Origin of the sequence: Algiphilus sp., assembly GCF_023145115.1 — a bacterium.
GTDB lineage: Bacteria > Pseudomonadota > Gammaproteobacteria > Nevskiales > Nevskiaceae > Algiphilus.
The window spans coordinates 57672-115342 of the sequence record NZ_JAGLEJ010000001.1; the positions used below are offsets into that span (position 1 = coordinate 57672).

Annotated in this window: 50 protein-coding genes and 1 pseudogene (2 of these 51 cut by a window edge); 20 read left to right on the forward strand and 31 right to left on the reverse strand. The window is 70.1% G+C overall.

What is annotated here, in order from left to right:
* The 5 genes from lptD to KAH28_RS00260 all read left to right on the forward strand — a co-directional run.
* Positions 1-1177 carry the 3' portion of an LPS assembly protein LptD gene (lptD, locus tag KAH28_RS00235; protein ID WP_290573779.1) on the forward strand. The gene continues 983 nt to the left of window position 1, outside the view, so only the last 1177 of its 2160 coding nucleotides appear in the window; its start codon lies off the left edge, out of view; the stop codon is at positions 1175-1177.
* Between the two features lie 97 nt (positions 1178-1274).
* On the forward strand, positions 1275-2558 hold the full coding sequence (locus KAH28_RS17410; RefSeq protein ID WP_366918093.1) for a peptidylprolyl isomerase: 1284 nt from the start codon (positions 1275-1277) through the stop codon (positions 2556-2558).
* A gap of 129 nt (positions 2559-2687) precedes the next feature.
* Positions 2688-3716 (forward strand): 4-hydroxythreonine-4-phosphate dehydrogenase PdxA, encoded by a 1029-nt coding sequence (pdxA, locus tag KAH28_RS00250; RefSeq protein WP_290573781.1) that lies wholly within the window; start codon positions 2688-2690, stop codon positions 3714-3716.
* Complete coding sequence (gene rsmA, locus KAH28_RS00255) at positions 3713-4513, forward strand: 16S rRNA (adenine(1518)-N(6)/adenine(1519)-N(6))-dimethyltransferase RsmA (protein WP_290573782.1); 801 nt, start codon at positions 3713-3715, stop codon at positions 4511-4513. The genes pdxA and rsmA overlap by 4 nt, the downstream gene beginning before the upstream one ends.
* A gap of 74 nt (positions 4514-4587) precedes the next feature.
* The gene (locus KAH28_RS00260; RefSeq protein WP_290573784.1) at positions 4588-5025 is read left to right on the forward strand and encodes a universal stress protein; all 438 of its coding nucleotides are present in this window, start codon (positions 4588-4590) and stop codon (positions 5023-5025) included.
* 50 nt (positions 5026-5075) lie between these two features.
* On the opposite strand, the gene KAH28_RS00265 is transcribed toward KAH28_RS00260, so the two are convergent.
* The 11 genes from KAH28_RS00265 to KAH28_RS17415 form a co-directional block, all read right to left on the reverse strand.
* Positions 5076-7403, reverse strand: coding sequence for a bifunctional diguanylate cyclase/phosphodiesterase (locus KAH28_RS00265; RefSeq protein ID WP_290573786.1), 2328 nt, complete (start codon positions 7401-7403; stop codon positions 5076-5078).
* Positions 7404-7471: 68 nt separating this feature from the next.
* Positions 7472-7753 (reverse strand): DUF3613 domain-containing protein, encoded by a 282-nt coding sequence (locus KAH28_RS00270; RefSeq protein WP_290573788.1) that lies wholly within the window; start codon positions 7751-7753, stop codon positions 7472-7474.
* 2 nt (positions 7754-7755) lie between these two features.
* Positions 7756-8466, reverse strand: coding sequence for a tetratricopeptide repeat protein (locus tag KAH28_RS00275; RefSeq protein ID WP_290573790.1), 711 nt, complete (start codon positions 8464-8466; stop codon positions 7756-7758).
* Complete coding sequence (locus KAH28_RS00280; RefSeq protein WP_290573791.1) at positions 8453-9385, reverse strand: type II secretion system F family protein; 933 nt, start codon at positions 9383-9385, stop codon at positions 8453-8455. Before KAH28_RS00280 ends, KAH28_RS00275 begins: the two co-directional genes overlap by 14 nt.
* Positions 9382-10317, reverse strand: coding sequence for a type II secretion system F family protein (locus KAH28_RS00285; RefSeq protein ID WP_290573792.1), 936 nt, complete (start codon positions 10315-10317; stop codon positions 9382-9384). The genes KAH28_RS00280 and KAH28_RS00285 overlap by 4 nt, the downstream gene beginning before the upstream one ends.
* On the reverse strand, positions 10314-11537 hold the full coding sequence (locus tag KAH28_RS00290) for a CpaF family protein (protein ID WP_290573794.1): 1224 nt from the start codon (positions 11535-11537) through the stop codon (positions 10314-10316). Before KAH28_RS00290 ends, KAH28_RS00285 begins: the two co-directional genes overlap by 4 nt.
* The gene (locus KAH28_RS00295) at positions 11534-12739 is read right to left on the reverse strand and encodes a hypothetical protein (protein WP_290573795.1); all 1206 of its coding nucleotides are present in this window, start codon (positions 12737-12739) and stop codon (positions 11534-11536) included. Before KAH28_RS00295 ends, KAH28_RS00290 begins: the two co-directional genes overlap by 4 nt.
* 13 nt (positions 12740-12752) lie before the next feature.
* Entirely contained in the window at positions 12753-14120 is a 1368-nt protein-coding gene (locus tag KAH28_RS00300; protein ID WP_290573796.1) for a type II and III secretion system protein family protein, read from the reverse strand.
* Positions 14121-14173: 53 nt separating this feature from the next.
* On the reverse strand, positions 14174-15163 hold the full coding sequence (gene cpaB, locus KAH28_RS00305; RefSeq protein WP_290573798.1) for a Flp pilus assembly protein CpaB: 990 nt from the start codon (positions 15161-15163) through the stop codon (positions 14174-14176).
* Positions 15164-15393: 230 nt separating this feature from the next.
* The gene (locus KAH28_RS00310) at positions 15394-15822 is read right to left on the reverse strand and encodes a prepilin peptidase (RefSeq protein WP_290573799.1); all 429 of its coding nucleotides are present in this window, start codon (positions 15820-15822) and stop codon (positions 15394-15396) included.
* Between the two features lie 118 nt (positions 15823-15940).
* Positions 15941-16132, reverse strand: coding sequence for a Flp family type IVb pilin (locus KAH28_RS17415; RefSeq protein WP_366918094.1), 192 nt, complete (start codon positions 16130-16132; stop codon positions 15941-15943).
* A 143-nt stretch (positions 16133-16275) separates the two neighbouring features.
* On the opposite strand from KAH28_RS17415, the gene KAH28_RS00315 reads away from it, so the two are divergent.
* On the forward strand, positions 16276-17118 hold the full coding sequence (locus KAH28_RS00315; protein ID WP_290573800.1) for a symmetrical bis(5'-nucleosyl)-tetraphosphatase: 843 nt from the start codon (positions 16276-16278) through the stop codon (positions 17116-17118).
* Positions 17119-17684: 566 nt separating this feature from the next.
* Positions 17685-18546, forward strand: a pseudogene (locus KAH28_RS00320) (sigma 54-interacting transcriptional regulator).
* Positions 18547-18706: 160 nt separating this feature from the next.
* On the opposite strand, the gene KAH28_RS00325 reads toward KAH28_RS00320, so the two are convergent.
* The 5 genes from KAH28_RS00325 to rluD all read right to left on the reverse strand — a co-directional run bounded on the left by KAH28_RS00325 (position 18707) and on the right by rluD (position 26681).
* Positions 18707-21313: an efflux RND transporter permease subunit gene (locus tag KAH28_RS00325; RefSeq protein WP_290573801.1), complete on the reverse strand. Its 2607-nt coding sequence runs from the start codon at positions 21311-21313 to the stop codon at positions 18707-18709.
* A gap of 63 nt (positions 21314-21376) precedes the next feature.
* Positions 21377-22441: a YCF48-related protein gene (locus KAH28_RS00330; protein ID WP_290573802.1), complete on the reverse strand. Its 1065-nt coding sequence runs from the start codon at positions 22439-22441 to the stop codon at positions 21377-21379.
* A gap of 59 nt (positions 22442-22500) precedes the next feature.
* A complete protein-coding gene (locus tag KAH28_RS00335) occupies positions 22501-24798 on the reverse strand; it encodes a DUF1302 family protein (protein WP_290573804.1) in 2298 nt (765 codons plus the stop codon).
* A gap of 169 nt (positions 24799-24967) precedes the next feature.
* Complete coding sequence (pgeF, locus tag KAH28_RS00340) at positions 24968-25648, reverse strand: peptidoglycan editing factor PgeF (RefSeq protein WP_290573805.1); 681 nt, start codon at positions 25646-25648, stop codon at positions 24968-24970.
* Between the two features lie 55 nt (positions 25649-25703).
* Positions 25704-26681: a 23S rRNA pseudouridine(1911/1915/1917) synthase RluD gene (gene rluD, locus KAH28_RS00345; protein WP_290573806.1), complete on the reverse strand. Its 978-nt coding sequence runs from the start codon at positions 26679-26681 to the stop codon at positions 25704-25706.
* Between the two features lie 63 nt (positions 26682-26744).
* Here rluD and KAH28_RS00350 point away from each other — a divergent pair, with 63 nt between their 5' ends.
* Positions 26745-27626, forward strand: coding sequence for an outer membrane protein assembly factor BamD (locus tag KAH28_RS00350; RefSeq protein ID WP_290573807.1), 882 nt, complete (start codon positions 26745-26747; stop codon positions 27624-27626).
* Here the strand turns inward: KAH28_RS00350 and KAH28_RS00355 are convergent.
* From KAH28_RS00355 to sucC, 3 genes are read right to left on the reverse strand one after another with little or no spacing between them, the layout of a single operon-like run.
* On the reverse strand, positions 27611-29224 hold the full coding sequence (locus KAH28_RS00355) for an NAD+ synthase (protein WP_290573808.1): 1614 nt from the start codon (positions 29222-29224) through the stop codon (positions 27611-27613). The two genes, KAH28_RS00350 and KAH28_RS00355, sit on opposite strands and share 16 nt — an antisense overlap.
* A 25-nt stretch (positions 29225-29249) precedes the next feature.
* On the reverse strand, positions 29250-30125 hold the full coding sequence (gene sucD, locus KAH28_RS00360; RefSeq protein WP_290573809.1) for a succinate--CoA ligase subunit alpha: 876 nt from the start codon (positions 30123-30125) through the stop codon (positions 29250-29252).
* 6 nt (positions 30126-30131) lie between these two features.
* Entirely contained in the window at positions 30132-31298 is a 1167-nt protein-coding gene (sucC, locus tag KAH28_RS00365) for an ADP-forming succinate--CoA ligase subunit beta (protein WP_290573810.1), read from the reverse strand.
* Between the two features lie 116 nt (positions 31299-31414).
* On the opposite strand from sucC, the gene KAH28_RS00370 reads away from it, so the two are divergent.
* The 3 genes from KAH28_RS00370 to KAH28_RS00380 are packed head-to-tail and all read left to right on the forward strand — an operon-like array spanning position 31415 to position 34579.
* Complete coding sequence (locus KAH28_RS00370; RefSeq protein WP_290573811.1) at positions 31415-31627, forward strand: hypothetical protein; 213 nt, start codon at positions 31415-31417, stop codon at positions 31625-31627.
* On the forward strand, positions 31620-33194 hold the full coding sequence (locus KAH28_RS00375) for an ATP-binding protein (RefSeq protein ID WP_290573812.1): 1575 nt from the start codon (positions 31620-31622) through the stop codon (positions 33192-33194). Before KAH28_RS00370 ends, KAH28_RS00375 begins: the two co-directional genes overlap by 8 nt.
* Positions 33191-34579, forward strand: a complete 1389-nt coding sequence (locus KAH28_RS00380) for a sigma-54 dependent transcriptional regulator (RefSeq protein WP_290573813.1) — start codon at positions 33191-33193, stop codon at positions 34577-34579. Before KAH28_RS00375 ends, KAH28_RS00380 begins: the two co-directional genes overlap by 4 nt.
* Here the strand turns inward: KAH28_RS00380 and KAH28_RS00385 are convergent.
* The 7 genes from KAH28_RS00385 to KAH28_RS00415 all read right to left on the reverse strand — a co-directional run bounded on the left by KAH28_RS00385 (position 34557) and on the right by KAH28_RS00415 (position 41333).
* Positions 34557-35777: a DUF4105 domain-containing protein gene (locus KAH28_RS00385; protein WP_290573814.1), complete on the reverse strand. Its 1221-nt coding sequence runs from the start codon at positions 35775-35777 to the stop codon at positions 34557-34559. The two genes, KAH28_RS00380 and KAH28_RS00385, sit on opposite strands and share 23 nt — an antisense overlap.
* A complete protein-coding gene (locus tag KAH28_RS00390) occupies positions 35774-36637 on the reverse strand; it encodes a transporter associated domain-containing protein (RefSeq protein ID WP_290573815.1) in 864 nt (287 codons plus the stop codon). The genes KAH28_RS00385 and KAH28_RS00390 overlap by 4 nt, the downstream gene beginning before the upstream one ends.
* A gap of 42 nt (positions 36638-36679) precedes the next feature.
* The gene (gene ybeY / locus KAH28_RS00395; RefSeq protein ID WP_290573816.1) at positions 36680-37108 is read right to left on the reverse strand and encodes an rRNA maturation RNase YbeY; all 429 of its coding nucleotides are present in this window, start codon (positions 37106-37108) and stop codon (positions 36680-36682) included.
* Positions 37105-38178, reverse strand: coding sequence for a PhoH family protein (locus KAH28_RS00400; RefSeq protein WP_290573817.1), 1074 nt, complete (start codon positions 38176-38178; stop codon positions 37105-37107). The genes ybeY and KAH28_RS00400 overlap by 4 nt, the downstream gene beginning before the upstream one ends.
* On the reverse strand, positions 38175-39476 hold the full coding sequence (miaB, locus tag KAH28_RS00405; RefSeq protein ID WP_366918097.1) for a tRNA (N6-isopentenyl adenosine(37)-C2)-methylthiotransferase MiaB: 1302 nt from the start codon (positions 39474-39476) through the stop codon (positions 38175-38177). Before miaB ends, KAH28_RS00400 begins: the two co-directional genes overlap by 4 nt.
* A 396-nt stretch (positions 39477-39872) precedes the next feature.
* Positions 39873-40310, reverse strand: coding sequence for a low molecular weight protein-tyrosine-phosphatase (locus KAH28_RS00410; protein ID WP_290573819.1), 438 nt, complete (start codon positions 40308-40310; stop codon positions 39873-39875).
* Between the two features lie 48 nt (positions 40311-40358).
* Entirely contained in the window at positions 40359-41333 is a 975-nt protein-coding gene (locus KAH28_RS00415; protein WP_290573820.1) for an NADPH:quinone oxidoreductase family protein, read from the reverse strand.
* A gap of 117 nt (positions 41334-41450) precedes the next feature.
* On the opposite strand from KAH28_RS00415, the gene KAH28_RS00420 reads away from it, so the two are divergent.
* From KAH28_RS00420 to moaA, 6 genes are all read left to right on the forward strand, one after another.
* Positions 41451-43223: a PDZ domain-containing protein gene (locus tag KAH28_RS00420; RefSeq protein ID WP_290573821.1), complete on the forward strand. Its 1773-nt coding sequence runs from the start codon at positions 41451-41453 to the stop codon at positions 43221-43223.
* On the forward strand, positions 43220-43873 hold the full coding sequence (gene plsY, locus KAH28_RS00425) for a glycerol-3-phosphate 1-O-acyltransferase PlsY (protein ID WP_290573822.1): 654 nt from the start codon (positions 43220-43222) through the stop codon (positions 43871-43873). The genes KAH28_RS00420 and plsY overlap by 4 nt, the downstream gene beginning before the upstream one ends.
* A complete protein-coding gene (locus tag KAH28_RS00430; RefSeq protein WP_290573823.1) occupies positions 43849-44820 on the forward strand; it encodes a biotin--[acetyl-CoA-carboxylase] ligase in 972 nt (323 codons plus the stop codon). The genes plsY and KAH28_RS00430 overlap by 25 nt, the downstream gene beginning before the upstream one ends.
* Complete coding sequence (locus KAH28_RS00435) at positions 44817-45521, forward strand: type III pantothenate kinase (RefSeq protein WP_290573824.1); 705 nt, start codon at positions 44817-44819, stop codon at positions 45519-45521. Before KAH28_RS00430 ends, KAH28_RS00435 begins: the two co-directional genes overlap by 4 nt.
* 34 nt (positions 45522-45555) lie before the next feature.
* Positions 45556-46362 carry an HAD family hydrolase gene (locus KAH28_RS00440; protein WP_290573825.1) on the forward strand — a complete coding sequence of 269 codons (807 nt, stop codon included), beginning with the start codon at positions 45556-45558 and terminating at the stop codon, positions 46360-46362.
* Positions 46363-46427: 65 nt separating this feature from the next.
* On the forward strand, positions 46428-47465 hold the full coding sequence (gene moaA / locus KAH28_RS00445) for a GTP 3',8-cyclase MoaA (protein WP_290573826.1): 1038 nt from the start codon (positions 46428-46430) through the stop codon (positions 47463-47465).
* Between the two features lie 89 nt (positions 47466-47554).
* Here moaA and KAH28_RS00450 read toward each other — a convergent pair whose 3' ends face one another.
* Positions 47555-49105 carry a hypothetical protein gene (locus KAH28_RS00450; RefSeq protein WP_290573827.1) on the reverse strand — a complete coding sequence of 517 codons (1551 nt, stop codon included), beginning with the start codon at positions 49103-49105 and terminating at the stop codon, positions 47555-47557.
* A 241-nt stretch (positions 49106-49346) separates the two neighbouring features.
* Between KAH28_RS00450 and KAH28_RS00455 the strand changes: the two genes are divergently transcribed.
* Genes KAH28_RS00455 through KAH28_RS00465 form a run of 3 tightly spaced genes read left to right on the forward strand, consistent with a single transcriptional unit; the run spans position 49347 to position 54242 of the window.
* Positions 49347-50594 (forward strand): imelysin family protein, encoded by a 1248-nt coding sequence (locus tag KAH28_RS00455; RefSeq protein ID WP_290573828.1) that lies wholly within the window; start codon positions 49347-49349, stop codon positions 50592-50594.
* A gap of 20 nt (positions 50595-50614) precedes the next feature.
* Positions 50615-52012 (forward strand): HTTM domain-containing protein, encoded by a 1398-nt coding sequence (locus KAH28_RS00460; protein WP_290573829.1) that lies wholly within the window; start codon positions 50615-50617, stop codon positions 52010-52012.
* Positions 52013-52040: 28 nt separating this feature from the next.
* Positions 52041-54242, forward strand: coding sequence for a TonB-dependent receptor (locus tag KAH28_RS00465; RefSeq protein ID WP_290573830.1), 2202 nt, complete (start codon positions 52041-52043; stop codon positions 54240-54242).
* A gap of 3 nt (positions 54243-54245) precedes the next feature.
* On the opposite strand, the gene KAH28_RS00470 is transcribed toward KAH28_RS00465, so the two are convergent.
* The 4 genes from KAH28_RS00470 to moeB all read right to left on the reverse strand — a co-directional run.
* Entirely contained in the window at positions 54246-54494 is a 249-nt protein-coding gene (locus tag KAH28_RS00470; RefSeq protein ID WP_290573831.1) for a MoaD/ThiS family protein, read from the reverse strand.
* A 239-nt stretch (positions 54495-54733) separates the two neighbouring features.
* Positions 54734-55990: a gephyrin-like molybdotransferase Glp gene (gene glp, locus KAH28_RS00475; RefSeq protein WP_290573832.1), complete on the reverse strand. Its 1257-nt coding sequence runs from the start codon at positions 55988-55990 to the stop codon at positions 54734-54736.
* Between the two features lie 204 nt (positions 55991-56194).
* Positions 56195-56788, reverse strand: coding sequence for a molybdenum cofactor guanylyltransferase MobA (mobA, locus tag KAH28_RS00480; RefSeq protein ID WP_290573833.1), 594 nt, complete (start codon positions 56786-56788; stop codon positions 56195-56197).
* Positions 56781-57671, reverse strand: the 3' portion of a protein-coding gene (gene moeB, locus KAH28_RS00485; RefSeq protein WP_290573834.1) for a molybdopterin-synthase adenylyltransferase MoeB. The gene runs 267 nt beyond the window's last position; the window shows 891 of its 1158 coding nt (coding positions 268-1158); its start codon lies off the right edge, out of view; its stop codon occupies positions 56781-56783. The genes mobA and moeB overlap by 8 nt, the downstream gene beginning before the upstream one ends.

The following is a 57671-nucleotide window of genomic DNA, read 5'->3' on the forward strand; positions in this document are numbered from 1 at the left end:
GACCTTCCTGCCGCGCCAGCTGCGCATGGCGTACACCGCGCCGTCGGCCTACACCGCATCGTTGCGGGTGTCGAGCTACCAGGTGCTCGACCCGTCGCTGCTCACCACCGAGCGCCCCTATCGCCGACTCCCGCAGCTGCGCGTGGAAGCGGTCACGCCGGGCAGCCTGTTCTACACGCGCGCGGGCCTGAGCAGCGAGTACGTGGCGTTCGACGGCGACAACGTGGTCGAGGGCCAGCGCTTCCACCTGAACCCCTACATCCGCAGCAACATCGACCGCAACGGCTGGTTCGCCAGCGCGCGCGCCGACTGGCAGTACACCGGCTACGATCTCAGCGAGCAGGCCGCCGGCCAGCCCTCGGACCCGTCGCGATCGCTGCCGAGCTTCAGCGCCGAGGGCGGACTGCGCTTCGAACGGCTGACCGACGGCGGCAACCTGCAGACCCTGGAGCCGCGCGCGCTCTACCTGTACACGCCCTTCCGGGCGCAGGACGACATCCCCATCTTCGACAGCGGCGAGCCGGACTTCGGCATCGTGCAGCTGTTCTCGCGCAACCGCTACACCGGCCTGGACCGCATCGCCGACGCCAACCACGTCGCGGGCGCGCTCACCAGCCGCCTGCTCGACAGTGACACCGGGGCGGTGCGCTGGAGTGCCACGGTCGGCCAGCTGCTGCGCTTCGACCGGTCGCGGGTGGCGCTCGACGGCGCCGGCACCGCGGGCAGCGGCGTCACCGACTTCATCGCCAGCTTTGACTACAACCTGTCGCGGCGGGTGACCGCCAGCGTATCGTCCCTCTGGTCACCGGACGACGAACGCTTCAACCGGACGCTGACGCGCATCGCCTATCGCGACGGGCAGCGACAGGCCAGCGTCGGCTACCGCTACCGCCGCGACCAGCTCGAGCAGACCGACATCGCCGCCGGCTGGCCCTTGGGCGGCGGCTTCTCGGCCATCGGCCGCTGGCGCCGCTCGCTGCGCGCGCATCAGACGCTGGAGGCACTGGCCGGCGTGGCCTACGAGAGCTGCTGCTGGATCGGGCGGCTCACCTACCGGCGCTACATCGCCTCCACCGACGGCGAGTACGAGTCGGGCGTGATGCTGCAGTTCGAACTGCGCGGACTCGGCGGTCTCGGAGGCAGCGGCTCGCGGTCCCTGCTCGAACGGGGGTACTAGCCGCCCCGGCCGGAGCGGTCGCGGCGGACATCGCCGGCACGCCGGAACGGCGCCCGCCGTGCTACTGTCTCCCGTTCTCCCGCAACCCGCTACCGCCATGCTGCAACGCCTGTTATTCGCCGTCGCCGCGCTGGCGTGCACCGGCAGCGTCGCCGCCGTCACGCCCATCGACCGCATCCTCGTCGTCGTCAACGACGGTGTCATCCTGCACAGCGAATACGAAGCGGCGCTCGACAACGCCGAGCAGCAGCTGAGGCAGCGCGGCGTGGACAACGTGCCGCGCAACCAGCTCCGCGACCAGGTTCTCGAGCGCCTCGTCCTCATGCGCATCCAGACCCAGCGCGCCCGCGATGCCGGGATCCGCGTCGACGACCGCGAGCTCAATGACGTCATCACCAACATCGCCCAGCGCAACGGCATGTCGCAGGCCGAGTTCGCGCGGCAGGTCCGGCGCGAGGGCCGCGACTATCTCGCCGTGCGCGAGCAGATCCGCAACGAGATCGTCACTCAGCGCCTGCGCACGCGCGAGCTCCAGTCGCGCGTCAGCGTCAGCGAGGAGGACGTCGATGCCTATCTGGCGCAGGAGAAGAACGTCGGCAATACCGAGGTCGATCTCTCGCACATCCTGATCGCGGTGGGCGACGGCGCCAGCCCGGACGAGCGCGCGGAAGCCCGCTCGCGCGCCGAGGAACTGCAGCGCGAGCTCGAAGCCGGCGCCGACTTCGCCTCGCTCGCCGCCACCCATTCCGACGGCCAGCAGGCGCTGGAAGGCGGCGATCTCGGCTGGCGGCGTCTGGCCGACCTGCCGCCCACCTTCGCCAGGGCGGTCGGCGATCTCGAAGCGGGCGCCATGGCGCCGGTGATCGAGGCCACCGGCGGCTACCACATCCTGCGCGTGGACGGACGCCGCGGCAGCACCGACCGCCAGATGGTCACCGAGACGCGCGCCCGTCACATCCTGATCGAGCCGGACAAGCTGACCACCGACGAGCAGGCCCGCACTCGCGCCTTCGATCTCGCCGAGCAGCTCGAGAACGGCGCCGACTTCGGCGAGCTGGCCCGCGAGCATTCCGACGACCCCGGCTCCAGCAATGCCGGCGGCGATCTCGGCTGGCAGCCGCCCGGCCAGATGGTCGAGGCCTTCCAGCAGCAGGTGGACCAGCTCGAGCCCGGCGAGCGCTCGCGCCCGTTCCGCAGCCAGTACGGCTGGCACATCGTCGAGGTCCTGGACCGCCGCGAGCGCGATGCCACCGACGAGCTGCGCCGCCAGCGGGCGCGTCAGGTCATCGGCGAGCGCCGCATGCAGGAGGAATACGAGATCTGGCTCCGCCGCCTGCGCGACGAGGCCTACATCGAGTACCGCCTGAGTGAGGACGCCTGAGAGGGTGTAGACCAAACGTAGCGAGCGAAGGCAGGTGGGCCGCCGCCGGAGCGCAGAAAGCGCAGTGTATAAGCCGATACATGAGCATTTTGAGCACCGCCGGCGGCCCAGATGCCGAGCGCAGTAGTATTGTCTACACCCTCTGAGACCGCGACACCGGTCCTCGTCGTGACCCCCGGCGAGCCGGCGGGTATCGGCCCCGATCTGGTCGTCGCATGCGCGCAGGATCCGGCGCTGGCCGCCGCCATGGTGGTGGTCAGCGACCCTGCGCTGCTGCGCGAGCGCGCTGAGCGCCTGGGCCTGACGCTGCGACAGCGCGCCTGCACGCCGGGCGAACGGCCGCCGGCGAGCGAGGACGGGTCGCTCCGCGTCTGGCCGGTGCCCCTGGAAGCGCCGGTAACGCCCGGAGCCACCGACACGGCCAACGCCGCGCACGTGCTGGCGACGCTCGATCTGGCGTCGGACGCCTGCCGCGACGGCCATGCCGATGCCATGGTCACCGGCCCGGTACAGAAGTCGGTGATCCTGGAGGCCGGTCACGACTTCAGCGGCCATACCGAATACCTCGCGGCACGCACCGGCGCGGCGCTGCCGGTCATGATGCTGGTGGCCCCCGGGGCCCGGCCGGCGCCGCTGCGGGTGGCGCTGGTCACCACCCATCTGCCGCTGCGCGCGGTACCGGACGCCATTACCCGCGACCGCGTGGAAGCCACGCTGGCTGTCCTGGATGCCGCGCTGCGCCGGGACTTCGGCATGCCACGCCCGCGTATCGCGGTCACCGGCCTGAATCCGCACGCCGGCGAGGCCGGGCATCTCGGCGACGAGGAGGCGCGCGTCATCGCGCCCGCCATCGCGGCCGCGCAGCGCGACGGCATTGCCGTGCACGGCCCGCTTCCGGCCGACACGCTGTTCACGCCCCGCCATCTCGCCGACTGCGATGCGGTCCTGGCGATGTACCACGATCAGGGACTGGCCGTGCTCAAGTACGCCGGCTTCGGGACCGCCGTCAACATCACGCTCGGGCTTCCCATCGTGCGGGTCTCGGTGGATCACGGCACGGCGCTGGACCTCGCCGGCAGCGGTCATGCCGATGCCGGCAGCTTCCGCGCCGCACTGCGGGAGGCGGCCGCGATCAGCGCCACGCGCATCGCGGCATGACGCGCCCCGACACCGCGGAGGCACCGCGCGCGGACAAGCGCTTCGGCCAGAACTTCCTGCACGACCGGCGCGTCATCGACCGCATCGTCGCCGCGATCGCGCCGCGACCGGACGACTGCATCGTCGAGATCGGTCCCGGCGAGGGCGCGCTCACCGCCCCGTTGCTCGACGCCGGGGCGCGCCTCACCGCGCTCGAGCTCGACACCCGCATGCTGCCCGGGCTCGAGCGGCGCTTCGGCGACAGCGCCAACGCGCGCATCCTGCACGCCGACGCGCTGGCGACCGATCTGGCGACGCTGTATCCGGATGCCGGCACCATCCGCCTGGTGGGCAACCTGCCCTACAACATCTCGACGCCGCTGCTGTTCCACGTGCTGCGCTTCGCCGGCATCGTCACCGACATGCACTTCATGCTGCAGCGCGAGGTGGTCGCACGCATGTGCGCGGCGCCCGGCGGCAAGGAGTACGGCCGGCTCACCGTGGCGCTCGCCGCGCAGGCCCGCGTGGAAGCGCTGTTCGATGTGGCGCCCGGTGCCTTCCGTCCGGCGCCGAAGGTCACCTCCACGGTGGTGCGCCTGCGCCCGGCGATGCCGGAGGTCCCCCTGCAGGCCCCCGAGCGGCTCGACGCGCTGCTGCGCGCGGCCTTCGCCAAGCGCCGCAAGACGCTGTCCAATGCGCTGGCCGGGGTCTGCACCGCCGCGGAACTGGAGACCTGCGGCATCGACCCGCGGGCGCGCGCGGAAACCGTCCCGGTGACCGACTGGATCCGGCTGGCGAACCACCTCGCGCGGGGCTGAGCCGCCCGGCCACTTGGCGGCGACCGCCCGCTGGGGCACCATCGCGGGACTACGGCAACGAGCGGATCGCGCCCATGGAAGGTTACCGGCACATCCTGGCGGCAGTGGAAGCGCAGGAGGACGACGGCCCGCGCGTTCTGCACCATGCCTGGGGTCTGGCACAGCGCTTCGAGGCCCGGCTGTCGCTGGTGCACGTGGTCGAGTACCTGCCGGTCGACCCGGCCGGCGACGCGCTGCTCGCCACACCGCTCGACCTCACCCACGAGCGCCGCGAACAGGCGCAGAAGACCCTCGATGGCTGGTGCACCGATGCCGGCATCACGGTCGCCGACACCTGGGTCACCGTGGGCAGCATCACCCAGGAGATCCTGCGGGCGCGCGGCGAATCGGGCGCCGACCTGATCGTCATCGGGCACCGCTCGCGCCGCGGTCTGGCGGCGCTGTTCAGCTCGACCGACGACGGCGTGCTGCACCACGCCTGCTGCGACGTGCTGGCCATGCACCTCGACTAGAGAAGCCGCCGACCGCCGGTTTCGCGAATTGAAGGGGATTGCCGGGCCTTTCAGGCCTTGCGCTGATCGCCGGCGGCGGCAGCCTCGCTGCCGAAATAGACGTGCGCGCGATCACGTCCCGCCTTCTTGGCGAGGTACATGGCGCGGTCGGCCTGCGACAGTAGCTCGCCGGCATCGACCGGGTCCTCGCTGTCGCCGCGGAACACCGCCACTCCGACGCTGGCGGTAAGCGCGACGCGGTGCTCGCCGATGGCGATCGGCTCCGCGAGCAGGCCCCGGACACGCTCGGCGAAGACTTCGACGCGACCGCGCTCGCCGGCGCCGGTATCGACGACGACGAACTCGTCACCGGACAGCCGGGCGACGAAGTAGCCTTCGGCGGCGATCGATTCCAGCCGGCGCGCGGCCTCGCGCAGCACGGCGTCGCCGGTGTCGTGGCCGTAGCGGTCGTTGACGCGCTTGAAGCGGTCGAGATCGACGAATGCGACCGCCAGGTTCTTGCCGCGCTGCACGGCGACCCGCAGTGCATCACGCAGCGTGTTGATGGCGGCGGTGCGGTTGGGCAGACCGGTGAGATCGTCCTGCTGCGCCTGACGCGCCAGGCGGGCCTCGGCCGCCTCGCGCTCGCTGCAGTCGGTGGCCATGGCCATGAAGACCGGCGGCTCCTCAGCGCGCGAGTAGCTGAGCCGCACCTCGACCGGATAGCTGCTGCCGTCCGGCCGGCGGTGCCGGGCGCGGTAGTGGACATGCTCGGTCTGGCCGCTGCGCAGGCGGAGGTAGTAGTCGTGCAGCGTCTCGCTGTCCACGCCCTCGGTGATCATGGCCGGCGTCATGCGCGCGAGCTGTCCGTCCTCCAGCCCCAGGTTCCGCTGCCCGGCGCGGTTGACCTCGGTGAAGTAGAGCGACTGCGCATCGAAGACGTAGATCTCCTCGGCGGCATAGTCGAACAGGCGCCCCATGCGCAGCGACAGATTGTCCTTGCGCTGCTCCATGGTGAGATCGCGCAGCACCAGGACGAGCTGGCGGTCACCCTCGTCCTCCAGCGGCTGGGCGAGCAGGTCCACCGGGAAGGTGGTCGCGTCCCGTCGCCAGCCGACCACGCGCGGCAGGCGCGCACGCGCCTGACTGTCGCCGTAGTCGCTGATGTGCACGTCCGGCATGTTGAGGAAGGGCACCGGCATCAACTTGGTGACCGTGGCCCCGACGAGCTCCTCGCGGCGATAGCCGAACATGCGCGCGACACGCGCGTTGGCGAAGGTGATGACCCCGGCGGTATCGGTGGTCAGCACGCCCTCGTCGAGATGGTCGACGATATCCTGCGTGCGGCGCGCATCGGCGCGCAGGCGATCGACGTTCTCGCGTCGCTCGCCGATGTCGTGAAAGAAGAGCACCGCGCCGTCCGCCGTGTCGCCGTGCCCCTCGAGCACGGCGGACGCCATCTCCACGTGGTGCATGGTGCCGTCGCGCGCGCGCAGGCGGCACTCCTCCATCGGCGTCTCGCAGCGCTCGCGGACCGCCGTCTCGGCGGGCGTCGTCATGGGTTGATCGTCCTCCGCCAGCGGATGGAACACCGAGTACACCAGGCGGCCGATCGCGTCCGAGCGCGACCAGCCGGTGAGCTGCTCGGCGATCCGGTTCATCTCCCGGATGCGGATGTCGGCGTCCACGATGATGACGCCGCGCTGCAGGCGATCGAGCGCCTGGGCCGCACGCCCGTCGAGCGATGACTGGGACGGTCCGGGCTCGGGCATGCCCTGGACGCGTGCGCGCGATTCGAGGTTGCGCGTCGCCGCCGCGGGTTGCGGGCGCAGCACCGCCAGGACGCCCAGCGCCAGCAGGACCAGTCCGCCAAGGATGAGCAGCCAGCCGTCGCGGCGCAGCTGCGCCACCGCCTCGGCACGGGCGGCCGCGACGGCGCCGCCGGCGGTCACGTAGCGCACCGTCGCCACCGTCCTGCCGTCGCGCACGATATCGAAGCTGCGCTCGGCACCGGCCTGCGCGACCATCTGCTGGCGCAGGCGCTCGAGATACTCCGGCGACAGCATCGGAATGGAGAGGCCTTCGTAGGCATTGGCCTGCGCGACGGTGGTACCGCCGGGCACCGCGATCTCCAGCGAGCGCAACCCCACGGTTCCGCGCCGCACCAGCGTGCCGACGTAGGTCTGCAGCGCGTTGGAGCCCTCGGCCGCCAGCCGGGTCTCGATCGCGCTGCGCAGCTGACGCTCGGCCTCCTCGCTCCCGATCGTCGCCTGCAGGCGCGCAGCCTGCAGCAGGACCGCGAGCCCCCAGAGCGACAGCACGCTTCCCACCGCGAGCCAGGCGATCATCGCGCCACGACCCAGCGTGAAACTTCGACCCTTGTCGAGAAGCGCTCTCATGCCGGCAGTGTAGTCCCCTCTCCCGTCCGGCGCGCAGCTACGCGCCGGAGGGAAAATGCGCCGTCACGTCAGTTGCCGCCCGACTCCACGAAGCTGCTGCGCTCGAAGGATTCGGGGATGTCGTGCGTGAAGCTCTTGAGATAGCGCTCCCAGACGCGCTGCGCGACTTCGCCGTCCATGCCGCTGGGCGGCCGCGAGGCCGTCTCGCCGCTGACCTGCAGATCGAGCCATTGCCGGGTCTCGTTGCCGACCGGCGGCGCGTCCGGGCCGCGATCCGCCAGGGCGGCGGAACAGGACACGGCGGCCGCGAGGCCGGGCAGCACCATGCGCAGAATACGGGTACGGATCATGATCAACCTCCCGAGGTTGGTCGGATGGTGGCGCGCAGGCGTTCGGCCTGTGCACGCAGTCGGGCGAGCTCGGCATCGCCGAGGCCGGAATCGCGGGCAAGCTCGCGCACCTGTGCCTCGTTGCCGGTGACGATCATCAGCAGCATCAGATTGGTGCGCGCGCGGCCGTTGTCGGGCTCGAGCTCGAGCGCGGTCGACAGCTGGAGCCGCGCATCGCGGAAGCGGGCTGCGCGCATCAGCGCGAAGCCGAGATCGTTGCGGATGGCGACATCGGTCGGCCGCATGCGCACGGCGTCGATGAAGTAGTCGATGGCGCCCGCGAGATCGCCGTCGCGCGCCGCGATGAGGCCGAGCCCGTGCCGCGCCTGGCCGCCGAACTCGCCGTCCCGCAGGCGCAGATAGACGGCCTTGGCCTGGCCGTCGAGCTCGAGGCCGTAGAGCGCGCGCGCCTCGTAGAACTGCAGCTGCGGCGTGGCGCCGGACTCGCGCTGATACTCCTCGATGTGCGCGAGCGCGGCGTAGTACTTCTCCTGGTCCAGCAGCCGGCCGATCAGATCACGGTAGATGCCCGACTCGCGCTCGGCGGTGCCGCGCACGCCGGACTCGCGCTCCACTTCCTGCACGAAGCCACTGCTCTGACAGCCCGCCAGCATCAGCGCGCCGGTCAGCAGCGACAGCACGCACCCGAACGATTGCCACCTACCCCGCGACATTGCCCAGTGCCTTGATGATGGAAGCGAAGGCCGGACCCGCCACGAAGATGAGCAGGGCCGGGAAGAAGAACAGCACCATGACCACCGTCATGCGGCCCGAGAGCGCGTTGACCTTCTCGCGCATGGCCATCGCGCGCTGGTCCTCGAGCACCTGCAGCGCCTCGAGCAGCGGCTGGCGTACCTCGCCGCCGTAGCGGTCCACCTGACGCAGTACCGACAGGATGTTGGAGAGCTCGCTAACCTCCAGCGCGCGCTCGAGGTTGTGCAGCACCTCGGCGGCATCGGCGCCGGCATCGAGCTGCCGTGTCACCACGGCGAACTCGCGGTTGAGCTCCGGCAGCGTCCCGCGCCCTTCCCGCACGAGCGTCGCGAGGGCCTGCCGGGTGGACAGTCCGGCCTCGAAGAGCAGCACCAGCAGATGGATGAACAGCGGGACTTCCGCGGCGATCCGATCACGACGCGCACTGGCACGCTTGCGTAGGAAGAAGCGCGGCGCCAGAAGACCGATGATGATCGCAACGACCAGATACATCAGATAGTTGACACCGGAGGCATCGGCTCCGGCGAACAACCAGGCAATGGCGACCAGCAGCGCACCCAGAATCGGCGCCAGCAACTGCGCTAGATAGTAGTAGGTGTGTTGGCGGGCCCCGCGCCAGCCAGCCTGCACCAGCAGTCGTGGCGTTTCGTTGTCGGTATCGACCAGATGCTCGATACTGCGGCCGCTGTCGGCGAGACCACTGAGCAGCCCTCCGGCCTCGCGGGGGGCATCGGGCGGCGCGGTGCTGTCGCTTGTCAGGCGATCTCGGATGCGCCGCTCGCGATTGCCGCGCACCAACAGCACGGCCAGAAGCCCCAGCCCCATCACGCCCAGGAAGAAAGCACCGGCGACCAGCAGTGGAAGCATCTGCGCGCTCACGCTTCACCGTCCTGCACGCTCGCCAGCATGCGCCAGATCACGAAGACACCGGCGGCCTGAAGGGCCGCGGATCCGATCAGCATCCAGCGACCGCCGGTATCCACCCACATGTCGCTGTAGTAGCCGGGATTGCTGGCCAGGATGTAGAGCATCAGCCCCACCGGGATCACCGCCAGCACCACCGCCGAGAAACGCGTCTCCGCGGTCAGCGCGCGCAACTCCCGGGCCGCCATGTCGCGCGAGCGGATGGCCTGGATGAGGCTGCGGAAGATCTCGCGCAGGCTGCCGCCGTACTTGCGGTTGATCGACGCCGCCATCGACATCACCCGCAGATCGCGGATGCGGTGGATCTCCGCCATGTCCGCCAGCACGTTCTCGACCGATGCGCCGAGCCGGATCTGACGGCCGACGCTGACGAAGAGCCCGCGCAACGGCTCCGATGCCTCCTGCGACGAGACGATGAGCGCTTCCTCCAGGGAGTTGCCCGCGGAAAGCACCCGCATCACGTTGTCCAGGAAATCGGGCAGCTGCTCGATGATCCTGGCGCGGCGCTTGGCCGCCTGCCGCGAGAGCACCGCCCAGGTCATGACGAGCACGATGCCGATCATCACCAGGCCGGCGAGCCAGCCCATCAGTACCAGCGCCACCGGCACCAGCAAGGCGAAGGCGATCATCCAGCGCATCACCATCGCGGGCTCGGTGTCGGCACCGGTCCGCCAGACCAGATGGCACGCCCAGCGCAGCAACGGGTTGGCGATATGCTCCTCTTCGCCACTGCCGCCTGCGAGGGCCACGTCCTCGCCCGCGCGCAGGCGCATGAGCATGTCTTCCTGCCGCTCCCGGGAACGTGCGCGGGTCCACAGCCACATCGCGCCGAACACTGCGGTCAGTGCCAGCAGGAATACACCGGCCGGAGCCAGCTGCTCCATCATGCCGCTTCTCCCCGCAGGTCGACGATCCGGTCCGATGCCGCATCGTAGTTGAACAGGTAGCGCAACCGGATCTCGCCGTCGGTCAGGCCCTCCACCTCGGCAACCGCCATGAGCCGCCGGGCGCCGTGCGGGAGACGGCTGACGTGCACCAGCAGTTCGACGCCGGAGACGATCTGGCCCCGCAGGGTCACTTCGCTGCCCGAATAGCCGGCGAAGCCGGCGAGCATCTCGAGACGATGGATGGCATCGTCGATGCCGTTGGCATGGATGGTCGTCATCGATCCGTCGTGGCCGGTGTTCATCGCCTGCAGCATGTCCAGCACTTCATCGCCGCGCACCTCGCCGACGATGATGCGGTCGGGCCGCATGCGCAGCGCGTTGCGCACGAGATCGCGCGCGCTGACGGCGCGACCACCCTCGAGATTGGGAGGGCGGGTCTCCAGTCGCACCACGTGCGGATGCTCGAGACGCAACTCGGCGGCATCCTCCACCGTGACCACGCGCTCGCCCTCCGGGATCCACTGCGAGAGCAGATTGAGGAAGGTGGTCTTGCCCGACCCCGTGCCGCCGAGCACGATCAGGTTGGTGCGCTGCGCAACGCGGTCGGCGAGGAAATCGAGCACCTCGCGCGTCGCGCTGCCCAGGTTGATCAGGTCGTCGGCCGTCAGTGCCTGCTTGCGGAACTTGCGGATCGAGAGACAGGGACCGTCCAGCGCGATCGGCGGGATGATCGCGTTGACGCGCGATCCATCGGGAAGTCGGGCATCGACCATCGGCGTGGATTCGTCCACGCGCCGGCCCAGCGGCGCGAGGATGCGCTGGATCACGCGCAGCACGTGCTGGTCGTTCGCGAAGCGGATGGGGACCGACGAGAGGAGCCCCTCCCGCTCCACGAAGACGCGCTCGGGGCCGTTCACGACGATGTCGTTGACCGAGTCGTCATCGACCAGTTCCTGCAGGGGGCCGAATCCGACGAGCTCGTCACGGGCATCGCGGGCCAGCCACTCGGTCTCGCGCGCGTTCACCGGCAGGCGCTGCTCCACGACGTAGCGTCGCACCTGGTCGGTCACGAAACGCTCGACACGCTCGCTGGTCCAGGCATCGAAGTCGATGTCCCGTTCCTCGATGAGCTGGATCAGATACCGGTGCAGCTTCGCCTTCAGATCCTGATACTGATCCGAAAGGCGGAAGTCCTGCGCGCTGGCGGCTCCGAGCGTCATGAGCGGCCCAGCATGCGTGCGAACAGACCGCCGCGCTCGCCTTCGGCGCTGCTGCGCCCGCCGCCCTGCTGGACAAGGGCACCCAGTGCCTCGATCTCGCGGACGTAGGGATCGCGCGGCGCCAGATCCATCATCGGCTCGCCGGCGTTCATCGCCTGCACCCGGTTCGCCGGGGTCCCGCTCAGGGTTCCGGCGAGCGGCAGCTCGAGCAGCTGGGAGAGGTTCTCCGCCTCGAGTCCGAGCCGGCGCTGGTAGTTGTCGACCACCAGCCGCACGTGATTCAGCGAGGTATCGCCCAGTCGCAGCTCGCGCAGCAGGTACTTGCTGTGTCGCGACTTGAGAATGGATTGATCGCTGATCAGGAGACTGTGCCCGGAGAGCCCGATGACGCCGGCGAGCGCATCCAGGCCCGCGTGGGCGTCGAGCGCCACCACGATCGTGGAGAAGAGTGGCCGCAGCACCTCGAGCAGCTTGACCAACTCGTCCGCATCGATGTCCGGGTAGCCCAGCCACTCCTCCGGCAGACTGAGCACATAGAGACCGCTGCCGTGACGCGCGAATGCGGTATCGACGAGCGTCTGATCGCAGCGGTAGACATCCTGGATCGCGTCCAGCAACCCGTACGCGGGGTGAAGATTGAGGAAGACGGCTCCGGCGCCGGGGGGCGCGGACAGATCGACCAGCAGGCTGCGCTCGCTCTCCGGGCGCTGCCGCATGAGCGTCAGCGCCAGATGCTCGGCAGCGAAGGGCAGCCCCTCGTAGGCCGTGGCCGAGAACAGGCTAATGATGCTCCCCTGTGCGGCCGCGCTCTGGCGGCTTCCGGAACCGAGCGAACGCCGCAGGACCTTCGACAGCAGGCCGGGCAGCTGCTCATCATCCCGCTGCAGCACGAAGAAGTCGCGCGCGCCGCTGCGCATGGCCGACAGCACGACATCCTGGGCCCCGTCGCTGCCCAGACCGACGACGGGGACCTCCGGGTAGCGTTCCAGGAAGCCTTCCACCAGGCGCGCGCGCAACTCGCGGTTCTCGTGCGAGAACTCGAAGAACGCGACATCCACGCGGCCCAGGTTGCCGATCCGCTCGAGGAGATCCTCCGTGCTGGCGGCACGCACCAGCGAGAAATCGGCCGCGTCGCCGACGCCGTTCTGCAGCCAGTTCAGATAGACCGGATCGTCCGCGACCACCACACCCTGGGTATTCATGGCAGCGGCCTTGTCAGCGCGAGAAGCCGAAGGCCGACTGGTCGTACGCGCCGCTCTCCTGCAGCATGAACTGGTCGAAGCGCGGCCGGTAGTCGCCTTCCCTGCTACCAGGGAGCGTCGGAAGCTCGGCGCCGCGCCCGATCGGGCGCACCAGATGCGGCGTCACCACCATGATCAGCTCGCGCTCCTCGCTGGAGCGCTCCGCGGACTTGAAGAAGGCCCCGAGGATCGGGATATCGCCGAGTCCCGGCAGCTTGTTGAGATCGTTGACCTGGTTGGAGCTGACCAGACCGGAAATGACGAAGCTCTCGCCGTCCCCCAGCTCCACGGTGGTGTCGGTGCGCCGCACCGTCAGGGCCGGCACGGAGGTGCCGCCGATCTCGATGCCGGCGGTGAAGTCCAGCTCGCTGACCTCCGGCGCCACCTTGAGCGCGATGCGATCGCGCGACAGGATCGTGGGCGTCAGGTTGAGACGCACACCGAACTCCTTGAACTCCACCGTGATGCCACCCGCCGTCGCTCCGCCCTGGGAGACGGGGACCGGGAACTCGCCGCCGGCGAGGAAGCTGGCCGTCTGACCGCTGGTCGCGGTCAGGCTGGGCTCGGCGAGCGTGCGCGCCATGCCCTTCGACTCGAGCAGGCTGAGCACGCCCAGGATGCCGTCGCTGGCATCGCCGAGCACCAGATTGAAGGCATTGTTGAGCGGCACCAGATTGGACTCGATGGTGAAGCCTTCGCCCTGGCCGCCCTCGATGCCGCCCAGCGAACCGGGCGAGAAGACGCCGCCGGTCGTGTTGGAGATATTGCGCGCGAAGTTGAACCCGTAGCGCTGCGCCGTGCGCCGACTGACCTCCGCGATCCGGATCTCGGTGAGCACCTGCGTCTCCATCTCGACGGCGCTGCCGTCCGAGATCTCGCCTTCGCTGCCCGTACCGGCCTGCGCCTTCGCGCGGGCGCGCTGGTGCGCCAGCAGATTGGGCAGCGGGCCACTCAGACTCCTCCCGGGCTGGATGCGGGCCTCGGCGAGATCGGGGTCCGGCTCGGCGTCCGCGGCCCCGACCGGAGCGACTTCCAGCCGGATGCGCTCCGGTTCACCACCGCCCTGCGGCCAGATCATCAGGCTGGTCAGTCCGGTGCGCCTGCCCGTCACCAGGAGTTCGCGCCGGTTGATGACGTTCACCTCAGCCACTTCGGGATTGCCGACCGCGACACGGACCACCGCGAAATCGCGGCGAAGGAGCTCGTGGGTGCCGCTTCCCACGCGGAGCGTCGCTTCCGGCTCGGATGCTCCGATGCGGGGCGCCAGCAATGCGCCGACGCCGAGCAGCAATGCCAGCAGCGCCGCGTGGAGCAGGTTGCCCCGATGGATTGCATGCTTCATCCGGTACTCCTCGCGAGTAACGACATTCTGGTTGGGTCGATCGAAGGCACGCATCAGTCGAGCACCGTCTTCACGTCGGCACCGCTGTAGACATAGATCCGGTGTCGGGGGCGCGCCTGCCGGGACTTGATGCGCGACAGCTGCTCCGCGGTCAGGGGATCGTCATCGACCTCGCCATCATCGGCTGCCTTCCTGTCCTTCGGCTTCGCGCTCTGTGCATCGGCGCTGGCGACATCGGTCCGGTCACCGCTCGCGGCCGAATCGCCCGCACCGCCATCGGCGGATTCCGCCTGTGCAGCGTCGGACAGCGCGTCCAGCTGCGCCACCTCCGGCGCCTGGCCGTGCATCGCCAGACGAATGGTGCCGAGATTGCTGCCCAGCATCAGTCGGGTGATCTTGTCGTCGGGTACCGCGAGCACGACCGTGCGCTGGCGGCGCCGCCGATCCTCTTCCTCCTCCTCGACGCCTTCCGGACGATCGATGATGCGATCCTCCAGCGCGAGTACGCGGATCTCCTCGAGAAGGCGCCGCGCCTGCACGTCGTCGACATCCGAGCCGCCGCGCAGGTAGATCAGCACGTCGACGATGTCCCCGGGCTGCAGGAAGCCGCCGACCGCGATGATGTCGTCGACCTCCAGCGAGACGGCCTTGTGGTTCTCGGGGATGATGCGGGCCAGCTCGTTGGCCTGCTTGAAGTAGCGACCGGTCAGCGGGGCACCGGCATCCACATCCACGAGCGGGATGCGGCCCACCACGTCCTCGGCACTCTCGAAGTGCCCCTGCGGAAGCACGGCCACCGGCGCTTCGCGCACCTGTTCCTCGGTGATCGGCTGGAAGGCGCGCAATGGCGCCACGGCCACCACCGCGCGTTCCATTTCCGGCATGGCGGCGCTTTCGTTGTCGCGCTCCGTCTCGGAGGCGGCCTGCGGGGGCGACGCCGCTGGAGCGGTATAGCTGCGCGTCATCTGGAACGCGACGACTGCCAGCACGATGGCCAGCAACACCGTCACCGCTGCGAATATCTTCAGGGCCGTGCTGCTCATTTCTGTTCTACCCCTGTTTGGGTCGTTGGACCAGCGCCGTCATGCGAGCGCGACACCGGACCGGATGGCGACAGCGCCCTGCCGGAAAGCACGAGCGCTGGCGCCGAAGGCACGTTCTGACCAACTCCTCGCCCATCGACGCACAACGTATCGTGTGCTCCGTCGCTCGAGAGATCGACTGCTATCGACTCTGACCGGGTGCCGCCGGACGGGGCATGGCGCCGTACAACTCAGGACCGCACCGCCAGCATCATGACAACGAGCCCGCCGACGACCATCGCCGGCGCAGCGGGTTGCGGTTCGCGTTTGCCACTCGCCAGAGCCACCCCCGCGTGCAGCCCCAGTGCCACTGCCGTTCCGGCGACAAGCGGGAGCGCAAGCGGCCAACCGCAGGCGAATCCGGCTACCGCCATCAACTTGACGTCGCCGGCGCCCATGGCGCGGACCAGATATCCCGGAAGCGTCAATGCCAGGCCCACGCCCATGCCGATCCAGCTTGCCGCCCAGCCCGGAGAAACGCCGAGACTGGGGGCAAGGAGCAGAACAGCAATGGACAGTACCAGTATGCATAGCGGGATCGCGTTGGGAATGCGACGCTGACGTAGGTCGAAGATCATGGCCACGACAAGCAGCAGAATGAGGAGCAGAAGATGCGTCATGCGGCGCGCTCAGCGATCTCCTTCGACGGCTACTTGTCGTCCCGGAAGCGGAAGGGAATGCCGGGCAAACAGTGAGTACACCCGCATACCACTATCAGGAACCGAGGCCTGCTTCCGGTTAATCCGCCGTTGCGTCGGTCAGCCCTTGGTTCACGTCCTGAAAGACTCCCTCAAGCTGCGGGCCAATCAGCAGAAGGGTGCTAACAATGACTACTGCAATCAATGCAGCAATCAGCCCATACTCGATAGCGCTCGCACCCTCCTCATCACCCAGAAAGTGCCGAACCCAGACAGAAAGATAAGTAAGCATCGTGAACCCCTCAGGTTGTGCAACATGCGGCAGCTGCCGCGTTGAATGAACATTAGGCGCCGGCCGGTTCGGGTGTCAAAGCGCCTTATCCCCGCTCGCGCTACCGTTCATCGGCGATAGTCCGCAAACACCGTTACCCGTACATGACGACCTGGATCATCGGCGACCTCCAGGGTTGCCACGCCAGCCTGGAGGCGTTGCTCAGCGAGATCGGCTTCGCCAGCGCGCGCGACGAGCTGATCTTCGTGGGCGATCTGGTGAATCGTGGGCCGGCGTCGGAGGGCTGCCTGCGGCGCGTGCGCGCGCTGGCCGAGGCCGGATCGGCGCGATGCGTGCTGGGCAATCACGACCTGCATCTGCTCGCCGTGGCCGCCGGCCTGCGTGCACCGAACGCGGACGACACGCTCGACGACATCCTCGCTGCACGCGACCGCGATGCCATGCTCGACTGGCTGGCGCGACAGCCGCTCGTGCTGCGATGCGCCGAGCGCGACATCGTGGCCCACGCCGGGCTGCACCCCGACTGGGATCTCGACACCGCGGAGCGCTGCGCGCGCGAAGTGGAGGCGGAGCTGAGCGGCGTCCGCCGCGAGGCATTCCTGAAGCGGATGTACGGGAACGAGCCGGCGCGCTGGGTCGAATGCCGCGATGCCGAAGGCCGGCAACGCTTCACGGTCAACGTCTTCACCCGCATGCGCTTCGTGACGCGGGACGACCACGGCCTCCGCCTGAAGGCCAAGGGGAGCGCCGCACACCCCCCGGAGGGCTGCGTGCCCTGGTTCGCGGCGGACCATGCACGCGGTCACGGTAGCCGCGTCTTCTTCGGGCACTGGTCGACCCTGGATGCGGTGGCCTGGCCGCAGTACGGGGTCTACGGGCTGGACACCGGCTGCATCTGGAACGGCCGACTCACCGCCTGCGACCCCGCGACACTGGCACTGTCCAGCGTCGCGGCCGCCCCGGGCGACGGCAGGGCGCCGCTGTAGCAACGTCCGGATACCGCTCGTCGGGCCGGGAGCGCTGATCGTCCGTCCGGGTGGCGGAGAACGTGACGACCGGTTCAGGATCGGGGTCCTGTACCGAGGAGGAATGTCCCGTGTTCTCACGAAAGGATCGCGCGTCCAGCGAGGCGCCGTCGGTGTCGCACACCTACCTGCTCGCCGTCGACGAGAACCGCGCCGTCGATGCCGCCGACCGGCACGCCCTCGCGTCGGCCATCCCGGACAACGCCGAGTGCCAGCTGTCGCGGCACGACAAGCTCGGCCGCAACGATATCGGCCGCTCCGCCTTCGTGCTCGCGCTCTTCCTCTCGGACAGCGCCCTCGATGACCTGGCCGACCGCGTCCTCGCCGCACGCGCGGAGGGCAAGGGCCCGACGCTGATCGTTGCGGTCCGTCCCGCCCATCTCGCCGCGCTGGGCCGCTGGCTCAACAGGCGTGCGGAGGCCGGCAGGCTCGCCGGCACCCGGTTGATGGTCGCCGATGATGTCGCCGGCGCGGCCCGCCAGCTTCCGGCGCGCCTGGTGCCGGTAACCGAGGACAACGTCATCCGCATGCCGGCCAATACCGAGGTCGACAACTCCCCGAAGACCAACTTCTTCAGCTTCAGCCCGCAACTGCAGGCACTGACGGCGCGCATCCGCGGCTACGCCGAGAACGGTGTCCACCGCGCCTACCTGCTGGGCGGGCCGGGCAGCGGCAAGACCTCGCTGGCGTACTACTACTATCTGGTGCGCGCGAAGGGGCGCTTCGTGTCCGTGAACCTGCTCGCCGAGGACACCGGCGACAAGGCCGCGGTCAAGTCGCTGCTCTGCGGACACGTGCCGGGCGCCTTCCCCGGCGCCGGCGCGCGCGGGCGCCTTCGACATCGCGCAGGACGGCGTCTGCTTCCTGGACGAGAGCCACGGCGTGATGGGTGCGGTCATGGAAACGCTGATGGAGGCGCTCGACAACGGCCAGTACATGCCCTACGGCGCCGCCGCCAAGCGGCCCATGCGCTGCGCCCTGCTGTTCGCGACCAACCGCTCCTGGGAGCACCTGCAGCAGTCGGTGAACATCGATGAGTTCACCCGCCTCGGCGCCGCGACCCTCCGCGTGCCGGAGCTGACCCACCGCGAGGAGGACATGATCGCGGTCACGGCGACCATGCTCGCCAAGCTCGGCGCGCCCTGCACGAGCTGGGAAGCGCCCGCGGGACTGGATCGCGAAGCCTGGGAACTGATCCGCAACTGCCGCTGGCACGGCAACATCCGTGCACTCGTGCGCGTGCTGGAAGCCGCCTTCGTGGACACCGCCACCGGCGCCGTCGGCGACCGCCGGGATGTCATCGAGGCGGACGCCATCAACCGCGGAATCGGTCTGTGGGAGCCGACCGAGCACCACAGCCACGCCATCTACTCGGCCGAGGCCGGCTAGGCCGACGCCGGTCACCCGCAGCGACGGGCGCAGCGGGTCCCCGGAATCCGGACGGGACCTTCCCGTTCCGGTGGCGCTGACCGCGTCAGCGCCACCGGGGAACGCACCCTTCGCTTCGTGCGGTCGTAGATCGACCGCCCGTCAACCGTTCCTCACCGATTCAGCGTGACGCCTTCTCGGCGCGCTCGGCCTCCTCGTTCAGCGGCAGCACGAAGCGGCACAGCGCCGGGCACAGCACGACGGCACCCAGCATGTTGGCCGAGAACATGAAGACCAGCAGCAGGCCCATGTCGCGCTGGAACTGCAGATCGGACAGCAGCCAGGTCGCCACGCCGCCGGCCAGGCAGACACCGGTGAAGACGACCGCCTTGCCGGTCTGCTGCAGCGTCGCCATGTAGGCGTCGCGCAGGCTCTTGCCGTTCTGCCGGACCTCGCGTTCGATCACGTCATAGATGTAGATGCCGTAGTCGACACCGATGCCCACCGCCAGCGCCACCACCGGCAGCGTCGCGGTCTTGAGGCCGATCTCGAAGATCGCCATCAGCGCGTTGGCCAGGAAGGTCACCATCAGCAGCGGCGTGACCACCGCTACTACGGCCGCGACCGACTGATAGGACAGCAGCAGGAAGATGGTGATGGTCACGTAGACCCAGAAGATGGTCGCGAACTCCTTCTCGTGCACCACCTCGTTGGTCGCCGCCATGACGCCGACATTGCCGGACGCCAGCGCGAAGTTCACCGGACAGGTCTTGTCGTACTCGGCGTGCGCTTCCTCGGCCTCGGTGATGCGGTCGTCGAGCGCCTTGTAGCGGTCCGTCTGCTCGATGTCGACTTCGCTCATGCCGGTGGCGCCCATCTCGGTCTTGTACTGCGCCAGGGTCTGCTCGCGGCGACCGATCTCGCGGCGCGCCTCGGTCCGGGCGTCGCAGTACTCGGGATCGACATCGTGTTCGGCCACGGAGAAGTAGGCCTCGGCGTTCTCGCGGTCGAAGCGCTCCACCGCATCGACGACGCGCTCGAGCGTTCCGGCCTTGTGGTCCTCGGTGAAGACGAGCACCGCCATGGCCGAACAGTCCGGATTGAGAAGACCGGACGACGTCGGCACCGGCGTGATGGCCTGGACCATGGTGTAGCGGTTGCGCGGAAGCACCCCGTACATCGGATTGGCCTCCGAGAACGCCGCATTGACCTGACGCGCGACCTGGGGCAGCGAGACCGTGGACGAGACCCCGTCGACATTGCGCATGTGCCAGGTGAAGCGGTCGATCTGCTCCATGACGTCGTACTGGATGCAGGCTTCCGGATCGGTCTCGGCAATGACGCGAAGGATGTCGGTGCCGATCGCGAAGTTGCGCGCGATGGCACGCGAATCCTGGTTGTAGCGCGAGTCCGGACGCAGCTCGGGCACGCCCTGGTCGGCGTCACCGATGATGCGCTCCTGCTGCAGATAGATCGAGGCACCGAGCACCACGGTCGCACCGGCCAGCAGCAGCGCCGCGACCGGCGTACGGGTCACCACCGTCATCAGGCGCCAGAGCTTGTCGCTGGCCTCCATCTTGCGCTGGCGCTGTTCCGCGAAGGCCTGCGGGTTCTTGATGGTGAGATACGACAGCCAGATCGGCAGCAGGATCTTGTTGGTGATGATCACCGCCATCATGCCGAAGGCGGCGTTCCACGACATCTCGCGGACGATGTCGATGGGCACGAACTGGATGGTCAGGAACCCGGTCATGTCCGTGATCAGCGCGATCGTGCCGGGGATGGCCAGACGCCGGAAGGTCTCCACCGAGGCGTCGTAGCCGTTCATGCCCTTGAGCACCTGGTCCGCCCATGTATTGGTGTACTGCACGCCGTGCGACGTACTGACCGCCAATATCAGGAAGGGCACCAGGATGGCGAAGGGATCGAGCCCGAAGCCGAAGCTGTGCAGCAGGCCGAACTCCCAGATCACCGCGATGATCGACGACACCAGCGAGATGGTCGCCAGCGTCGCGCTGCCGGTGTACCACCACAGCGCAAGCGCGGTGCCCAGCAATGCGATCAGGAAGAAGCCGGCCACCTCGAGGGTCGCATCGGTGACGTTGCCCACCACCTTGGCGAAGCCGATGATGTGGACCTTGATCTCCTCGTCCTCGTACTGCGTACGGATCGCCTCGAGCTTGTCGGCGACCTGCGAGTAGTTCAGCTTCTCGCCGGTGACGGGATCGGTCTCGATCAGCTCGGCGTAGATCATCGCGCCGGTCTGATCCTCGGTGGTGTAGCGGCCGATGATGCCCGCGCGCGCGACGTTGTTGCGCACGGTATCGAACATCTCCTCGGTCGGCTGGTAGTCCGCCGGGATGACGTTGCCGCCCTGGAAGCCGCCCTCGACGACCTCGAGATAGCGCACATCGGGGGTGAACAGCGACGACACGCGCGAACGATCGACGCCTTCGAGGAAGAAGACCTCGTCGGTGACGTTCTTCAGCCGGGTGAGGAACTTCTCGTTGTAGATGTCCTCATCGTTCTGCTGCACGAGCGCAACCAGTACCTGGTTGGCGCCGCCGAACTGCTGCTCGTACTGCTTGTACACCTCCATGTAGGGATGCTGCAGCGGGATCGACTTGTCGAATCCGGCGTCCGGACGCACCTGCGCCGTCTGCCAGGCGAAGAAGACCGTCGCCAGCACGAGGAAGCCGGCGAGCAGCAGGCGCCGCCCGTAGATGAGCGGGACCAGGACGTTCAGGATTTTCTCGGTCGTCGCGTTGCCCTGCGATTCTGCAGCCATGTTCGGGGTTCCCTATTGCGCGCGTGCGTTGCGTTGCCGTGTCTCGCCGTGAGCCGGCCAGTGTCAGGGCAGGTCGAAGTGCTCGATGCCGCTCTCGCCGACCAGGATGAGGTCATGGTCGGGCCCGAGCTGGGCGCTGGCGAGCGGACTCTCGCTGGCGGTACGCCAGGCGTTGTCCGGCTCGGCCTCCGGCGTCAGTCGAACGATCTGGCCGTTGAGTCCGACCAGCGCGAAGTTCCCGTTCGGCATCCGCACGCCCCCGAACATGGAATTGGTCGTGCCCGTGGAGACCGTCTCCCAGCCCTCGCCGTCGAGTCCGTCGTCGCTGCCGAGCACCGGGTCGAAATCGGGATCGAGATCGGGAACCGCGGTGAGGTCGCGCGCCACGAAGGCATTGCCGCGAAGCCCGTAGACCAGCACGCCGCCGTTGTCGAGTGGCAGGGCACCGAACAGCGAGCTGCCGTACGGCGGCTGCAGACGGCGCCAGGGGCCCTCCGGCGCATCGGCGACGGCCAGCAGGCCGTATTCGCCGGCGACGAAGAGGCGGCCGTCATCGAGGCGGATGATGTCGTTGAGGTGGAACTCGTCGCCGCGCAGCTCGGGCGCTTCCAGTTCTCCCCAGCTCTGTCCGCCGTCGCTGGTGACGTAGGCCAGGCCGTAGGCGCCGATGGCGACCCCGCGCTCGAGATCGAAGAACAGCACGTCGTGGAAGGGCTCCTCGAGTTCGGGCTCGAAGTTCTGCGTCTCCCAGGTCCGGCCGCCGTCGGTGGTGTGCAGGATGGCCGCATCGTGCCCCACCGCCCAGCCGTGATCGGCATCGACGAAATGCACGGCGGTCAGCGCTGCGCGCACCGGCACCGGCACCTGCGCCCAGTCCCGGCCGTCGCGGGAGACCAGCACGTGGCCGCGATCACCGGTGACGATGTAGTGCTCGCCGGTCCAGGTGACGTCGAGCGCAAGATCCTTGTCCGCGCGCTCCATCATCTCGGCCGGATAAGGCTGCTGCGGCAGGGCGTCGAAATCGACCTTGCTGCCGCCGAGCTGCGCGGTCGCGGTCCCGGTAACGAGCGCTGCGAGCGCGACAAGGTTGCGGGTGCGGAGCACCTGCGAGGTCCGTGATCGTGTCATGTCTCCACCTGTGACCGGCACGCGTACCGGTAGTCGTCTCTATGGCTCGAACGCGCGCCTCAGAACTGATAACCGAGGAAGAACTGGATGTTGTCGCGATCCCGCTGAAGGTCCCGATCGCCGCCCCCGGTAAACCAAGTGTAGCGTACGGACCCCTGGAAGGCGTTCAGGAAATCGAACGCCGCGCCGGCGATGATCTGCCTCCGACCCTCGATGAAGTTGCCGCCGATGCCGGGGGTGGTGCCCTCCACGTCATGGAAGAAGGCGGTCGTGAAGGTGACGTTGGATCCGAAGATCAGGTTGTCGTAGCGCGTCAGGGCGACCGCGCGATAGCCCCACGACACATCGGTGCCGAAGGCGCTGCGATCGCTGATCGCGGTGGGATTCTGGCGCAGTCGACGCTGCAGGTCGTCGGGATCGTCGGGATCGCCCGGCGGCACGTCGCGCAGGTCCGGCGGCTGGATGCCCCGGGTACCGTCGGCGCCGTGCGAGATGTGCGTATCGGCCTGCCCGCCATTGAACTGCAGCTCGTCGAGGCCCGGCATGTCGATGACGTGCTGCAGGCCGACCTCGAGCACCAGCGTCATCTGCGAGGCGCGGAAGGGGTTCGCGCTGGCGCCGAGGAAGCGGATGAAGTTGAGGTTGAGCTGCCCCGTCTCGAGCTCCTCGTAGCCGCGGATGTAGGTGTTCGGCGTGGCCTCGATGTCGCGGTACTCCGTGAGGAAGGACGGCACAGCCGAGCGGCGGCCCGGCAACGTCGCGATGCCGAGGTTGACGTCGTTCTCGGGGAAGGCCGGCTGCAGCGCCGCAAACACCAGATCGGTGGAATGGATCTGCGTGGGCAGGTTCGGCCGGTAGGCGTACTCGCCCGAGAAGGCCGTGCCGCCGATGTTGGTGTTGAAGGAGACCCCGTAGAGCTGGATGTCCTCCGGGTACTCGATGAACAGGTTCATGGTGTCCAGCGGCAGGCCGTCGCGGCCGGCGGGCTGGAACTCGCCGACCCCGGCCGCGGCGGCCACATTGCCCAGCGGCACCTGGCACGACGCCAGCACGGAGGCGATGTTGGTCAGCGGCGCGGTCGGCAGGTCTCCCACCACCGGCAGGTTGGCGAGCGTGTTGAGCAGCCCGTCGATGGGGCCGGAGGGGTTGCCGACGCAGGTGGCATCGGCCGAGCGCGCGCTCACCACCGGGAAGCGGTTGTGGTAGTTCGCGTAATAGACGCCGATCTCGGTACCGCCGATGAAATCGGGGAAGTACTGGCGCAGCGCAAAGCCGTACTGGCCGCCGTCGTCCGGCTCGCGGGCGTTCTCCTCGGCATAGTCGCGCTGCACGAAGCGCGACGCGGTGGAACCCAGGATCGCGGCCGGATCGTCCGGGTTGCGGTACGGCTCGTAGAGCTGCAGCGGGTCCTCGGGCGCCTTGCCGAAGGACAGCATGGCGCCCTGACCGCCCTCGCCGACGATGTCGCTGGTGGAGAAGAACGAGCCCACCGGGTCGGCGACCACCGGCCGGAACTCGTACTGGTAGAACGCCTCGAGCGCCAGATCGCCGAACAGGCGCGTCTGCAGCTGGACCATGCCCTGCGGCCGCAGCAGCTCGGCGATGTCGAAGCCGGGCACGCGCAGCAGCGCCTGGTTGGGCGGGTTGATGAAGTTGAGGCTGTTGGAGACCAGGAAGGCCGACTCGCCCCAGTTGATGACCTGGCGACCGACCTTCATGGTCAGGTAGCGATCACCGATGAAGGGCACGTCGAACTGCACGAAACCGTCCAGGATCTGCGAGCTCGCGCCGAGGCGGCTGCGCGCGCGACTGGACAGCTGCGTGTGCCGCGGCAGGTGCGTGGTGTCGGGGTTGGTCTCGTCGAAGTCGACGTAGTTGGCGTCGAACAGGAAGAGCGTGCGCGCGAAGAAGTCGAAGTCGATCCCGCCTATCGGCACCGTGAAGCTGATGTCCGTGGTCAGCTTGGCGGCGGCATTGATGAGATCGCCCTCGTCGAAGTTGGTATTGCCGTTGTCGGCGTTCGGGCCGTAGCCGCCGCGCTCGTTCACGTAGCGCAGGTTGGCGTCGCCGAACTGGGGATCGTCCTGCGTGGAATTGCAGGTATCGCCCATGAACATGCGGTCGTCGCCATCGAAATCGCCCTGCACCCGCGCGACGCAGATGCCCGGGTTGAGCGTCGACTTGCTGACCAGCGACGAATCGCGCTCCTGCATGCGCCAGGCGGCGCCCGCCGTGAAGAGGTTCTCCAGCCGGATGGTCGTGATGTCGCCGACCGGCACCTCGATCGCCTGCGCGCCGGTGCTCATCCCCACACCGAACGCCAGCATCCCCGCCATCGCGGCGCCCTTCACGTGCATCCGCGACTCCCCCATTGATCCAGCCATCTGCTCTCCCCGATTTGTCGGTTGCGCCGGTGGCGCCCTTCTCCGCGCGTGCCGGCGTTGTACGGGAACGTGTGCGAACCCGCAATATGCGGCGGTTGTAGCAGAACGCCGCGCGCGGCCGCAACACGACGGCGTCCGGGGGTCAGCCCGACATCCGCCATATGAGCGCCGCCATCCGCCCGCAGGGCCCGTCGCGACGATGCGAGAAGAAGCGGTCGCCATCGCTCGCCGTGCACAGTCCGCTGTCGAACACCGCAACACCGTTGCGCCGCAGCCGGATGCCCGCCAGCGCGCCGAGATCACCGTGCCAGCGACCGTCCGCGGCCAGTCGGAAGGCCGCCGCATCGGCGTCGTCGGCGAAGGCCGCGCGCACGTCGTCGTGCACCAGGAAGTGGTCGGGTCCGATGCGCGCACCCAGCCACGCCTGATAGGCATCGCCACCGCCCGGCAGCGCCGCGAGTCCGGCATCGATGACGCCTGCGGCGAGACCGCGCCAGCCGGCATGCAGCGCCGCCACCGCCCCGCCGTCGCGCCGGGCGAGCAGGATGGGGAGGCAGTCCGCCGCCATCACCACGCAGACCACGCCGACCCGGTCGGTCCAGCTGCCGTCGGCCTCCGGCGGCGCGCCGTCGCGGGCGGCATCGGCCCGCAGCACGCAGGTGCCGTGCACCTGCCGGAGCCAGACCGGATCGCCGGGCAGGGCCGCGGCGCGCCGCAGATGCGCGCGGTTGGCGGCGACGCTTGCCGGATCGTCGACCGTGGTAGCACCCAGGTTGAGCGTGGCGAAGGCGCCGCCGCTGACGCCGCCGCTACGCGTCGTCATGCACGCGCCGACACCGGGGGGCCGGGGCCACTCGGGCCGGATGAGCGCGAGCGGGTCAGTCGCCACGGTCGGGAGACAGGCGCTGCAGCCCGTCGAGCAGGGCGTGCATGTCGGCCGGCAGCGGCGCTTCGATATCGAGCGCCTCGCCGCTGATCGGATGCGTCAGCGCCAGCCGGCGGGCGTGCAGGGCCTGCCGCGGGAAGGTGGCAAGCAGCTCGCGCAGGTCCTCGGGCATGCCGCGACCGTGGCCGCGGCGTCCACCGTAGACATCGTCGCCGACGATGGGATGGCGGATGTGCTTCATGTGCACGCGGATCTGGTGCGTGCGCCCGGTCTCGAGCCGCACGCGCAGGTGGGTGTGCCAGCCGAAGCGGGCGTGCACGCGGTAGTGCGTCACCGCATCGCGACCGCCCGCGAGCACGGCGATGCGCACGCGCGACCGCGGGTCGCGCCCGAGCGGCGCCTCGACCGTGCCGCCGGCCACCAGGCGCCCCCACACGACGGTGTCGTACTCGCGATGGATCTCGCGCGCCTGCAGCATGCGCACCAGGTGGGTGTGCGCGCCGATCGTCCGGGCCACCACCAGGGCGCCGCTGGTGTGCTTGTCGAGGCGGTGCACGAGGCCGGCCCTCGGCAACCGCGCGGTCTCCGGGAAGCGGTGCAGCAACGCGTTCTGCAGGGTGCCGTCGGCCTCGCCGGCGCCGGGATGGACGGTCAGCCCCGCGGGCTTGTCGACCACGATGAGGTCGTCGTCGGCGTGCAGCACGCCGAAGGCGATGTCCTGGGGCAGGCTCTCGCCCACCGCCGCGTCGTCGACCTCGGCCGACAGCACGAGGCGGTCGCCGCTCGCCACGGCGTTGCGCGCGCGCGTCACCGGCGTCCCGTTCACGCTGAGCCGCCCCGCCGCGATCCACCCCTGCAGGCGGGCGCGGGAATAGTCGGGGAACAGGCGGGCCGCGACGGCATCGAGGCGCCTGCCGGCAAGCGAATCCGGCACTTCGGCATCCTCCGATATACTGCCGGGCTGCTCCATCAAAGCACTGCCATCATGAAGTTCGCGCGTCCGCTCCGGCACATCGCAGGTCCCTGCGCCATATTGTGCACCAGCCTCCTGCTGGCCGCGTGCGCCAGCGACGGGTCCCAGATTCCCACCGGCTCCGACAACCCGTTCCGGCCCGACGACCGCATCAGCCAGCGCGAGCTCCGGCTGGCCGCGGACGAGCTCTACCGCTCGGCGCGCGCGCGACTGGACAGCGGCGACTATGCCGGCGCGCTGCAGCAGTACGAGCAGCTGCGCAGCCGCTACCCGTTCTCGGACTTCGCCACCCAGGCGCAGCTCGAATCGGTGTTCGCGCAGTACCGCAGCTTCCAGCCCGAGCAGGCCCTGGCGGGCGCCGACCGCTTCCTGCGCGAGCATCCACGCCATGAGGCGGTTCCCTACATGCTCTACCTGCGGGGCATGATCAACTTCGAACGCAACGCGAGCTTCTTCGACGATTCCGATCTGGTCGACACCACCAAGCGCGATGTCGGCTCGCTGCGTCGCGCCTTCGATGACTTCTCGCAGCTGATCGGCCGCTTTCCGGACAGCCCCTACGTCACCGACGCGCGCCAGCGCATGATCTATCTGCGCAACCGCATCGCGCAGAACGAAATGCACGTGGTGCGCTACTACTACGGACGTGGCGCCTGGCTGGCGGCGGCCCGCCGCGCCGAAGCGGTCATCGCCGAGTATCCGGGCGCGCCGGCGACACTGGACGCGGTCGAGATGCTGGCGCGCTCCTACGCCGAGCTGGGGCTCAGCGAGCAGGCCAGCGAGGCGCGCGAGCTGCTGGCCAAGGTGGAGCCGGTGCGCGCCCGGCGCGTGCCGGTCACGCCCGAGAAGAGCTGGTGGCAGAAGCTCTGGCCGTTCGGCGGCGATGACAGCGAGCAGGCCCCGGCACCCGAGGCCATGCCCGAGGATCAGAGCGTCTCGTAGCGCGCCGTGATCGGGAAGCGCCGGTCGCGCCCGAAGGCCACCGGCGTCACCTTGGGCCCCGGCGGCGCCTGCCGCCGCTTGTACTCGGCGCGCCGCACCAGTGCGGTGACCTGCGCCACGATGTCCGCATCGAAGCCCTGCGCGGCGATGGCCGATGGCGCCTGCTGCTCCTCGACGTAGAGCCGCAGAATCTCGTCCAGCACGGCGTACGGCGGCAGTGAATCCTCGTCGGTCTGGTCGGCGCGCAGCTCCGCGCTCGGTGGCCGGTCGATGACCCGCGCCGGAATGACCTCGACCTCGCGGTTGCGCCAGCGCGCCAGCCGCCAGACGTCGCCCTTGTAGACATCCTTGAGCGGCGCGAAGCCGCCGCACATGTCCCCGTAGAGCGTGGCGTAGCCGACCGCCATCTCGGACTTGTTGCCGGTGGTCAGCACGACGTGACCGAACTTGTTCGACATCGCCATCAGCAGGAGGCCGCGGATGCGCGACTGCAGGTTCTCTTCGGTGACGTCCGGCTCGCGACCGGCGAAGACGTCCCCGAGCATGTCGGTGACGGCGCCGAAGGCCGGCTCCACCGGGATGACGTCGTGCCGCGTACCCATGCGCCGCGCCTGCTCGCCGGCATCGTCGTTGGACATGCCGGCGGTGTAGCGCGACGGCATCGCCACCGTGCGCACGCGCTCGGCGCCGAGGGCATCGACCGCGATCGCCGCCACCACCGCCGAGTCGATGCCGCCGGACAGTCCGACGATGGCGCCCGGAAACCCGTTGCCATCGACGTAGTCGCGCACCGCGCGCACCAGACCGCGCCACAGCACGGCCATCGCCTCTTCGCCCTCGAACACCGGCCCGCGCAGCACGCCCTGCTCGCAATCCACCGGAAAGAGGTCGTCCACGAAGGGCGGGGAGACGAAGGTGGGCGCACCGCTGCCGTCGATGGCATGGGATGCGCCGTCGAAGAGCAGATCGTCCTGCCCGCCGACCAGATTCGCGTAGAGCAGCGGCAGACCGGTCTCGCGCGCCCGGGCGCGGACGATCTCGGCGCGCTGCTGCGCCTTGCCGCGCGTGAAGGGCGATGCATTGATGCTCACGATGAGCTCGGCACCGTCGGCCCGGGCCTGCTCGGCCGGCTCCGGGACCCAGAGATCCTCGCAGACCAGCAGGCCGATGCGCCGTCCGGCGCAGTCGAAGCACAGCGTGCGCTCGCCGGGCGTGAAGTGGCGCTTCTCGTCGAACACGCCGTAGTTGGGCAGTGCCTGCTTGTGGGTCCGCGCGACGCAGGCGCCGTCACGCAGCACGCTGGCACTGTTGCGGCAGATGCCGTCGTCGAAGCTGGGATGGCCGATGACGACCGTGATGCCGGAAACGGCCGCGGCGATGCGCGCCATCGCCGTCTCCACCGCTTCGGGGAGGCCGCTGCGCAGCAGCAGATCGTCCGGCGGATAGCCGACCAGCGCCAGCTCCGGGAAGACGACCAGCTGCGCACCGAGCGCATCGCGCGCATGCGCCAGGTCGGCGATCATGGCATCGGCATTGCCGGCGACGTCGCCGACGCGGAAGTGCCGCTGCGCGACCGCTATGCGCAAGGATCCGCTCATCGGCGACCCGGGGACGGCCCCGATCTCAGGCGCCGAGCTCCTTGGCGATGGCCGCGCCGAGGTCGGCGGGCGAGCGCACCGTGGTGACACCCGCCGCCTCCAGCGCCGCGAACTTGTCGTCGGCGGTGCCCTTGCCCCCCGAGACGATGGCGCCGGCGTGGCCCATGCGCTTGCCGGGCGGTGCCGTCACGCCCGCGATGTAGGCCACCACGGGCTTGCTGACATGGTCGCGGATGTACTCGGCAGCCTCCTCCTCGGAGGTGCCACCGATCTCGCCGACCATGATGACCGCCTCGGTCTGCGGATCCTGCTCGAAGAGCTTGATGCAGTCGATGAAGCCCATGCCGCGTACCGGGTCGCCGCCGATGCCCACGCAGGTCGACTGGCCGAGACCGTTCTGCGTGGTCTGCCAGACGGCCTCGTAGGTCAGCGTGCCGGAGCGCGACACGATGCCGACGCGGCCTTCCTTGTGGATGTGGCCGGGCATGATCCCGATCTTGCACTGGTCCGGCGTGATGATGCCAGGGCAGTTCGGCCCGATGAGCACGGCGTCCGGATAGTTCTTGAGGGCGGCCTTGACCCGCACCATGTCGAGCACCGGATTGCCCTCGGTGATGCAGACGATGATCTTCACGCCCGCGTCGGCGGCCTCGAGGATCGCGTCGGCGGCACCCGCGGCCGGCACGTAGATCATGGAAGCCTCGGCACCGGTCTCGCGCACGGCGTCGTGGCAAGTGTTGAACACCGGCCGGTCGAGATGCGTGCCGCCGCCCTTGCCAGGGCTGACGCCGCCGACGAGGTTGGTGCCGTAGCTGATGGCCTGCTCCGAGTGGAACGTCCCCTGCTTGCCGGTGAAGCCCTGGCAGATGACGCGCGTCTTGCTGTCTACGAGAATGCTCACGGTTCTTCAGCCTTCCTTGCTGGCGAGCGCGACCACGGTCTGGGCCGCCTCGGTCAGATCGTCTACCGGCGTGATCTTCAGGCCGCTGTTGCGCAGCAGCTCCTGGCCCTTCTCCATGTTGGTGCCCTGGAGTCGGGCCACCACCGGAACCTTGAGGCCGACCTGCTTGACCGCCTCGATGATGCCCTCGGCGATGAGGTCGCAGCGCACGATGCCGCCGAAGATGTTGACCAGGATGGCCTTCACGTCGCTGGAGCTGGTGATCAGCTTGAAGGCGTTGGTGACGCGCTCCGCGGTGGCACCGCCACCGACATCGAGGAAGTTGGCCGGCGCGCCGCCGTGCAGCTGGATGATGTCCATGGTGGCCATCGCCAGTCCGGCGCCGTTCACCATGCAGCCGATGTTGCCGTCCAGCGGCACGTAGTTCAGATCGTGCTGCAGCGCGATGCGCTCGCGCTCGTCCTCCTGGCTGAGATCGCGCATGGCGGCGATCTCCTTGTGGCGGAACAGCGCGTTGTCGTCGAAGTTGAGCTTGGCGTCCAGCGCGCGCAGGCTGCCGTCGCCGGTGACGATAAGCGGGTTGATCTCGACCAGGCTGGTGTCGAGCTCGGTGAACAGTCGGTACAGCCCGTCCAACAGCCTGGTGAACTGCGCGACCTGCTCCTTGTTCAGATCGAGGAAGAAGCCCAGCTGGCGCGCCTGATAGGGCTGCAGCCCGGCCGCGGGATCGACCTCGACGGAACGGATGCGCTCGGGCGTGCTGGCGGCGACCTCCTCGATGTCCATGCCGCCATCCGGCGACGCCATGAACACGACACGCTCGGTGCCGCGGTCGACCAGCGCCGAGAGATAGAGCTCGCGCGCGATGTCGGACGGCTCCTCGACCCAGACGCTGCCGATGGGCAGGCCCTCGGGGCCGGTCTGCTTGGTGACGAGGCGCTCGCCCAGCATGGCGCCGGCGGCATCGGCGGCGGCATCCGGGTCGTCGACCAGCTTGACGCCGCCGGCCTTGCCACGACCACCGGCGTGGACCTGCGCCTTGACGACGACACGACCGCCGAGATCCTTGGCGGCCTGACGCACGGCGTTGGGCTGGTCGGCGAGCTTGCCCTTGGGAACGGGAATGCCATAACGCTCGAAGAGCTCTTTGGCCTGGTATTCGTGCAGATTCATGCAGACTCCCTGCTGTTGCGAGCCGCCTGCGCCCCTCTTGACGGGAGCGGTTGCGGGTTTTCCACCAGTAACGCGCAGCGCGCACAATACCGGAATTCGTCGAATCGATCCCTGCGATGCTCCGACTGCTGCTGTTCCTCATCATCGGTTATCTCGTTTTCCGCGGCATCCGCTCGCTGATGCCGGCGCGGCAGATCGATCGCGATGCCGCCGACGAATCGGTGGCGGACCTGCGCGCCTGCGCCGGTTGCGGCACCTTCGTGGAGCGCCGCCACCTCGACGATGCGCTGCGCTGCAGCCGTTGTCGCGACGCGGACCGCGATGCCTGAGCGCGGCGCAGAGGACTGGCGCGTCCTGCGCGCCCTGTGCCTCTACCGGCTGGTGCTCGCGCCCGCGCTGGCCGCGGTCTTCTTCGGCGGTGTGGCACCGGATTTCCTGGGCCTGCGCCTGCCGGGCCTGTTCCAGGCGATGACCTACGCCTGGTTCGCCGCCGGCAGTCTGCTGATGATCGGCTACGTGACGCGGACGCCGCCGTTCGAGCACCAACTGGCGCTGCACGTGACCGCCGATCTCGCGGTCGTCGGCGGCCTGCTTGCCGCCAGCACCGGCATTTCCGGCGGCATGGGCGTGCTGCTGCTGGTGCCGGTGCTCGCCTACGGCCTGCTGCTGCGCCCGCGCCTCGCGAACCTGTGCGCCGCACTCGCCACCCTCACGCTGTTCGGCATCGAGCTCTGGCTGCAGTATCCGGACGACTGGACCGCAGCGCCGCTGACGCAGGCGGGCGCGCTCGGCGCGGTCCTCTTCGTGGTCGCGACCGCGGCCAGCACGGTGTCGGTGCGCGCCCGGCGCAGCGAGGCGCGCGCCGAGCAGGCGGGCAGCGCGCTCAGCGACCTCTCCCGCATCAACGACACCATCGTCGCCACCATGCGCTCCGGCGTGCTGGTGGTCGACGACATGCAGCGTCTGCGCACCCTCAACGACGCCGCCCGCGCACTGCTGCCCACACCCGGCGCCCAGATGGGTCAGGACCTGCGCCGGCTGAGTCCCGAGCTCGCCGCCGATCTCGCGCGCTGGCGCACCGGCCACACCCCTTCGACCCCGCTCCGGCTCGACGGACGCGAACTCATGGTGCGCTACACCGCGCTGGCGGCCGGCGATCACGCCCCGGTGCTCGTGCTGCTGGAGGACGCGCGGCGCGCGCGCGACGAGGCGCAGCGCCTCAAGCTCGCCGCACTCGGCCGGCTCTCGGCCTCGATCGCGCACGAGATCCGGAACCCGCTCTCGGCCATCACGCAGGCCACCGAGCTCCTCGAGGCGAGCAGCGACGCCGCGGAGGCGGCGGCGCTGCGCGCCGTCATCGAGCGTCACACGCGCCGCATCGACGGCATCGTCCGCGATGTCCTCGAGATCGGCCGGGGCCGCGCACCGGAACCCCTGAGCCGACCGCTGCGCGAGCTTCTCGAACAGGCCCACCGCCAGTTCCTGGAGGGCGACGGTGACTGCGCGACCCGGGTGGCACTGCACCTCGACCTCGATGCGCTGCCGCTCGACACCCGCGTGCACTTCGACGCCGACCATTTCTGCCGCATCCTGCACAACCTCTGGCGCAACAGCGTGGAGAGCGGCGCGCAGCGCATCGACCTGGTCGCGCAGCCGGCGAGCGGCCGCGTGCTGCTGCATCTGCGCGACGACGGTCCCGGCATCGGCGAGGCGCTGGGCGACCAGATCTTCGAGCCCTTCTTCACCACCAGCGCCAAGGGCACCGGCCTCGGTCTCTATCTCGCGCGCACGCTGTGCGAGGCCAACGGCGCGCAGCTGACGCTGAAGCCCGATGCGCCCACCGGCGCACACTTCGTCATGCAGGTGCCCGCCTCCATCCGGAGCGTCGCGGCATGAGCACGGCGCGCGTGCTGGTGGTCGATGACGAGCGCGACATCCGCGAACTGCTCGGCGTGGCGCTCGCGCGCATGCAGCTCGAGGCGGTACCGGCGGAGACCGTCGCCGACGGTCAGCGCCTGCTCGCGGAGGGCGACTTCGCGCTCTGTCTCACCGACATGCGCCTGCCGGACGGCAACGGCATCGCACTGGTGGAGCACATCCAGCAGCACCACCCCGGCGTTCCGGTGGCCGTGATCACCGCCTACGGCAACGCCCAGGCGGCGGTCGACAGCCTCAAGGCGGGCGCCTTCGACTTCGTCAGCAAGCCGCTGCAGCTCGAGCAGCTGCGCAAACTGGTGAACGACGCCCTGCGCCTGCCCGCGCGACGGCCCGACGCCTCGGCCGACGACAGCGGCCTGCTCGGCGATGCACCGGTCATGCACGCCCTGCGCGATCTGGTCACGCGGGTGGCGCGCAGCCAGGCACCGCTGCACATCAGCGGAGAGTCCGGCACCGGCAAGGAACGCGTCGCCCGCCTCGTGCATCGCCAGAGCGCGCGCGCCGACGGCCCCTTCGTCCCGGTCAACTGCGGCGCCATCCCGTCCGAGCTCATGGAGAGCGAGCTCTTCGGGCACGTGCGCGGCGCCTTCACCGGCGCGGCGCGCGACAACCCGGGTCTATTCCAGGCCGCCGAGGGCGGGACGCTGTTCCTCGACGAGATCGCCGAGCTGCCGCTGTCCATGCAGGTCAAGCTGCTCCGCGCACTGCAGGAACGGGTGGTTCGGCCGGTGGGCGCGCGCGACGAGATTCCCGTCAACGTGCGCATCATCTCGGCAACCAACGTCGACCTCGCCCAGTGTGTCGCCGACGGACGCTTCCGGCAGGACCTGTACTACCGCCTCAACGTCGTCGCCGTGCAGACCCCCGCGCTGCGCGAGCACCCCGAGGACATCCCCCTGCTCGCCGAGCACATCGTGCGCGCCATCGCGGACCGCCACGAGCTCGCGCAGCCGCCGGTCATCGACAGCGCCGCCATGCAGCGCCTGATGACGCACGGCTTCGCCGGCAACGTGCGCGAGCTGGAGAACGTGCTCGAACGCGCCATGACCCTGTGCACCGGCAGCACCATCACGGTCGGCGAACTGCGCCTGGAAGCACCGCGCAATCCGGCGAACGGCACCTCCGGCGCTCCCGCGTCCGCGACCGAACCCGCACCCGCGCCACCTCCGACGGAAGACGCCCCCGAACCGCAGTCCCTGGAAGCGCGCATGCAGGCCATGGAGCGCGACGCCATCGTCGAGGCGCTCGAGGCCACCCGCTGGAACCGCACCCGCGCCGCTGAACGCCTCGGCCTGAGCTTCCGCCAGCTGCGCTACAAGATCAAGAAGCTGGGGATCGAGTAGCAGCAGCCTGCCCGGCGGCCGTCCACCACAGCACCGCGTGCGCCGGCAGCCAGAACAGCAGGTGGTGGAGGTTGGCCTGCCAGAACGGCGCCGCGACGCCGAGCAGCGCGACCACCAGCAGCATGCCCAGGGCCGCGCGCTGCCAGCGGCGCAGCGGGTGTCCGCGCGCGGCGGTCCACAGCGCCGGCAGCGCTGCCCAGGCGAGCGGGTTGTAGAAGGCCATGTTGAGGTTGTACCAGCCCGCCCAGTGGGCGGTGGCGACGCCGATGAAGGCCATCACCAGCCCGGCCGTACCTGCGACGAGCAGCTGCGTGCCGCCCAGGATCAGCCACAGCGCACGCACCCGCCGCGTCGCCAGCAGCAGCACGACCCACAGCAGGCCGGCGCCGGCGAACCACGGCGCCAGCGCCGGCGGCTGTTCCGGCGGCACCGCCGCGGCGCGCGCCGGATCCCGCGCGACCAGCACGCGCTCCTGTCGCACCAGCGGTCGCGCCGGTTCCGATCCGCGCGCTTCCAGCGTGACACCGCGCACGGCTTCCTCCAGCACCTCCGGCACGAAGGTCTCCTCCCAGAGGGTGCGCGGTCTGTCGGCCGGCGGCCCGAGGATGAGATCGAGCGCCAGCATGAGCGGCGGATCGGGCGCGGTCAGGCGCAGCACCTGCTCGCGCAGCGTGAGCTCGGCGGGCGCGGCCTCGAGGATGCGCAGCGCGCCGCCGGTGACCATGTCGAGCGCGTCGCGCACGCGCGTCGAGCACGCCTGCAGGAAGTAGTCGTAGCGATACGCGGCGTTCTCCGGCCGGGCGTTCCACTCCAAGAAGGCGGCCAGTTCGCGCGCCTGGGTGGGCGACAGATCGAGCACCTGCTCGTGGAGCTCGCGCCCCTCGCGGTGGTACTGGGCGACGGTGCGCGACAGGGTGTCGGCCGCCAGGCGATAGTCCATGCGCCCGTAGACGAAGTTGGCCAGGAAGTTCTCCTGGCCGAAGTCGAAGTAGCCGTAGTTGTAGACCGTGCCGCCGCCGACGCCGTGGTCGCGCACCAGCAGCGCGTTGTGTCCGAACCGCTGCCAGTAGATCGCGCCCGGGCCGAAGGTCAGCAGGCTGATGCGCGGCGGCAGGTGATCGTCGGCCGGCGCGGTGCCCGGGACGGCCATCAGCAGGAGCGCGCCGAGCGCCGCGGCGCACGGCACGCGCCAGCTCATTCGGCGGCGCTCAGCGTGACCTGGAGCACGTGCACGCGACGCGAGTCGGCACGCTGCACGTTGAAGGTGAAGCTCTCGATGCGCAGGCTCTCGCCGCGCCGGGGCATGTGGCCGAAGTGGTGCGCGACCAGCCCGCCGACGGTGTCGAACTCCTCGTCCGAGAATCCGGCGCTGAAGTATTCGTTGAAGTCCTCGATGGGCGTCAGCCCTTGCACGAGGAAGCGGCGCTCGTCCTGCTTGAGGATCATCGCGCCCTCGGCTTCGTCGTACTCGTCGTCGATCTCGCCGACGATCTGCTCGATGACATCCTCGATGGTGACCAGCCCGGCGACGCCGCCGTACTCGTCGACCACGATCGCCATGTGATTCCGCCCCGAGCGGAACTCCTGCAGCATGATGCTGACGCGCTTGGACTCGGGCACGAACACGGCCGGACGCAGCAGGGCGCCGACATCGAAGCCGGGGGCGTCGGAACGCGAGAAGCGCAGCAGATCCTTGGCCAGCAGGATGCCGGTGATCTCGTCGCGCGAATGGCCGACCACCGGGAAGCGCGAGTGGCCCGACTCGACCACCGCCTCCAGCACCTGATCGAGGGTCCAGTCGTCCTCCAGCACGACCATCTGCGCGCGCGGAATCATGATGTCGCGCGCCTGGAGGTCGGCGGTCTCGAGCACACCCTCGATCATGGGCAGCGCCTCGCCCTCGATCAGCCCTTCGCTGGAGGCCTCGCCGAGGAACTCGAGGATGTCGCCGCGGTTGCGCGGCCCTCCCGCTATCGACTTGCCGAGGCGGCGGAACCAGTTGCCCCCGTCGCTGCGTTCCTGGCCGTTGCCGTTGCTACTTTCCGAGTCGTCGTTCATGAGTGAGGAAGGGCGCGGCCGGACGGCCGCGGTTTGGGAATCTCAGTATGGATCAGCGATTCCGAGGGCGGCGAGGATGCGGCGTTCCTCGGCCTCCATGGCCGCCGCCTCGTCGTCGTTCTCGTGATCATGGCCGCGCAGGTGCAGCACGCCGTGCACCACCATGTGGGCCCAGTGCGCGCGCGCCGGCTTGCCCTGCTCGGCGGCCTCGGCGGCGATCACCGGCGCGCACAGCACCAGGTCGCCGAGCATCGTCATGCCGGGCACCGGAGCCTGCGCCGGGAAGGAGAGCACGTTGGTCGGCCGGTCGCGGTCGCGATAGCGGTGGTTGAGCGCCCGCGACTCGGCCGCGTCGACGATGCGCAGGCAGAGATCGCCGTCGGCACCGGCGGCACGCGCGAAGCCGCGCAGGCTGTCCGCCGCCGGAATGCCGCGCGGCGGGACGCGGCGCTGGACGAGGATCTCGCTCACGGGCTGTCGCTGGCGTCGTCATCCTCATGCGCTTCATAGGCCTGCACGATGGCTTGCACCAGCGGATGGCGCACGACATCGGCGCGTCCGAAATAGGTCATGCCGATGCCGGGCACGGCGTCGAGCACCTGCAGCGCGTGCCGCAGGCCCGACTGCATGTTGCGCGGCAGATCGATCTGCGTGATGTCGCCCGTCACCACCGCCACCGACGAGAAGCCGATGCGGGTGAGGAACATCTTCATCTGCTCGCGGGTGGTGTTCTGCGCCTCGTCGAGGATGACGAAGGACTCGTTGAGCGTGCGCCCGCGCATGAAGGCCAGCGGCGCGATCTCGATGACCTGCTTGTCGATCAGCCGCGCCACGCGCTCGAAGCCGAGCATCTCGTAGAGCGCGTCGTAGAGCGGCCGCAGGTACGGGTCGACCTTCTGCGACAGATCGCCGGGCAGGAAGCCGAGCTTCTCGCCGGCCTCGACCGCCGGCCGCGTCAGCACGATGCGCCGCACCCGGTCGCGCTCCAGCGCATGCACCGCGCTGGCGACGGCGAGGTAGGTCTTGCCGGTGCCGGCGGGCCCGATGCCGAAGTTGACGTCGTTGGCCGCGATGGCCGAGAGATAGTCGCGCTGCTTCTGGGTGCGCCCGCGCACGATGCCGCGGCGCGTGCGGATGACGATCTCGCTGCCCGCCGGCTGCGGCGCCCCGGCTTCGCGCCCCTCGGATCCGTCGGTCTCCTCGTCGGCATCGGCGTGCGCATCGCCGGACGCGGCCGCGCCACCGGCGACCGACTCGGGCGGCGCGCTGTCCAGCGCCTCGGTGAGCGCCAGGTGCACGTTCTCGGTGGTCAGGGTCTGCGACTCGGTCTGCGCGTAGAGCCGGCGCAGCACGTCCTCGGCGCGCGCGATGCCGTCGTCCGGCCCCAGCAGCCGGAAGCGCGCGCCGCGGTTGCGGATCTCCACGCCCAGGCGCAGCTCCACCTGCCGGAGGTGGGCATCGAAGGGCCCGTTGAGGCTGGCCAGCCGGCGTGCATCATCCGGAGCCAGCTCGATATCGAGACTGCGCAGGGGGGTGTTCACGCGGTGGCGCCCGCCTCCGCCAGACGCCCGCGCAGCGAGTTGCTGAGCGCCTCGGTCACGGTGACGTCCACGAAGCGTCCGACGGCATCCGCCGGGGCATCGAAATTGACCCAGCGGTTGTTGGACAGTCGGCCCGCCATCTGGCCGTCGCCGCGGCGCGAGGGTCGCTCCACCAGTACCGGGAAAGTGCCGCCGACCAGACCGCGGCAGTATTCGTCGGAGAGCTGCCGGATGCGGTTCTGCAGGATCGACAGGCGCTCCTGCTTGACCGCTGGCGGCACGCCGTCGCGCAGGTTGGCGGCGGGCGTGCCCGGACGCGGGCTGTAGACGAAGGAGAAGGCACTGTCGAATCGCGCCTCGGCGATCAGGTCCATGGTGGCGCGGAAGTCGTCGTCGGTCTCGCCCGGGAAGCCGACGATGAAGTCCGACGACAGCGCAATGTCCGGCCGCGCCGCGCGCAGGCGGCGGATCTTGTCCAGATAGACCCCGGCGGTGTGATTGCGCTTCATCAGCTTGAGGACGCGGTCCGAGCCCGACTGCACGGGAAGATGCAAATAGTTCGCCAGCTTGGGCTCGTCGGCGAAGGCCTCGATCAGGCCGTCGTCGAATTCGAGCGGGTGCGAGGTCGTGAACCGGATGCGCTCGATGCCCTCGATGCGTGCCACGTAGTGGATCAGCAACGCGAGGTCGCAGGTGCTGCCGTCCCCGGCCGCGCCGCGATAGCCGTTGACGTTCTGCCCCAGCAGGGTGACCTCGCGGACCCCCGACGCCGCCAGCTGGGCGCACTCGACGAGCACATCGTGCAGCGGACGCGATACCTCCTCGCCCCGGGTGTAGGGCACCACGCAGAAGCTGCAGTACTTGCTGCAGCCCTCCATGATCGACACGAAGGCCGTGGGCCCGTCGGCGCGCGGCTCCGGCAGCCGGTCGAACTTCTCGATCTCCGGAAAGCTGACGTCGACGGCGGGCCTGCCCGAGGCGCGGGTGGCGTCGAGCAGCTGCGGCAACCGGTGCAGGGTCTGCGGACCGAAGACGACATCGACCAGCTGCTCGCGCCGGGCGATGGCCTCGCCCTCCTGCGACGCCACGCAGCCGCCGACCGCGACCTGGCGGCCGGGTCGCGCCGTCTTCCACTCGCGCCAGCGCCCCAGCTCCGAGAACACCTTCTCCTGCGCCTTCTCGCGCACCGAGCAGGTGTTGAGCAGCAGCAGATCGGCCTCGTCGGGCTCGGTCGTGCGCTGGTAACCGTCGGAAGCGGCGAGAACGTCGGCCATCTTGGCCGAGTCGTACTCGTTCATCTGGCAGCCGAAGGTCTTGATGAAGAGCTTGGGTGCCGGCCGCGGCGCATCCGCCGTGGCGTCGGGCGCCGGAGGCTCGGCGCCGTCGTGCAGCTTGGATGTGACCATCGATGCGGGCTGTGCCCGTGACCGCTGAATGGCCAAAAAGTGTACAGCAGGCGCGGGGCCGCCAGCCACACGCGCGCGCCTTTCATTGGCAACCGGCGGAGCAACCGGACGACGGGGGTCGCGGAAGGGCGCCGAATCCCGGAAAACGGTTACCCACAGATTTCGCAGATTGACGCCGATTTTCCTGGTTCTGGTGTGCGCTGACTCTGTCAGCGCCACCAGCTCGAACAATCCCCTGAATCTGTGAAATCTGTGGTTCCCCGCGTTCTCCTGACGATGCGCCTCCGCTCAGCCGATGCGCTGCAGCCAGTCGTCCACGCCCTGGTCGATGAGCGCCAGCGCGTGCTCGAAGGCGGCGCGCGGCTGGCGGTAGGGATCGGGCACATCGGCCTCGCCGCGCCAGTGCAGAAGGCGGAAGGTGCGTCCGCGCAGCTGCGGAAGGTGCCGGTGCAGCCAGTCGAGGTGCGAGCCGTCCAGCGCCAGCACCAGATCGGCCGCGGCCATCAGTCCGGAGGTCGCCTGCTTGCCCCTGTGCGGCGTGATGTCGATGCCGCGCTCGGCCATCAGCGCCACCGCGGTCGGGTCGGCCGGATGCCCCTCGAGGGCCCCGGTACCGGCCGAGAACACCTCGGTCAGCCGGTCGCCCGCGCGCTCGCGCAGCAGAGCCTCGCCCATCGGGCTGCGGCAGATATTGCCGGTACACACCACGCAGATGCGCGAGAACATGCAGTCTCCGTCAGGACTTGTAGGGGCCGCGCACCGCGGCCGGCCGGCTCAGGGCAGAAGCGCGATCTTGCCGTTCACGCGCCGTGCGCGCATGTCGGCCAGCGCCTGAGCGGCTTCCTCCAGCGGATAGGTCTTCGAGATGTGCGGCCGCAGCTTGCCCTCGCTGAACCACGCGAAGAGCTGCTCGAAGTTCTCGAAGTTGACCTTGGGCTCGCGCGCCACGAAGGCGCCCCAGAACACGCCCACCGCCGAGGCCCCCTTGAGCAGCAGGCGGTTCAGCGCGACCTCGGGAATGCCGCCGGCCGCGAAGCCGATCACCAGATAGCGACCGCGCCAGTTGATCGCCGAGAAGCAGTCCTGCGCGAGATCGCCGCCGACCGGATCGAAGATGACATCGGCACCCTGGCCGTTGGTGCGCTTCTTGACCTCGTCCTTGAAGGAGCCGTGCGAATAGTTGATGGTCTCGTCGGCGCCGTAGTGGCTGGCCAGCGACAGCTTCTCCTGCGTGCTGGCCGCGGCGATCACGCGCGCGCCCATGAGCTTGCCGATCTGCACCGCCGCCAGACCGACGCCGCCGCCGGCGCCGAGCACCAGCAGCGTCTCGCCCTCGGCGAGCGCGGCGCGCTGACGCAGCGCATGGATGACGGTGCCGTAGACCAGCGGAAATGCCGAGGCCTGCGAATAGTCCATCTCGCGCGGGATGGGCATGACGGCCTCGCCCGGCGCACAGGCCTGATCCGCGAATCCGCCCACCTGCACCAGCGCGGTGACGCGGTCGCCCGGACGCACGTGGCGGATCTTCTCGCCCACCGCGATCACCTCGCCGGCGACCTCGGAGCCGGGGATGAAGGGCGGCTCGGCGCGCAGCTGGTAGCGCCCCTCGACGATCAGCGTGTCCGGGAAGTTGACGCCGCATGCGTGCACCTTGATGCAGACCTCATTCGCCTTGGGCTCGAGATCCGGGCGTTCCTCGACGGCGAGATCGTCGGGGGGACCGAGGGACTTGCAGACGACGGCGCGCATTGCGTTCTCCTGGGGCAGCGCGTGATTTGACGCGAGTGTAGCCAAAAGCCGGCGGTACGGTCCGGCGAAGCGCAACGCTACAATGCCAGCCCTTTCGCCGCAGGACGGGCAAGCGTCTTGGCCAAGCCTTCGCTGCACTTCCACATCCGGCTCGCCGACCCGCAGGCCCATCGCCTGCGCCTGCAGTGCCGCATCGCGGAACCGCAGGCCGACGGTCAGGTGCTGCGCCTGGCGAGCTGGACCCGCGGCAGCTACCTGGTGCGCGACTTCGCGCGCCACATCACCTGGCTGCGCGCCGAGAGCCACGGCCAGCCGGTGTGCTGGCAGCGTCTGGACAAGCGCAGCATCCGCCTCGCGCCGTGCGACGGGCCGCTGGTCGTCGAGTACGAGATCCACGCCTTCGACCCCAGCGTGCGCAAGGCCTATCTCGACGACAGTCGCGGCTTCATCAACGGCACCTCGGTGTTCTGGCGCGTGGAGGGCCACGACGGCGCCGTCGGCGTCACCATCGAGCCGCCGCCGCTCGAGGACTGGTGCGCCGCCACCACGCTGACGCCGGTGGACACCGACAAGCGCGGCTTCGGCGACTTCCGCGCCGACGACTGGGAAGACCTCGTCGATCACCCGCTGAGCTTCGGACCGCTGCGACGGGTGCGCTTCGCGGCCGACGGCATCGACCACGAGCTCGCCTTCACCGGCCTGCTGCCGCCGGCGCTGGACGAGGCACGCCTGCGCGAGGATCTGACGCGGGTGTGCGAGACCCAGCGCGCGCTCTTCGGCAACGAACCGGCGCTGGCGCGTTACCAGTTCCAGACCGCGGTCACCGCCGACAGCTACGGCGGCCTCGAGCACCGCAGCTCCTGCGCGCTGGTGTGCGCGCGCGATGCACTGCCCCTGCAGGGCGAAACCGAGCGCAAGGCCGCCTATCGCGAGTTCCTCGGGCTGTGCAGCCACGAGTACTTCCACCTCTGGAACGTCAAGCGCATCACGCCGGAAGCCTTCGCGGCATCCGATCTCGGCGCCGAGGCTTACACCCGCGATCTGTGGGCCTACGAAGGGGTCACCAGCTACTACGACGACTACATGCTGCTGCGCGCCGGCTGCCTGAGCGTGCAGGAATATCTCGACCTGGTCGCGCGCACCATGACCCGCGTCGGGCGCACGCCCGGCCGCCAGCTGCACAGCCTGGCCGAGTCGAGCTTCGAGGCGTGGACCAAGTTCTACCAGCCCGACGAGAACCTCCCCAACGCCACCGTCAGCTACTACGCCAAGGGCGCGCTCGCCGCCCTGCTGCTGGACCTGCGCCTGCGCCGCGACGGCGATACCAGTCTCGACGCCGTCATGCGCAGGCTCTGGCAGGACCACGGCGCCACCGGCACGCCGGCGCCGGAGGGCGCGCTGGAGCGCGCCGCGCGCGCGCTGTCGGGCATCCCGGAGCTCGGCACCGACCTGCACGGCTGGCTGCGCGGCACCGGCGAGCTGCCGCTGCCCGAGATGCTGGCCGCGTTCGGCATCCGCTGCGAGCACGACGTCGACGATCAGCATCCCGAGCGGCAGGCCCGCGTCGGGCTGCGCCTGCGCCCGGAGAGCGCCGTGCTGGCCGGCGTGGTCGAGAACAGCCCGGCGCAGCGCGCAGGCCTGGGCGGCGGCGACGAGCTGGTGGCACTCGGTAGCGCCCGCGTCACCGCGCACAACATCAGCGCGCGCCTGCTCCGGCTGCGCCCCGGTGAACCGGTGACGGCGCACTACTTCCGCGACCACCAACTGCGCGAGGCACTGCTGGCACCGGAAACCCCGCTCGCCGATGCCTTCCGGCTCAGGCTCGACGACGACGCCGACAGCGCGGCGCGCGCGCGGCGTGCCGCCTGGCTCGGCGAGGCCGCGGCATGAGCCCGTTCCTGGCCGGTGTCCTGTGCGCCCTCGGCGGCTACCTGCTCGGCACCGTGCTGGGCGGGTCGCTGATGGCACGCCTGCGCGGTGTCGATCTGCGCAGCAGCGGCTCGGGCAACGTCGGCGCCACCAATGCGCTGCGCGCCGGCGGTGCGCGACTCGCCATTCCGGTGCTGGCCATCGACATCGGCAAGGGCGTGCTGGCGGTGCTGCTGCTGCCGTGGCTGCTCGGCGGCGCCGCCAATCCGGAGCCGCTCGGCTTCATCGCCGGCGTCGCGGCGGCGGTCGGCCACTGCTATCCGGTGTGGACCGGCTTCCGCGGCGGCAAGGGCGTGGCGACACTGGCCGGCGTGTTCGCGGTGCTGCTGCCGGGCATCTTCGCGATCATGCTCGGCGTCTTCCTGCTCACCGCGCTCGCCACCGGCTACATCGGCCTGGCCAGCACGCTGGCCGCGGTCACGGCGGTGGCATGCGGCCTGATCGTGCCGGCCGATCAACTGCCCGACGGCGCCGCGCCCTTCGTTATGGCGATGGCGGCGCTGGTCATCTTCAAGCACCGCGAGAATCTGCAGCGCCTGCTGCAGGGCACCGAGGTGCGCATGGAGCGCATCGCGCTGCTGCGGCGATGGCTGATCCGCAACCGGAACTGAGCGCGCTGCTGCGCGCGCTCGCCGACGGCGACTGGCACTCCGGCGAGCAGCTCGCCATGCGCGCCGGCTGCTCACGCGCGGCCCTGGCCAAGCGCGTGGCGCGCCTGAAGCGCGACTACGCACTCGACATCGCCGCCACCGCGGGCCGCGGCTATCGCCTCGCCGAGCCGCTGGATCCGCTCGATGCCGAGGCCATGCGCGATGCGCTGCGCGCGCGCACCGACACCGTCACCGTGCTCGATACCGTCGATTCGACCAATCGCTGGCTGCTCGACGCCCCGCCGAGCGCCGATCCGCAGGTCTGCACCGCGGAGATGCAGAGTGCCGGCCGCGGCCGGCGTGGCCGGGACTGGGCGTCGCCGTTCGGCCGCAGCCTGTATCTGTCGGTGTCGTGGCACTTCGCGCACACGGCGGCTGCGCTCGGCGCCCTCCCGCTGGCGATGGGCTGCGCCGCGGCCGACGCGCTGGAGGCCGCCGGCGCGCGCGCGGTCGGCCTCAAGTGGCCGAACGATCTGGTGGTCGACGGTGGCAAGCTCGGCGGGCTGCTCATCGAGGCGCGCGGCGAGATGGGCGGCAGCTTCCGCGTGGTGGTCGGCCTGGGCGTGAACGTATACCGCCATGCCGGCCTCGATGCCCTCGATCAGCCGGCCGTGGCGCTTGCCGACTGCGTGACCGGCGCGCCGCCCGCGCGCAGCGCGCTGTGCGCGGCGCTCGCGGACGCCATGCTGGCGGGCTGCGCACGCTTCGCCGAGCAGGGTCTCGACGCGTTCCGCGATGCCTTCGCGCGCCGCGACGTGCTGCGCGACCGCCCGGTGACCGTGCACGCCGCCAGCGCCTGGCAGGGCATCGCGCGCGGGGTGGACCCGAGCGGCGCGCTGCTGGTGGCCGACGCCACCGGGGCACTGCAGGCGGTGCACGCCGGCGATGTCTCGGTGCGACCGGCATGAGCCGGGTGCTGATCGACATCGGCAACACCCGTCTGAAGTGGCGCGCGGGCGACGCCGCGGCGGTGGCGTGGCACGCCCACGACGGCGACCCGGTGACGGCGCTGCGGACGCTGCCGGCACTGGCGGGCGCGGAAGTGCTGATCGCCCAGGTCATGGGCGCGACCACGCGCGACGCGCTGCGCGCGGCCGCCGCGGCGGCCGGCGCGAGCGCGGTACGCTTCGCGGATACCGAAGCCGAGCGTGACGGGCTGCGCATCGCCTACGACGACCCCGCGCGCCTGGGGGTGGACCGCTTCCTGGCCATGCTGGCGCTGTGGCGCGAGCTGCGCGGCCCCTTCCTGGTGGCCAGCGCCGGCACCGCGCTGACGGTCGACATCGTGGACGCCGAGGGCCGCCATCTGGGCGGCTACATCGCCCCCGGCCTGCACGCCATGCGCAGCGCGGTGCTCGACCGCACGCGCTTTCCGCACGCCTTCGACGCGCCGGCCGACGGCCGCCCCGGCACCAGCACGGAGGGCTGCGTGGCCGAGGCCGCGCTGGCGGCATCGCTGGGTCTGCTGGAGCGCTGCCGGCGCGACCATGACGGCCCCGCCTTCCTCAGCGGGGGCGACGCCGCCACGCTGCTGCCGCACCTCGACCCGACGGCATGGCAGACCCGCGAGCACGTGGTCCTGGACGGCCTCGCCGCGCTCGACGCCTGACCGCGCCGCCGGACTGCGGCATGCTGGGTCCATCATGAGCATCCTCCAGCTGCCGCACGCACCGCCCCGCATCCTGCTGTTCGACTGGCACGCCACGCTGGTCGACACGCTCGACGCCATGTACCACGCGGTCGACGACGTGCTGCCCCGGCTGGCCGAGCTGGGCCTGGTCGAGCGCCTGCTCAGGCCGGAGGACTCCAAGACCGTCGAGGACGCCAAGCTGGTCAAGTACGTGCGCGAACACGCGCGCCTGCACCCCAAGATCCGCGCCGAACGCAAGATCTCGCGCACCGACATCTTCGAGGTGCTGTTCGGCCCCGACCAGGAGGCCAAGAAGATCATCCACGCCGCCTTCGACGCGAGCTACGCCAAGGTCTTCGGCGAGGTCCATCCGCTCGAGCCCGACGCGCGCACGCACCTGCAGGCGATGCGCGACAGGGACCTGCAGCTGGGCGTGCTGTCCAACCGCAGCCGCCAGTTCATGGCGCACGAGATCTTCGCGGTGGACGGCACCGGCTGGGTGGATCTCTTCGACTGCATGGCCTGCGGCGACGACGTGGCCCACCGCAAGCCCGAGCCGGACCTCATCCTCAAGGCGCTGGCCGACCTCGACGCGGAACCGAACCTCGGCTGCTGGTACATCGGCGACAGCACCACCGACGTGATCTCGGCGGCGCGCGCCGGCGTCACGCCGATCTTCTACAACGGCGCCGGCTGGGATCAGGACTGGATCGACCACATCTTCCCGCAGACCGTGCGTCACCCCTACGCGCCGCACGCAGTGGTGCGCGACCTGCCCGAGCTGCTGGCGCTGGTCGAGCAGTTCCTGGCCGTCAGCTGAGGCGTTGCCGGGCACGCCGAGGCGCGTGCGATACTGGGAGGTCGTTCCGCAGCCGTGCCGCGCCCGTGCAGCCAGCCGATGTCCTACCGCTCACGCAGATTCCGGACGCCCTCGGGCGGCCGCTGCGCGACCTGCGCATCTCGCTGACCGACCGCTGCAACTTCCGCTGCACCTACTGCATGCCGCGCGAGCGCTTCGGCAGCGAGCACGCCTTCCTGCCGCGCTCGCACCTGCTCCGCTTCGAGGAGATCGAGCGTCTGGGCCGGCTGTTCGCCGAGCTGGGCGTGCGCAAGCTGCGCCTGACCGGCGGCGAGCCGCTGCTGCGCCGCGACCTGGAGACGCTGATCGCCAAGCTCGCGCGCATCCCGGGCATCACCGACATCAGCCTCACCACCAACGGCTCGCTGCTCGGCGCGAAACGCGCGAAGGCGCTGGCCGATTCCGGCCTGGGCCGCATCACGGTCAGCCTCGACGCCATCGACGACGGCGTCTTCCAGCGCATCAACGACGTCCGCTTTCCGGTCGCACCGGTGCTGCGCGCCGTGGAGCACGCGCAGGCCGCCGGGCTGGGGCCGGTGAAGATCAACGTGGTGGTGCAGCGCGGCGTCAACGACGACCAGATCGAGCCGCTCGCCGCGCACTTCCGCGGGACCGGCTGCATCCTGCGCTTCATCGAGTACATGGACGTCGGCACCACCAACGGCTGGCGCCTCGACGAGGTCGTGCCGGCCGCGGAGATCGTCGAACGCATCCACGCGCGCTGGCCGCTGGAGGCGGTGGCGCCGAACTATCCGGGCGAGACCGCCAACCGCTGGCGCTTCGCCGACGGCACCGGCGAGATCGGCGTCATCGCCTCGGTCACGCAGCCCTTCTGCGGCGGGTGCACGCGCGCCCGGCTGTCGGCCGAGGGACAGCTCTTCACCTGCCTCTTCGGCAGCCGCGGCCACGATCTGCGGGCGCTGCTGCGCGACGGCCGCTCGGACGACACCATCCGCGAGACCCTGCACGGCATCTGGGGCGCGCGCGCGGACCGCTACTCGGAACAGCGCAGCAGCGAGACCACCGGCGACGCGAAGGTGGAGATGTCCTACATCGGCGGCTGAGACCGCCGCCGGCACCACCCTGAACGAGAACGCCGGCCCGCCGCGTTGGCGACGGGCCGGCGCGATGATCGCCGCGCTGACGCGGGTCTCTAGTCGCTCAGACCGTCGATCAGCACGAAGCGGACGCCGGCCGGATCGTTGGCGCGGGTGCCGGTCGCCAGCTTGCCGTCGGCCGACAGCTCGGCGGTGAAGAACTGCTGCTCGACCGCCGTGCCGGTGTTGGTGACCTCGTCGTGCGGCAGCAGGATCAGGCCGTCGTCGTCCACCGAAGTGTCGAGCTCGCCGTCCGCGGTGAGCACGTAGATCGCCGGCACGCCGCCGTAGTAGCCGACGTGCACGCTGCGGTCGTCGGGCAGCATCACCATGTCGCGGCCACGCTCCTCGGTGGAGATCTCCTCGGCGTCGGCCGGGTCGGTGCCCTCGGACTGGATGGCCTGCGTACCGGGCGCGTCGGGATTGCCGTAGTCCGGATCGATGCCCGTGCCATCGAGCACGCGGAAGGCGACCAGGTCGTTCTCGTCGGTGTCGTCGTAGACGGACAGCGGACCGGTATCCGGAGCGGTGCCGGCGTTGGCACGGCCGTAGCCGGTGGTGACGTAGTCGCCGTCGGACTGCGCGACGGCGGCGTAAGCCTCGGCGAAGCCACCGGCTGCCCGGAACGGATTGAAGATCGCGACCCCGTCCTGGGCAGGGATGGCCGGCGGAGCCGGCACCACGAACCCGCCGAAGTCGGTGTCCAGGGAGCCGTCCGGGCTGAGCTTGATGAGCACGACGTGATTGCTCTGGCCGTCACCGAAGTTCGTGTAGCCGACGCTGAGGATGCTGCCGTCGGCCTCCAGGCTGGCGCGGCGCGCGTTGTCGGTGCTGTTCTCGCCGCGGGGCGTGCTGTAGGCAAAGGCTGCGCCGCCGCTGAAACCGGCGTCGACCGTGCCGTCGTCGGCCATCAGGCGCGTGACGTAGCGATCGCGGTCGGTGGCCTGGGCACCACCGAAGGTCTCGCCGTTGGCAGCGGGACCGTAGCCGTTGACCACGACACGCTCCTCGTCACCGGTGGTATCGAGCAGGAGATCGTAGGCGGTGTCGCTCGGGGCGCCGTCCGGGAAGGCACCGTTGTCCGCGTTCGCCCAGCCGAAGACGACCTCCTGTACGCCGGCCGCGAGGCCGCTGCCGGCGCCACCGTCGTCGCCGTAGCCGGCGTCGATGGCGAAGTCGCTGTCGGCGTCGAGTCGCACCAGATAGACACTCTGGCCGGACTCGCCATCGGCCGCGTTGACGACGAACAGGAGATCGCCGTCGGCGAGCTCGACGATGCCGTAGGGCACCTCGTCGCCACCATCCTTGATATTGAGGCTCAGGACGCCGTCGGTCCCGAAATCGGTGTTGACGCTGCCGTCGTCGTTGTAGCCGAGGATGACGGTGCGGTCGTCCTCCTGGTCGCTGTAACCGATGGCGTATATGCCGCTGCTGGCGTGGACGATGCCGTTGATGCCGTTGGCATCGGCCGAGTCGCGCTGAACGATGCTGATCGACGGCTCAGGGTCCGGCGAAGAGCCGCCATTGTTGTTGCTGTCGCTGCAGGCGACCAGCATCACGGGCAGCAGCGCAGCGGCCCAGATCGGGTTGTTTGTACGAGTGTTCATGATTTAACGAGAACGCTTCTCATGTGTATGGGGATTCACTTTTTGCCCGAAGGTCATTAGATTGTCAAATGGTATTGATAGCGAGTTGCTATTCGATGCGCGATAGACGCCTGCTCCGCCGCGCGCGGGAGGCACGTACAACCACGACCGTCGCCGTCGCGGCGCCGTCCCGAACGGACCGCCCGGCGGACATCCGCTGCCCGCCGGCCCGCCCGCTCCAACCGAACCCGAGTAACGCGCCATGACGTTGTCCCGATTCCGCTCCCTCCCCGCGCTCGCGCTTGCCTTCCTGCTGACGGGATGTCCGTCCGACGACTACCGCGACTTCGGGTCCGGCGACGACGGCGAGCCGGGCGGCGGCGATCTGATCGGAGACGACGCGCGCAGGGCCGTGCTCGCCGACATCGGCGCCGGCATCATCCTGCCGTCGCTGCGCGCGTTCGAGGAGTCCGCCGACACGCTGCAGTCGGCAGTCACCGCCCACGCAGCTGCACCGGCGCAGGCACAGGCGCTGGACGAAGCGCGCGCCGCCTGGCGCGCCGCCATGCAGCGCTGGCAGCGCAACGAGGCGCTGCAGGTCGGTCCGGCAGGCCGCAACACCGGCCTCGACGCGACGCCGGGTGGCGCCGGCCTGCGCGACCGGATCTACACCTACCCGTTCCGCACGCCGTGCTCCATCGACCAGGCCGCGCTCGACGATGCCGCCGTCGACGAGAACACCGCCATCACCATCCGCGGGCTCGGTGCGCTGGAGTATCTGCTGTTCTTCGAGGGCGTCAACCCGGACTGCCCGCCGCCGGACGGCGCCGATCTCGCCGCCAAGCGCGCGCAGTACGCCGAGCGGGTCACCGACACCATTGCCGCCACCGCCGGCGAGCTGGTCGCGCGCTGGTCACCCGACGGCGACGACTTCCTGTCGGAATGGTCGAGCGCCGGCGCGGGCAGCGGAACCTACATGCGGCCGCAGGCCGCACTGGACGCGCTGTCGGTGGCGCTGTTCTACGTCGAGAAGGAAACCAAGGACCGCAAGATCGCCGGTCCCACCGGTATCGGCGCCACCGGCGTCGATCCCTGCGGCGACGCCAACTGCCCCGAGCGGCTGGAATCGCGGCTGTCGATGACCTCGGGCGCCAACATCCGCGCCAATCTCGCGGTGTTCCGCGACGTCTTCACCGGCGTCGAAGACGGCATGGGCGTGAACGACCTGCTGCGCGGCATCGGCCGCGACGATCTCGCCGACGAGGTGATCGCCGAGCTCGACGACACGCTGGCGCAGCTCGACGCGCTGGAAGCGGGCTTCGATGCCGCCGTGCTCGCCATCCCGAGCAACGAGGCCTGCATCAACGCCAGCGCCAATCCGGACGGCGGCGGCGTGCCGGCCTGCGCCCTGCATGGCTATATCAGGCGCGCCATGGACACCTTCCGCGGCCCCATCGTCGCGGCGCTGTCGCTGGCCACGCCCAACGCCGCCGCCGGCGACAACGACTGACCCGCTGCGCCGTGACACGCATGCAGAGCCTGCACCGACGGCTGAACCAGCCGCTGGACATCGCCGCGCTGGCGGTGTTCCGCATGCTCTTCGGCGGGCTGATGTTCGTCGGCACGCTGCGCTTCATGGCCTGCGGCTGGATCGAGCAGCTCTACATCGCGCCCGGTTTCCACTTCAAGTACTGGGGTTTCGAGTGGGTGACCGTGCCCGGCGCCACCGGGCTCTATCTGCTCTACGGCGGCATCGCGCTGAGCGCGGCGCTGGTCGCGCTGGGTGCGTTCTACCGCATCGCCATCGTCGCGTTCTGGTGCCTGTTCACCTACGCGGAGCTGATGGATGTCACCTACTACCTCAACCACTACTACTTCGTCAGCCTGCTGGCGCTGATCCTGTGCGTGCTGTCGCCGCACCGGGCGTGGTCGGTGGATGCCTGGCGGCGACCGGCGCTGCGCCGGGACACGCTGCCGGCATGGCAGACCGGGTGGCTGCGCTTCCAGGTCGGCGTGCTCTACATCTTCGCCGGCCTCGCCAAGTTCGAGACCGACTGGCTGCTGCACGCCCAGCCGCTCAACATCTGGCTGCCGCCGCTGTCGGGCATGCCGCTGCTCGGCCCCTTCCTCGACGACACCTGGGTGCACTACGCCTTCTCGTGGTTCGCCTTCGTCTTCGACACCACCATCATCGGCTTCATGCTGTGGCGCGTGACACGGCCCTTCGCCTTCGCGGTGATCGTGGTCTTTCACCTGTTCACGCACCTGTTCTTCGCGATCGGGCTGTTCCCGTTCATCATGGTGTTCGCGGTGCTGGTGTTCTTCGAGCCGGACTGGCCGCGGCGCTGGATCACCGGCTGGCGACGACTGTGCGGGCGAACGGCGGCGCGCCGTCCGGCGCCGCCGCCCGCGCCGGCAACGGGCTGGCGACCGGCGGGCGCGGCCTTCGCCATCGCGGTCGCCGGCTTCTGCCTGATCCAGGTCCTGCTGCCGCTGCGGCACTGGGCCTACCCCGACACCGTGCTGTGGCACGAGCAGGGCATGCGCTTCTCGTGGCGGGTGATGCTGCGCGAGAAGGCGGGCTCGCTGGCCTACCGCGTCGCGCTGGCCGACGGCCGCACCGTGGTCGTGAGCCCGCACGACTATCTCACCGAGCTGCAGTACCGCGAGATGGTGGGGCAGCCCGACCTGATCCTGCAGCTCGCCCACCACATCCGGGATGACTTCAACGCCCGCGGCCTGGGACCGGTCGCGGTCCGTGCCGACGCACGCGTGTCGCTCAACGGGCGCGCTGCCGCGCCGCTGATCGACCCCGAAGCGAACCTCGCCGCCATCGACGACGGCATTGCCGAAGCGCACTGGATCACCGACGCGCCGACGCAACCACCCCCACTGCAGCGCACCCTTCGCCTGAGCGCGGCGCGCTAGCACGCCCCACCGACGGAACCTACCCGCCATGACTGCATTCCACCCGCACCTGCTGCTCGCCTGCTGCATCGCCGCGCCCTTCGCCGCGATGGCCGACGCAGCCGACCGGAACGAGGCCGGTGACGACGACCTGCTGCTCGACACCATCACCATCCTCGGCACCGAGGCCGATCTGGGCCGCATCACCGGCTCGGCGCACCGGGTCGACGCCGCCACGCTGGAGCAGTACCAGTACGACGACATCAACCGCGTGCTCGGTCAGGTTCCGGGCGTCTACGTGCGTGAGGAGGACGGCTACGGCCTTCGCCCCAACATCGGCCTGCGCGGCGGCAGCTCCGACCGCAGCCAGAAGATCACGCTGATGGAGGACGGCGTGCTGATCGCACCGGCGCCGTACTCGGCGCCGGCGGCCTACTACTTCCCGCTGACCACCCGCATGACCGGCGTCGAGGTCTTCAAGGGGCCGTCGGCCATCCAGTTCGGGCCGCAGACCGTGGGCGGCGCCATCAACCTGCTGTCGGCACCGATTCCGGAAGGCACGCGCGCGATGGCCGAGCTCGCCGGCGGCAGCGACGGCTACCGGCGCCTGCACGCGCGCGGCGGCACCACCCGGGGCCCGCTGGGCCTGCTCGCGGAGGTCGTGCACCTGGGCAGCGACGGCTTCAAGAAGCTCGACGGCGGCGGCGATACCGGATTCGACAAGAACGAGCTGCTGCTCAAGGGCGCCTACGACGTGGGTCCGGGCACGCTGCGTGTGCGCTTCGGCTACGCCGACGAGGTGTCGGACGAGACCTACCTCGGCCTGACCGACGCCGACTTCGACGCCACGCCGTACCGCCGCTACGCCGGCAGCGCCGAGGACCGCTTCGACTGGGACTGGACCGGCCTGCGCCTGGGCTGGAGCCAGCCGCTGCTCGGCGGCGAGCTCGACGTGGTGGGCTATCGCAACACCTTCGACCGCGCGTGGCGCAAGTTCAACAACTTCCGCAGCGCCGACGTGCGCGACGTGCTCGCCAACCCCGACGAGGCCTTCAACCGGGTGCTCTACGACACCCTGACCGGCGCCCGCGACGGCGACCCCGCCAACGACGCCGACGACCTGCGCATCGGCACCAATGCGCGCGAGTTCGTCTCGACCGGCGTGCAGGGCAGCATGCGCTGGCAGTTCGCCACCGGCCCGGCCGTGGAGCACCTGTTCGAGACCGGCCTGCGCGTGCACAGCGACCGCATCCGCCGCGACCACGACGAATTCGCCTACGAGATGACCGGCGGCCGTCCGCAGCGCAAGGACGCCACCCGCACCATCACCGCCGACAACACCGGCCATGCCGATGCGGTAGCGCTGTGGCTGCGCGACGAGATCCTGGTCGGTGACTGGACCATCGTCCCGGGCGTGCGCATCGAATCCATCAGCGTCACCTTCACCGACCGCCTCAACGAGGTGTCGTCGAAGGACGACTACACCGAGGTCCTGCCCGGCTTCGGCGCGAACTACGCGGTGAGCGACGCGCTTACGCTGCTCGCCGGCGTGCACAAGGGATTCTCGCCGGCCACGCCCGGGCCGCAGGAGAACGTCGAACCCGAGGAGGCGGTCAACTGGGAGGCGGGGGTGCGCTGGGATGGCGACGCGCTCGGCCGCATCGAGGTCGTCGGCTTCTACAGCGACTACAGCAACCTGACCGCGGTGTGCACCTTCTCGTCCGGCTGCGGCAATGCCGACCTCGACCAGCAGATCAACGCCGGCCGCGTCGACATCGAGGGCGTCGAGGCCGGCTGGGAGCGCAGCTTCCCGACCGGCGGCGCGCTGCGCTTCCCGGTGGCGCTGACCTACACCTACACCGCCACCGAGTTCCGCGACGCCTTCACCTCGCCGAACCCGCAGTACGGCAACGTGGAACCCGGCTTCGAGCTGCCCTATGTGCCGGAGCACCGCGGCAACGCGCGCGTCGGCCTGAGCGCCGATGCCTGGGACATCGGTCTGTCGGTGACCTACCAGTCCGCAATGCGCGACACCGCCGGCGCCGGCCCCATCCCGCCCAGCGAGGGCACCGATGCGTTCACGGTGGTCGATCTGTCGGCGAGCTGGGACGTGCTGCCGTCGCTCACCGTGACCGGCCGCATCGACAATCTGCTCGACGACGACTACATCGTCTCGCGGCGGCCCTTCGGCGCGCGCCCCGGTCTGCCGCTCAGCGCGCAGATCGGGCTGCAGTACCGCTTCGCGCAGTGAGGCTCAGCCACCGCTGACTGGCGGGATCAGCGCCACGCGCGCGCCGTCGGCAATGGTCTCGTCGCGCTCCACCAGGCGATAGCCGAGCGCGCAGGCGGTGCGCGGCAGGTGGTCGGCCGTCCCCGGAACCTCGGCAGCCAGCGCGTCGAGCACGGCGGCGACGGTTACGTCGTCACCGGCGACCTCGATCGGGTACTCGTCGCCGCCGCACAGCGAGCGGAAGATGCCGTAGCACTCGATGGTCACGCGCATGGTTCGGGAGTCCTGCCTGCCGGATCGCGATGATATCCGTGCCTCGGCGGCCCTGTGACGGGAACCGCAGATTGCGCAGATTCAAAACGGCGGGGAACCACAGATTCCACAGATTCTTTTCCGGTTCTGGTGTGCGCTGACTTCGTCAGCGCCACCAGTAAACCATCCCCAGAATCTGTGAAATCTGTGGTTCTATCGCTTGCTCGAATCTGCGCCAAGCTGCAGTTCCCGCGCAGCCATCACGCACCCACCGGCTGCGCGAAGGGCTCGACACTGACCACGGCGCCGGCGTCGAGATCACCGCAGTCGGCGTCGAGCACAATGAAGCAGTCGGCAAGGCTCATCGAGCGCAACACGCCGGAGCCCTGGTGGCCAAGCGGCTCGACCGCCATGCCGTTCGCCCCGGGCAGCAGGCGCGCGCGCTGGAACTCGGCACGCCCCGGCGCCTTGCGCACCGGCGCCGCCAGCGGTAGCGGCACCCGCAGCGGCGGCGCCGGCTCGGCGCCGGCCAGCCGGATGAGCGCCGGCCGCACCAGCTGCATGAAGGTGACCATGGCCGATACCGGATTGCCCGGCAGGCCGAAGAACAGCGCCGCATCGAGCCGCCCGAAGGCCAGCGGCTTGCCGGGCTTCATCGCCACCTTCCAGAAGCCGACATCGCCGCGGCGGCGCAGCGCGTCGAGCACGAAGTCGGCCTCGCCCACCGATACGCCGCCGCTGGTGATCAGCGCGTCGCAGCCCGCGGCGCGCGCGAAGGCGTCCTCCAGCGCCTCGAGCGTATCGCGCACGATGCCGAGGTCGTGCACGATCACGCCGAGGCCGTCGAGCAGCGCGCGCAGGGTGTAGCGATTGCTGTCGTGGATGTCGCCGGGCCCCAGCGCCTGCCCCACCGGCTGCAGCTCGTCACCGGTCGAGAACAGCGCCACCCGCAGCCGTCGGTGGACGCTCACCTCGCCGGCGCCCACCGACGCGAGCAGGCCGATGTCGGCCGGCGTCAGCCAGCGACCGGGCGCCAGCACGGTGGCGCCGCGCGCAATGTCCTCGCCCGCCGGACGCACGTTGTCGCCTTCGGCCGGCGCCTTATCGAAGGCCACGCCGTCCTCGTGCACGGTGGCGCGCTCCTGCATGACGACGCTGTCGGCACCGTCGGGTAGCACCGCGCCGGTCATGATGCGCACGCATTCGCCGGCACCCACGGTGCCGGCGAAGGGATGCCCGGCGAAGCTCTCGCCGACCGGGCGCAGCCGCGTGCCGGGCGTGGCGGCATCGGCCGCGCGCAGGGCGTAGCCGTCCATCGCCGAGTTGGTATGCGCCGGCACGTCGGCGCGCGCAGTCACCACTTCGGCGAGTACGCGCTGGCATGCATCCGCCAGCGCCACGCGCTCGGTCTCGCCGACCGGCGCCACGGCGGACAGGATGCGCGCACGCGCCTCGTCGAGCACCAGCGCCTGCGTCTGCGGTTCGTGGCAGGGGTCGAGCGAAGCGTTGCCGGTCATGAGCGATGCATCTCCAGTGTCATGGTGTCGATAGGCCCGCCTCGGGGTGACACTGCCAGGGTGTGCCGTGCGGCGGTCGCTGCCCTCGGAGACGGGATACCGGCATCAGCCGACGACCCGGGCCGGGTCCTCCGCCCTGCGCGCGGCCCCCTCACCCCCGGCCCTTCTCCCCGACGGGGAGAAGGGAGTGCGCCGAAGGTACGGTCAGATTGCCATCCCGGCCGCCAGCGCATCGCGCTCGGCCAGCGTGTTGATGTTGGTGAAGGCACCGGCATCGTCGAAGGGTACCTGCACGACCCGATGCCGCGCCTGCCAGGCATCGAGCCGGCGCGCGCCGTCACGCAGCGCGGCGTGCGCGTCCCCGGCCAGCGTGCGGCGCATGAGCGCGTGCACCGGATGCAGCCGGCCGCCCGCGACCGCCACCGCGATATCGGCGCCGCCGGCGTCGAGGGCGTGGCCGAGACGTACGACGAGATCGGCCGGCAGCCGCGGCGTGTCGCAGGGTGCGGTCAGCACGAAGTCGGTGCCCGCCGCGGCCAGCGCCGCGTGCACGCCGGCCAGCGGCCCGGCGAAGCCGTCGTGCGCATCGCCGACCAGCGGCAGGCCGAAGGTGTCGTAGGCATCCCGCGAGCGGTTGACGCCCAGCAGCAGCGCGCCCACCTGCGGACGCAGCGCATCGATGACCCAGGCCACCATGGGGCGACCGGCGAGCGGCAGCAGGCCCTTGTCGGCGCCGCCAACGCGACGCCCGGCGCCGCCGGCGAGGATCACCCCGGTGATCGCGGCGCGTTCAGGCACCGGGGGCGCCGCAGAAGCGCTCGTAGTCGATGTAGCCCGGGAAGGATCTGCCCGGCGCGCAGTAGGCGCAGTCGTCGGCTGCCTGCAGGGCAAGCGTGCGCATGCGGCTGCGGTGCGCATCGAAGAGCAGGAGCTTGCCGATCAGCGGCTCGCCGAAGCCGGCCGCCAGCTTCAGCGCCTCCAGCGCCTGCAGCATGCCCACCACGCCGGGCACGACGCCGAGCACGCCGGCCTCGCTGCACGGCGGCGCCGCCTCCGGCGGCGGCGGCTCCGGGAACAGGCAGCGGTAGCACGGCCGGCCGCCGGCGCCGAACACCGCCACCTGGCCCTCGAAGCGCTCGACCGCGCCATAGACGTTGGGCAGGCCGAGCCGGATGCAGGCGTCGTTGACCAGATAGCGGGTCGGGAAATTGTCCGATCCGTCGACCACGATGTCGTAGCCGCCGAGCACGTCCTCGACGTTGTCGGCGGACAGGCGCGTTTCGTGGGTGTGCACGGCCACGCGCGGGTTGAGCGCTTCCAGCGTGGCGCGCGCCGATGCCGTCTTCGCCATGCCGACGCGGTCGTCGCGGTGCAGCACCTGCCGGTGCAGATTGCTGCGGTCGACCCGGTCGTGGTCGACCAGCCCGATGGTGCCGACCCCGGCCGCGGCCAGATAGAGCGCCGCCGGCGAGCCCAGCCCGCCGGCACCGATGATGGCGATGCGCGCGCGCGACAGCGCCGCCTGGCCGCGCTCGCCGAGCTCGGGCAGGACGATCTGGCGGGCGTAGCGCTGGCGCGCCTCGGCGTCGGCCAGCGCCGGCACCGCCACCGGCAGACCCTCGTCCTTCCAGCGATTGAAGCCGCCCGCGACCGAGCGCACGTCCTCGTAGCCCATGCGGCG

Bases quoted from the DNA above. Each gene is read 5' to 3' on its own strand.
- KAH28_RS00460 (WP_290573829.1), top strand. From the start codon at position 50,615: ATGCAGAGCCTGCACCGACGGCTGAACCAGCCGCTGGACATCGCCGCG.
- KAH28_RS00450 (WP_290573827.1), bottom strand. From the start codon at position 49,105: ATGAACACTCGTACAAACAACCCGATCTGGGCCGCTGCGCTGCTGCCC.
- KAH28_RS00390 (WP_290573815.1), bottom strand. From the start codon at position 36,637: ATGAACGACGACTCGGAAAGTAGCAACGGCAACGGCCAGGAACGCAGC.
- rsmA (WP_290573782.1), top strand. From the start codon at position 3,713: ATGACGCGCCCCGACACCGCGGAGGCACCGCGCGCGGACAAGCGCTTC.
- KAH28_RS00440 (WP_290573825.1), top strand. From the start codon at position 45,556: ATGAGCATCCTCCAGCTGCCGCACGCACCGCCCCGCATCCTGCTGTTC.
- KAH28_RS00430 (WP_290573823.1), top strand. From the start codon at position 43,849: ATGGCTGATCCGCAACCGGAACTGAGCGCGCTGCTGCGCGCGCTCGCC.
- glp (WP_290573832.1), bottom strand. From the start codon at position 55,990: ATGACCGGCAACGCTTCGCTCGACCCCTGCCACGAACCGCAGACGCAG.
- KAH28_RS00335 (WP_290573804.1), bottom strand. From the start codon at position 24,798: ATGCACGTGAAGGGCGCCGCGATGGCGGGGATGCTGGCGTTCGGTGTG.
- plsY (WP_290573822.1), top strand. From the start codon at position 43,220: ATGAGCCCGTTCCTGGCCGGTGTCCTGTGCGCCCTCGGCGGCTACCTG.
- KAH28_RS00270 (WP_290573788.1), bottom strand. From the start codon at position 7,753: ATGATCCGTACCCGTATTCTGCGCATGGTGCTGCCCGGCCTCGCGGCC.
- KAH28_RS00385 (WP_290573814.1), bottom strand. From the start codon at position 35,777: ATGAGCTGGCGCGTGCCGTGCGCCGCGGCGCTCGGCGCGCTCCTGCTG.
- KAH28_RS00410 (WP_290573819.1), bottom strand. From the start codon at position 40,310: ATGTTCTCGCGCATCTGCGTGGTGTGTACCGGCAATATCTGCCGCAGC.
- KAH28_RS00435 (WP_290573824.1), top strand. From the start codon at position 44,817: ATGAGCCGGGTGCTGATCGACATCGGCAACACCCGTCTGAAGTGGCGC.
- KAH28_RS00415 (WP_290573820.1), bottom strand. From the start codon at position 41,333: ATGCGCGCCGTCGTCTGCAAGTCCCTCGGTCCCCCCGACGATCTCGCC.
- KAH28_RS00330 (WP_290573802.1), bottom strand. From the start codon at position 22,441: ATGACACGATCACGGACCTCGCAGGTGCTCCGCACCCGCAACCTTGTC.
- KAH28_RS00470 (WP_290573831.1), bottom strand. From the start codon at position 54,494: ATGCGCGTGACCATCGAGTGCTACGGCATCTTCCGCTCGCTGTGCGGC.
- KAH28_RS00275 (WP_290573790.1), bottom strand. From the start codon at position 8,466: ATGTCGCGGGGTAGGTGGCAATCGTTCGGGTGCGTGCTGTCGCTGCTG.
- cpaB (WP_290573798.1), bottom strand. From the start codon at position 15,163: ATGAGCAGCACGGCCCTGAAGATATTCGCAGCGGTGACGGTGTTGCTG.
- KAH28_RS00370 (WP_290573811.1), top strand. From the start codon at position 31,415: ATGCTCCGACTGCTGCTGTTCCTCATCATCGGTTATCTCGTTTTCCGC.
- KAH28_RS00455 (WP_290573828.1), top strand. From the start codon at position 49,347: ATGACGTTGTCCCGATTCCGCTCCCTCCCCGCGCTCGCGCTTGCCTTC.
- KAH28_RS00355 (WP_290573808.1), bottom strand. From the start codon at position 29,224: ATGAGCGGATCCTTGCGCATAGCGGTCGCGCAGCGGCACTTCCGCGTC.
- KAH28_RS00465 (WP_290573830.1), top strand. From the start codon at position 52,041: ATGACTGCATTCCACCCGCACCTGCTGCTCGCCTGCTGCATCGCCGCG.
- KAH28_RS00265 (WP_290573786.1), bottom strand. From the start codon at position 7,403: ATGAGAGCGCTTCTCGACAAGGGTCGAAGTTTCACGCTGGGTCGTGGC.
- KAH28_RS00315 (WP_290573800.1), top strand. From the start codon at position 16,276: ATGACGACCTGGATCATCGGCGACCTCCAGGGTTGCCACGCCAGCCTG.
- KAH28_RS17410 (WP_366918093.1), top strand. From the start codon at position 1,275: ATGCTGCAACGCCTGTTATTCGCCGTCGCCGCGCTGGCGTGCACCGGC.
- KAH28_RS00375 (WP_290573812.1), top strand. From the start codon at position 31,620: ATGCCTGAGCGCGGCGCAGAGGACTGGCGCGTCCTGCGCGCCCTGTGC.
- pgeF (WP_290573805.1), bottom strand. From the start codon at position 25,648: ATGACGACGCGTAGCGGCGGCGTCAGCGGCGGCGCCTTCGCCACGCTC.
- sucC (WP_290573810.1), bottom strand. From the start codon at position 31,298: ATGAATCTGCACGAATACCAGGCCAAAGAGCTCTTCGAGCGTTATGGC.
- KAH28_RS00310 (WP_290573799.1), bottom strand. From the start codon at position 15,822: ATGACGCATCTTCTGCTCCTCATTCTGCTGCTTGTCGTGGCCATGATC.
- KAH28_RS00290 (WP_290573794.1), bottom strand. From the start codon at position 11,537: ATGACGCTCGGAGCCGCCAGCGCGCAGGACTTCCGCCTTTCGGATCAG.
- KAH28_RS00325 (WP_290573801.1), bottom strand. From the start codon at position 21,313: ATGGCTGCAGAATCGCAGGGCAACGCGACGACCGAGAAAATCCTGAAC.
- KAH28_RS00295 (WP_290573795.1), bottom strand. From the start codon at position 12,739: ATGAATACCCAGGGTGTGGTGGTCGCGGACGATCCGGTCTATCTGAAC.
- miaB (WP_366918097.1), bottom strand. From the start codon at position 39,476: ATGAACGAGTACGACTCGGCCAAGATGGCCGACGTTCTCGCCGCTTCC.
- KAH28_RS17415 (WP_366918094.1), bottom strand. From the start codon at position 16,132: ATGCTTACTTATCTTTCTGTCTGGGTTCGGCACTTTCTGGGTGATGAG.
- rluD (WP_290573806.1), bottom strand. From the start codon at position 26,681: ATGGAGCAGCCCGGCAGTATATCGGAGGATGCCGAAGTGCCGGATTCG.
- KAH28_RS00260 (WP_290573784.1), top strand. From the start codon at position 4,588: ATGGAAGGTTACCGGCACATCCTGGCGGCAGTGGAAGCGCAGGAGGAC.
- KAH28_RS00285 (WP_290573792.1), bottom strand. From the start codon at position 10,317: ATGATGGAGCAGCTGGCTCCGGCCGGTGTATTCCTGCTGGCACTGACC.
- KAH28_RS00300 (WP_290573796.1), bottom strand. From the start codon at position 14,120: ATGAAGCATGCAATCCATCGGGGCAACCTGCTCCACGCGGCGCTGCTG.
- KAH28_RS00380 (WP_290573813.1), top strand. From the start codon at position 33,191: ATGAGCACGGCGCGCGTGCTGGTGGTCGATGACGAGCGCGACATCCGC.